Raw genomic sequence first — 57,671 nt, 5'->3', positions numbered from 1 at the left:
AGGGAGTCTAAGGCCATGGCAGATGGTGTCTCCGGAGCAGTAGTCGTCCAACCCCAGGTCGGGGTAAGCCGGCGGCGGGGAACCGCTGCTGGCGTGGGCACTGCTATCCCCCTGATGGTGCAGGGAAGCTCCTGCCTCAGCGCAGACGCTGCCGAGATCACCACCGCACAACACCAGCAGCTGGCTGACCGCCGTGCCGGTCTCCTTGGATCCGTTCATTCATGGGAACTAGTCACAGCAGTCGACGGACCTGGCACGCGCATGACGCTCTTCCTCAATGGGTGCCCGCTACGCTGCCAGTACTGCCACAATCCCGACACCCTCAAAATTAAAGATGGTCAATGGCAGACTGTCGACGCGGTAGTTGAACGGCTCAACCGCTATCGGAAGGTCTTCCAGGCAACCGGTGGAGGAATCACCATCTCCGGTGGTGAGCCCCTCTTCCAACCGCAGTTCACCCGCCGTGTTCTCCGGGCAGCCAAAGAACTCGGCATCCACACCTGCATTGACACCTCCGGTTTCCTCGGAGTTAAGTGCGACGACGACATGTTGAATGACATCGACCTCGTCCTCTTGGATGTGAAGAGCGGATTGCCCGATATCTACCAAGAGGTCACCGGACGGAAGCTCACCCCGACCATCGAATTTGGAGATCGCCTGGCCATCGCCAAGAAGGCGGTTTGGATCCGCTTCGTCCTCGTCCCCGGTCTCACCGACTCCGTGGAGAACGTCGACGCGGTTGCCCAACTGGTCTCTGGTTGGCCCAACGTCCAGCGGGTAGAGGTGCTGCCTTTCCACAACATGGGTGTCGATAAGTGGAACGAACTCGGCCTCGACTACACACTCGCAGCAACCCAACCGCCCAGTCCAGAGCTGGTGGAGCGGGCTCGCGAACAGTTTCGTTCCTACGGAATGGACGTCTACTAAGACGTTCTCTGGTAACCAGCATTCCTAACCGAAAATGGACGTTACCCCCGGCGAGAATCGTTCTTGCCGGGGGTAACTTCTGCCGATTTTGTCACAGCTAATTCGTATACTTTTTGTATGTCAATTGAGATGACCACAGAGTTTAAGCAGGCACTCGAACTACTGAATGGTGGCAAAAATCTTTTTCTTACCGGAAAAGCAGGAACAGGTAAGTCAACACTCATCAATGAGTTCAGGAACACGACTACTCGCAATATAGTTGTAACTGCACCAACTGGTGTCGCAGCTTTGAACGTTCATGGATATACCATTCATCGTCTCTTTTCTTTCCCACCTCATGTAACTGTTGAGGGGATTAGATCTGCCGATATTCGCCCGGGTCGTTTTGCCAGTGTATTAAAAGAATTGGATACTTTAATTATTGACGAGGTCTCAATGGTGCGGGCAGACCTTTTTGATTGCATCGTGGCGACGTTAGAAATGTACGGTCCACGTCCACATACTCCATACGGTGGGGTACAACTCGTGCTAGTGGGTGATCTCTATCAGCTTCCTCCTGTAGTAAAGGAAGATGAGGAAGCTTGTCTTCGTGCTTCTTACGAAACTCCATTCTTTTTTTCGGCAACAAGCTATCGAAATACAGACTTCCCTGTTGTGCAGCTGACGAAAGTGTTTCGGCAGGTGGGGGATCAGCAGCTCGTGGATCTCCTAAATGCCATTCGCGAAGGAAAAATGTCAGCCGAGGTTAGAAACCGACTGAACTCCCGTATTAAACCGGAGTTCACACCTCCCTCGGATGAGTACTGGCTTACTCTTGCATCAACCAATAGAAGCGTTAACAAGATCAATCGAGAGGCTCTTGCCAGGATTAGCGGGGAAGTGTTTACCTATCGGGCGTGTGAGACTGGTGATCAAGATAAGTTTGATTATCCCACCGAACAAGAGTTGAAATTCAAAGTCGGTGCGCAAGTCATGCTGCTTACTAACCATCCTCAGCGGAAGTGGGTGAATGGATCTGTTGGTGTCATCACTCGGGTGTCCTATGACGATGACGGGAGGATGGTCGTTCACGTAAAACTTGATAGTGGGGAAGTTGTTGAAGTTACAGAACATACCTGGCAGATCACTCGTCCTGCTCCTGCAGGAGGGAAACTGGGATATGAGGTCGTGGGCACATTTACGCAGCTTCCTTTTAAACTTGCATGGGCGATAACTATCCATAAATCTCAGGGGCAAACTCTAGACAGAGCAGTAATTAATCTGGTTGGCGGAATGCGAGCTGCTGGTCAGTTGTATGTTGCGTTGTCACGTTGTACGAGTTTTGACGGATTAGTTCTCACACGTGAAATCGCACCTCGAGATGTCAAAGTTGATCATCGAGTGCATCGATTCTTGATGGAGGCAACGGGGGAGAAAACTGAGAAGAAGTCATTTATAGAGTGTATCTACGTGGGACAAGGAGATGGCTATATCAGACCGATCGAGATCGCTGTTGCGGTAGAGAATGAAGCCCCACTTACCACCTTGATCAATCCCACCCATGACTTAGGTTTCTCGGCACAAAAATACGGTCTGTCGTCATCTGATCTGCAGATTGCTCCCACTCTCGATGAAGCGTGGCCATTTATAGAGACTGAAATTCTCGGGAGCGGTGTCGTGTCGTCGCTGGGTGATGAACTCGTTAACATTCTCGATACTGAGCTCAAACGAGCTGGACTAGTAACTGGTCTGCAGATGGTAGCGCGGCCACGAAGAATAATTGAAGTAGCGGGAAGAGCATCGGATATCGTGCGTGCAACTCAGTATATTGTCGCCCAAGAAGGGCTTACTAACCAGCTCTTTCCTTATAATCCCCTCGATGAGCTTCCTACGGGATATCGCCTTACACCAGACTTTGAGATCATCCCATATGGGAGTCCGGAAGATGTAGCACAGTTACTTGAGAAAAAGCTTTCCGATAAGTGTCTTACTCAGAGAAGTGAAGAAGTTCTTCAACGCTTTGAAAAAGCATTCGGTGTGACCGTAAGGAGACCGGAGAAAGCTGAACTTCCCCCATTGGCTCAGCTTCTTTCTCCGGGGGCGAGAGTATGTTTCACTGGTTCCGTTTTCAATAATGGTCGTGAGTGGCGCCGTGAAGATATGGAGAAACTTGCAAAGGAACATGGACTTGTTGTCGCTCCACAGGTTAGTAAGACCCGTTGTGACGTACTTATCGCCGCAGATGTCGCGACACAATCGGGAAAAGCGCGCAAAGCTGCGCAATTTGGTAAACCGATATATTCCGCTGAACACTTTTTAAAGTGGGCGAAACAGTAGAAACCTACTGAAAATGAACGTAACCCCCGGGGAGAGCGATTCTCACCGGGGGTTACGTCTGCTTGATAATGGTGGTGCCGGGCACGACCGAAGGCTTTTACAGACCGGGGCGTTTGCCGATGGTCAGCGTGCACTCTTGGGTGTGGGCGAAGAAGTCATTACCCTTGTCATCGACCACGATAAAGGCGGGGAAGTCTTCTACCTCGATCTTCCACACGGCCTCCATACCGAGTTCGGGGTATTCCAGTACTTCCACCTTCTTGATGCAGTCCTTCGCCAGCACAGCGGCAGGGCCACCGATGGAACCAAGGTAGAAGCCACCGTACTGCCGACATGCATCGGTCACCTGCTTGGAGCGGTTGCCCTTGGCGACCATCACCATCGAGCCTCCCTGCGCTTGGAACGGTCCAACGTAGGGATCCATACGCCCGGCGGTGGTGGGGCCGAAGGAACCAGAGGCCATTCCATCAGGGGTCTTAGCGGGGCCGGCGTAGTAGACAGGGTGATCCTTCATGTAGTCGGGCATCGGTTCGCCAGCTTCAATACGCTCCCGGATCTTGGCGTGTGCGATGTCGCGGGCCACGATCATCGTGCCGGTCATAGAGACGCGGGTCTTGATGGGGTACTGGGAGAGGGTCTCCAGGATCTTCTCCATGGGTTGGGAGAGGTCGATCTTCACGGCTGTCTCGTCGCCGCCCTCATGGTCAATGTCAGCATCGGACAGTTCGGGGAGGTATTGGCTAGGGTTGGTCTCGAGCTTTTCCAGGAACACGCCTTCGGGGGTGATCTTCGCCTTGGCCTGGCGGTCTGCCGAGCAGGAGACGGCAATTGCGACGGGCAGCGAGGCACCGTGGCGGGGGAGCCGGATGACGCGGACGTCATGGCAGAAGTACTTACCGCCGAACTGGGCGCCAATGTCCATGTGGCGCGTCATATCGAGGACCTTTTCTTCCATCTCGAGGTCGCGGAAGCCGTGGGCGGTTTCGCTGCCGTGAGTAGGCAGGGTATCGAGGTAACGGGCGCTTGCGTACTTGGCAGTCTTGAGTGCATATTCGGCGGAGGTGCCACCGATGACGATGCCCAGGTGGTAGGGCGGGCAGGCGGCGGTACCGAGGCTACGGATCTTGCCCTCCAGGAAGTGCATCATGGAGTCGGGGTTGAGGATGGCTTTGGTCTCTTGGAAGAGGTAGCTCTTGTTAGCGGAGCCGCCGCCCTTTGCCATGAAAAGGAAGTGGTAGTCGCGGTCGGACTCTGGTTTGGTGTCGGCGTACAGTTCGATCTGGGCGGGGAGGTTGCAGCCGGTGTTCTTCTCCTCGTACATGGAGAGCGGCGCATTCTGCGAGTAGCGTAGATTGTCCTGTGTGTAGGCGTTGTAGACGCCGAGGGAGAGGGCGCGCTCATCAGTGCCGTTGGTCAGGACGTACTGGCCGCGCTCCCCCTTGATAATGGCAGTGCCGGTGTCCTGGCACATAGGCAGGGTGCCTTCGGCAGCGATGACAGCATTCTGCAGTAGGTTATAGGCCACGAACTTGTCGTTGTCGCTGGCTTCCGGATCGTCGTAGATCTTCCGGAGTTGGGCGAGGTGGCTGGCACGCAGGTAGTGGGCAATGTCGTGCATTGCGGTTTCCGACAGCAAGGTGAGGGCTTCGTCGCTCACCTTGAGGAAGGTCGAGCCGTCCGGTCCTTCTACTGTCTCCACTCCCTCAGAGGTGAGTAGGCGGTATTCGGTGGGGTCGGATTGCAGGGGCAGCATGTCTTCGTAGAAGAATTCCGGCATCATCATTCCTTGGGCAGAGTGGGTTGAAACTCACCTTTCAGCCTAAGGTTTCTGTCAGATATCGTCTGCCAAGGTAAGCCTAATCTATATCGGTAAAATGCCACGTCAACTGAAGTTTTAAGAGCTTTTGACACACTTGTGTGTCAAAAATTACATGTCACCACCCCGCTGTATCGCAGCTCTCAATGCCGCCACACGCCAGCCCTTGCAACAAAAGCACACTGGGTTCCCATCACGGAGAGAACCTCCGGTGGGAACCCAGTGAAGGAGGGGCTGCTGTTAGCTCCGCGGGTGAGTCATAGCTGCTACATCGAGGGCTTCTGCCAGCTTTTCGTCGGTGATCTCACCTCGCTCTACGTAACCGAGTTCGATAGTAGCTTCGCGGATGGTGAGGTTCTTTTTCACCGCATGTTTCGCGATCTTCGCCGCTGCTTCGTAACCGATCACTCGATTGAGCGGGGTGACGATCGATGGGCTGGATTCAGCAAGCTGTAGACAGCGTTCCTTGTTCGCGACAAGCCCATCAACACACCGTTCGGCGAGGACGTGTGACACGTTTCCCAGGATAGTGATGGAGGTGAGGAGGTTGGCGGCCATCACTGGCAGCATGACCAGTAGGTCGAAATTACCTTGGGCGCCGGCGAAGGTGATGGTGGCATCGTTACCGATAACTTGCGCTGCTACCTGGACGGTGGCTTCCGGGAGTACCGGATTGACCTTGCCGGGCATGATGGAGGAGCCGGGCTGCAGGTCAGGGAGGGAAATCTCGCCGATGCCAGTACGCGGGCCAGAGCCCATCCAGCGGAGGTCATTGGCAATTTTTACTTCACTGACGGCAATGGTGCGCAGCATTCCTGACATCTCCACAAGGGAGTCTTGTGTGGCCTGTGCTTCGAAGTGGTTGGGAGCCTCCACGAGTGGCAGTTGTGTGTGCTCGGCGATGAGCTCGATGACGCGCTGTGAGAATCCGGCTGGGGTGTTGATGCCGGTACCCACTGCGGTACCGCCTAAGGGAAGTTCGCAGAGGCGCCCAAAGGCGGCATCAATGCGGGCAAGGCCATTGCGAATTTGTTGTGCGTAACCGGAGAATTCCTGCCCTAGCATGATGGGGGTGGCATCCATTAGGTGGGTACGGCCAGACTTCACCACATCTGCGAATTCTTCTGCCTTGTTTTCCAAGGATTCTGCGAGGGTTTTCAGACCGGGTTTGAGAACAGTGGTGATGGCCTCTACAGCAGCGATGTGGATGGAGGAGGGGAAAACATCATTGGAAGATTGGGAAGCATTCACGTGGTCATTGGGGTGGACGGGAGTGAAGTCTGAGGGGTCTTTCCCGGCGGCGTCCCAGGCGGTCTTCTTGTAACGCGTGGCGAGTGTGGCTATGACCTCATTGGTGTTCATGTTGGAGGAAGTGCCGGAGCCAGTTTGGAAGATATCAATGGGGAATTCGTTGTTGTGTTGTCCGGCGATAACCTCGTCTGCAGCGGTGACGATGGCAGAGCTAGTGGCTTCGTCGATGACACCGAGTTCGAGATTGGCAAGGGCGGCTGCTCGTTTGATCTCCCCGAGCGCGGCGATGTGGTGTGGAGTGATGGTTGTGCCGCTGATGGGGAAGTTCTCTACAGCCCGTTGGGTTTGCGCGGCGTAGAGGGCGTTTTTCGGAACCTTAACCTCGCCCATGGTGTCATGTTCGATGCGGTAGTTCTGGGTATCAGTAGACATTCTCTTCTCCATTGTGTGAGTGCGTGTCCCGGAGCAAGGGTGACGTGTAGTGAGCGGAGCGCCAACCTAGGTGGGGAACAGGAGGAATACCATGCCTCCAGTATTAGTATAGGCTTACCTCATAAGACAACGGCGAGGGGGATGACCGTCTACTGTCGAGATCCTTCAACTGCCTGCTCAAATTCCTCCATGACCTGCAGTGAAGGAGGCTTGGTGAGATAGCTCACGATAATGGCTACCAGCAGATTCGCGAAGAACCCCGGGATGATCTCGTAGACCATCGACGATAAGGCCGGGGTGAATCCCCACACTGCGACAACCACAGCACCCGTCACCAAACCAGCAATGGCTCCCTTTGCGGTAAGACGCTTCCACCACAGAGAAAGGACAACGATTGGCCCAAAAGCTGCACCAAAACCCGCCCACGCGAAAGCAACGAGTTCCAGGATGGTGTTATAGCGGGGAACAGCCAGAAGTGCTGCGATGATAGCGACCATCAGAACTGCACAGCGTGAGAGCAGAACCAACTTCCGTTGCGACACGCCCGTTTTAAAAATGCCGCGGTAAAGGTCTTCCACAAGCACAGAGGACGTCACTAATAGCTGCGACGAAATCGTCGACATGATTGCGGCGAGCACTGCCGCTAACACCACGCCGGCAAGGAACGGGTGGAAGAGCATCTTTCCCATCACGAGAAAGACGGTCTCCGCCGCTTGCCTCGAACTCGTGAGCTCGTGTCCGTTTGCCTGCAAGTAGGCAACACCCACCAACCCTGTAGCGACAGCACCCAGGATAGACAGTGTCATCCAGCCGATCCCCACGTGACGCCCATAGGTAGCTTCCCGGGCGGACCGCAGCGCCATAAAACGCACAATAATATGCGGCTGACCCACATACCCCAGGCCCCACGCAAGCGCCGAGATGATTGCCGCCGGAGCGACCCCCTCAACCATGTTGAGATGCTGCGGATCTGAGGCCTCAACCATGTGCATGGTCTCGGGGAGCCCACCTAGCGACACCACCGCCGCAATAGGTATGGCAATAAGAGCCGTCATCATTAGGAGACCCTGGACCACGTCGGTATAGGAAACTGCGAGGAATCCACCCACAAACGTATAGAGCACCACCACACCAGAGACAATGAGCATGCCCGTGAGGTAGGAGGTGCCAAATGTCGCCTGAAAGAATGTTCCACCGGCCACCATGCCCGAGGAGACATAAAAAGTGAAGAAGAAGAGGATGACTACCCCAGAGCAGATCCGCAGCACATGCGAAGAATCATGCAGACGGTTTTCCAAGAACGTCGGGATAGTAATGGAGTCCTGCGCCACCACGGAATAGGAACGTAGCCGGGGAGCGACAATCTTCCAATTTAACCCCGCACCAACCGTGAGCCCCACGGCAATCCATGCTTCACAGAGGCCGGAGATATAGATGGCACCGGGTAGCCCCATCAGAAGCCAGCCCGACATATCAGAGGCCCCCGCGGAGAGTGCTGCGGTAAAAGGATGTAGCTGGCGATCAGCCAACATATACCCTTCGTGGCTCGTGGTCCGCCGGAAAGCGTAAACACCGATGACGATCATCGCGGTGAAGTACACGACGAGGGCGAGAATAGTCCAGAGGGTGGAAGACACGTGTGAGTCCTTGAGATTGGTGGCGCAAGCTGTGGCACTAACGGTCGAGTCTGCGGGTGTAGAACACCCAAGGGCTAACTTTACCGGTGATGGTGCGGAGGAAAGATTTTCGTGGGGAGTCGTTTGCAAGGTGTACGCAGCACAAAACGCACTCCTCGGCCTAGAGTCTCGACTACCAGTTTTCAAACTGCGCCGTGTAAAGTTGCCATAGGGGCCGCCGCTCACCGAGTCGTCGGCCTTGTGCTTTTTACAGCTCACACCACCACAGCCTTCCGTTATCAGGCTGAATGTGACGACCCTCTGCTAGGAGCTCTTTTGCCGCAGAAGCATGAATTCCGCAATGTAGCCATCATCGCTCACGTTGACCACGGGAAAACCACCCTGGTTGACGCGATGCTGGAACAATCCGGCGTCTTCTCCGCGCACCAAGAAGTCGCCGAACGAGTAATGGACTCCGGCGACCTTGAGCGAGAGAAAGGTATCACCATTCTCGCCAAGAACACCGCTGTGCACCGTCCGGGGCAGGCGAAAGATGGGGGAGACCTGGTACTCAACATCATTGACACGCCCGGACACGCCGACTTCGGTGGTGAAGTCGAGCGCGGCCTTAGCATGGTCGATGGCGTGATTCTGCTGGTGGATGCCTCCGAAGGGCCCCTCCCGCAAACCCGCTTCGTGCTGCGAAAAGCACTCGAAGCCTGCCTACCTGTCATCATCGTCGTCAACAAAACCGACCGGCCTGATGCCCGTATTGCTGAAGTTGTCGACGAATGTCAGGACCTTCTCCTTGACTTAGCATCTGACCTGTCCGATGACAAGGCCATTGCCGCCGCGGAAGCACTCCTCGATACCCCCACCGTCTTCGCATCAGGTCGTGCCGGCGTGGCCTCCCTGGAAATGCCGGAGAATGGTGCTCTTCCTAACTCCGACAATCTGGAGTGTCTCTTCGACCTCATCACCAAGATCATCCCGGAGCCCACGGGTGACGCTGACGCACCGCTTCAGGCACATGTGACCAACCTGGACGCCTCTAGTTTCCTCGGCCGTATCGGTCTCGTCCGTATCTACAACGGCACACTGCGGAAAGGCCAGCAGGTCGCCTGGATTCACACCACCCCCGAGGGTGAGCAGATCACCAAGACTGCCAAAATTACTGAACTGTTGAAGACCTTCGGAGTGGAGCGGGAGCCCGCAGCCGAAGCCGTCGCCGGCGACATCGTCGCCATCGCCGGCATCCCCGATGTCATGATTGGTGACACCCTCGCCGACCTCGACAACCCCGAACCGCTCCCGACGATCACCGTCGACGAGCCAGCAATCTCGATGACCCTCGGCGTCAATACTTCGCCGATGGCTGGCCGTAATGGGGGAACCAAACTCACCGCTCGCATGGTGAAGGACCGACTGGACCGTGAGCTGGTCGGTAACGTCTCTCTGCGGGTTCTTCCCACGGAACGCCCCGATGAGTGGGAAGTACACGGGCGTGGCGAAATGGCACTTTCGGTACTCGTCGAGACAATGCGTCGCGAAGGTTTTGAGCTCACCGTGGGTAAACCCAATGTGGTGACGAAGAAAGTCGACGGCAAAATCTACGAGCCCTACGAGAACACCACCATTGACGTGCCGGAAGAACACCTTGGTGCGATCACCCAGCTGATGGCAGCACGCAAAGGCCAAATGGACAAAATGAGCAACCATGGCACCGGCTGGGTGCGCATGGAGTTCACGGTGCCTGCCCGTGGCCTTATCGGATTCCGCACTGCCTTTCTCACCGAAACCCGCGGAACCGGCATTGCTAACTCCGTTTCCGCCGGTTACGCACCGTGGGCCGGAGAAATCCGCGCCCGCCACTCCGGTTCCCTAGTGGCGGACCGTGCCGGCCAGGTGACAGGCTACGCGCTGCTCCAGCTGGCAGACCGTGGAGATTTCTTCGTTACCCCTGGTGATGCTGTCTACGAAGGTGTCGTCGTGGGGGAGAACCCCCGCCCGGAGGATATGGACGTCAACATCACCAAGGAAAAGAAGTTGACGAATATGCGCTCTTCCACCGCAGATCAGACCGAAACTCTCGCCAAGGCACGTACGCTTAGCTTGGAAGAAGCAATGGAATTCTGTGCCAACGACGAGTGTGTGGAAGTAGCACCGAACGCCATTCGCGTCCGCAAGGTTCTTCTTTCCGCGGCAGCCCGCGGACGTGCCCGCGGACATCTGAAGCACACCATATAACACCAGGAGGAATAGTGCGTCGGCGCTTTACCGAAGCAGCTGTCCTATGCAGCACGCTGGCTCTTCTCACCGGCTGTATGGCCAAAGCACCGAATGCACAAATTGGGCAACCTGCCCCAAGCGTAAAAACGGGCGGTAGCGATGTGCTGGGGCTCGTCACCGATCAGCTGGAGGCTGGATTTAACCCGCATTCCGCCGGAGACCGCACCCTCACAACAGATATCGTCGCTAGTCTTACTCTCCCCAGCGTGTTCCTCCCACGCCCTACCGAGGGAACAACGAGCCAGACTGCGGTCGTCGATTCCACTACTTGGATTCTTAACGAGGCGCTAGTGCGCTCTGCAAAGGTCACTAGTGAAGAACCTTTCCAGGTCACCTACCAGATTCAACCAGGTGCACAGTGGGGTGGAAGCCCTCCGGTACCGGTCGAAGCCCGCGACTTTAGCTACCTCTGGCGAGTCATGATGAACGCCCCGGAGATCGATACCACCGCCGGCTATGACCTCATCACCTCGGTGGAGGGAAAAGGCGACGGTAAAACTGTCGTCGTCACTTTTTCTCGCGTTTATGCCCAGTGGCGCACGCTTTTTCAACACCTTCTTCCATCCCAATTCCTTAATGACATTCCGGGGCTCTCCCAGTTACAGCAGACCATTCCATTCTCAGCAGGTGCCGCCACTGTCCGCTCGGTGGATTTGGAACGGGGTCAAATTACTCTCATGCCGAACGACAAGTTCGTGACGGGTGCTCGTATGGCCTCCGACTCTATCCGGATCCAACGACAAAATACCTCCGACCAGATTGCGGAGGGGCTGCGTTCGGAAAGTGTTCAAGCGGGCTATGCCCAGGGCGACTCACTCACCCCCACCAGGTTGAATGCCGTACCCGGAGTCAGCGCCACCTACGTGTGGCGGCCCCGCCAGCTAGCGCTTTCCATTAATGCAGCGTCCTCCCTGGTAGGTGGACAGCCTGCCGTCTCACGCGCACTCCTCAGCCTCATCGATGTGCGGCTAGTGGCGCAGTTGGCCGCAAACCGCCTCAGCAGTGTTGCCAGTGGTGATGTTCCGGCAGTCGCGGTGCCCCGCGTTATCACAGTCCCGCCCCAGCGCGCCGGCGTCTACCCTGTCTCGCCTACTGAACGAGAACTCGCTACCCAAGGAATAGAGGTTCTGCACAATGCCGGGTGGGTTCGACATGATCGGCGCATTACCACCCCCCAAGGGCACAATCGTGCCATTGTTATCGGCACTGTGCGAGGCGATGTCGAAGCGCTGGCTGCCGCCACCGCTATTGCCGACCAATTGAGCCAGGCTGGTTTCCCCGCCATTGTGCAGGACACCACAGCTGCCGACCTCTACGGTTTCTGGTTACCGCGCGGCAAGGTCGACCTAGTGCTAGGGTGGCACACTACCGACCAGTCGGTTATTGCCAGTGTGTCGAGTCGTTTTCACTGCACCACGGGGGACGCGGTTCGCTCAGCGCCTGCCCGCATACAGTCCGCGCAGCTCGATCCGCTAGCCTCTTCCGCGACGGGAAACGACTATCGTCGCAAAGAAATCTCCGCGCAGATAGCTGCGGCTAAAGACCACCAAGGGGTCGATCCGCAGACCGGCAGTACTCTGCAGGCCCTACGAGCTGAATATGATGCCGCTCCAACGGAAGAAGCAGGGAATCATGCGGATCAGCCGCTTACCCGGCATGTCCAACAAGGTAGTCGCGGAGCTAACGCGTCGGGCACCTGCGATCCGGAACTGCAAACGCTCGTAGGAGATATGCGACGGGTGACCGACTCGCAGCCGCCAACCGCGCAGGTCGCGCTAGCTAAACCATTCCTGCACAAAATTGAGCAGCGGCTGTGGGAACTCGGGCTTGTCCTCCCCATCTGGCAAGAAACACTCCTGGAAGCACGCGGTACGCGGATCTCTAACCCCACCCGCGAGCTGCTGGGTACGCCCTCGTTGGGATTCTTCTACAACGTCTCCCAATGGACAGTCACCCCCACCGAACAAGAGAAAGCAGCCCAATAATGCCCACAACATCCGCGTTGACGGCAACCGTGGGCGAGGATCCGCTGCGTATCCTCGCCATCCATGCCCATCCTGATGACGAAACTCTATACACCGGTGGAACCCTTGCAGCCTACCGTGCAGCCGGTGCGGAGACAGCAGTACTGACGTGCACACTAGGTGAAGAAGGCGAAGTTATCGGATCGACCTATGCACAATTGGTTGTTGCGGCGGGCGGAGCCGACCAATTAGGCGGTTACCGCATCCATGAACTGACTGGAGCACTCCAAGCTCTGGGTGCTGGTACTCCACATTTCTTGGGGGGAGCTGGCCACTTTCGCGATTCTGGGATGTTGAGCACTCCTGCTAACGACCACCCACGAGCTTTCCTTGGTGCAGACCCAGAGCATGTCGCAGACCTGATGGCCTGTTGGATTCGGTGGATGAGACCGCACATTGTGCTGGTCTATGACGATGCGGGAACATACGGACACCCCGACCACATCCGCGCCCACCAATGTGGCGTTCGTGCCGTGCACACAGCCGCCCAGCAGGCGGACACCAGCGTGGCTCAGCTGAGGGAGGCGGGTATGCTGGCGGACCCACAGTGGACTGCGGACTACCAGCAGCGTCATCACACGGTTCTCACTCCTGGCGAGTCACTGGTTGTGGAGGATGATGCGCTGTCAGCAGCATGGGATGTACCACTGGTTTACTGGATGATGCAGTCTGAACGGCGGGTGGCTGCGGGCTTAGCGGACATCGCAGACGCTATTCCCGCACAATGGACACTGCCTGCTGCTTGCGACATCTTCGCCACCGATGATGCCGCTGCCACACACACCGTCACTTTGGATAGTGCGGCCTATGCCGCCAAAGTAGCAGCCTTGCAGGCACACGCTACTCAGGTGACGGTCTTTCAGGCACCTGAGGGGCCAGTGTCCTTCGCCATGTCGAATAACATCGCACAACCCTTGCTACACACTGAAGAGTTTCGGCTGGTACGGCAATCTCACCATGTTGACGCTGCAGACCCAACTGATATTGCAGCTGGGCTAGCAGCTATTAAACTGGAGACCGACTCTGCCGAATGGCAGCCTTGTGATGAATCGGGTGTTTCTCTACGCCCACCCCAAACGTGCTAGATCTAGCGTACTGATCTGGAAAGGAAAGACATCGTGGCATACGTCATCGCGCAACCTTGTGTTGATGTCCTCGACCGCGGTTGCGTGGAAGAGTGCCCGGTGGACTGCATCTACGAAGGCGACCGCATGCTCTACATCCACCCCGATGAGTGCGTAGACTGCGGTGCCTGCGAGCCCGCCTGCCCTGTGGAAGCCATCTTCTATGAGGATGACGTTCCGGACGAATGGTCTGAGTACACCCAGACCAACATCGACTTTTTCGACGAATTGGGGTCCCCGGGTGGAGCTGCCAGCGTCGGCCGCACCGGTACCGACACTGACTTCGTCGCCTCCCTACCCCCACAAAACGAAGGCGAATAACGTCTATGCCCTACGCACCCCGCAAACGAACCCCTGTCGCTGCGGGTCTCCCGGTCTTCCCCTGGGACACGCTAGCCGAGGTGCGCGACCTCGCAGCACGCCACCCAGATGGAATCGTCGATCTCTCGGTCGGCACCCCGGTCGACAACGTCGACCCCTTCATCCAGAGTGCGTTGGAAGAGGCAGCGGAGGTTCCCGGTTACCCACAAACTATCGGTACCGAGGACCTTCGTCAGGCCTGTGCTCATGCACTGACTCGCCGCTACGGCACAATCGACCTCGATCCAGCTACTCAGGTACTCCCAGTCATTGGGACGAAGGAACTTATCGCCTGGCTGCCTACTCTCTTAGGTTTGGGGGAGAAGCATACAGTGGTGATCCCGGAGATTGCCTACCCTACGTATGAAGTAGGTGCGCTCTTGGCGGGGTGTTCCGTCGTGCGAGCAGACGGGACTGCACAGGTGGGTCCGCTGGCTCCAACGCTGATGTACCTCAATACCCCCTCGAACCCCACCGGCAAGGTACTCCCGGTCGAACACTTGCGGAAGATAGTCGATTGGGCGCGTGAGCGCGGCGTGATTATTGCTTCTGACGAGTGCTACCTGGGTCTGTGCTGGGAGGGGACAGCTCCCTCCATCCTCGATCCGGAAGTATGTGGTGGCGACACCCGTAACCTGCTTGCTATTCACTCGCTGTCGAAGACATCCAATATGGCAAGTTACCGATCCGGATTTGTGGTGGGTGATCCCGAACTTGTCGGCGAGCTTCTTGCAGTGCGGAAGCATGCCGGCCTGATGATGCCGACGGTAGTGCAGCACGCCAGTGCCGCGGCACTCCGGGATGACCGCCACGCCGGCGAGCAGTATGACCGGTACCGGCACCGCCGTGACATGCTGAAGGCTGCACTTGAATCGGCTGGTATGCAGATTGATGAGTCTGCTGCAGGGCTCTACCTGTGGACCACGAACGGCACTCCTTGCCGTGAGCTTACCCACTGGTTTGCAGAGCGCGGCATCTTGGTGGCCCCCGGTGAGTTTTATGGTCCACGCGGTAGTGAACATGTGCGTATCGCTCTTACTGCTACTGACGAGCGTATCGCCGCAGCCTGTGACCGGCTGCGCGCTGAGACGGTCTAGTCTAGTAGTGCTCGGACGGTAGCCTACATCGCGCGGACTGGGTCGAGACGAGTAGACACGTCTTCCGCATGGTGTGGTTGCGTGCTGATTCTTATAGACACGATAGAAGAGGCTGGCTCCCCCCCCCCCTATAAAAGAGGAGGGGTAGGCCGGCCTTTAGCTGTCTATCTGTCTTAGAGACTAGCTAGCAGCCTAGGAGGTCGTCTTGTCGACTGATGCGCTGGGGACTGGGGGTACCTCAACTGGGTGCCGCTTCCGCCAGGCATGGTTAATCGCCCCGAGTACTGCCAGAATAATGACCACGACAATGGTGGCGAAGAGCTGGTTGCGAGTGGTCTCATCTGTGAACATGAGGATGGTGAGACCAGCCATCAAGGCGAGCGCGAGCCATGTGAGGTAGGGGTAGGCCCACATCTTGACGCTCAGCGAGCCCTCTTTTTCGAGCTCAGGCCGGAGCTTCAGCTCGGAGATGGCGATGGAGGCCCATACCACCAGGAGGATTGCCCCCACCGAATTGAGGAGGAAGACGAGCAGCCCAGGTAGTTCTAGGTAGTTCAACCCCACCGAAACGAATCCGAAGAAGACGCTGATGAGCAGCGCATTAAAGGGAACACCGGTACGTGAGATTTTGGTGAGGACTTGCGGTCCGTGACCACGCTTAGCCAGGGAGAACATCATCCGAGAGGTGGCGTAGATCTGGGCGTTAAATGCGCTCAGCAGTGAGAGCACGATGATCGCTTCCATGAAGGTGACGACACCCGGCAAGTGTGCCTGCTGGAGCACGGCCGTAAAGGGGCTCTCTGCTGCGTTTTCAGCTCCCTGCAGTTGATCCCAGGGCAACAGGAAGGTGATGACGAGGATGGAGCCTAGGTAGAAGACGGAGATGCGGAAGATGACGGAGCGCACTGCCTTCGCAATGGAGAGGCTGGGATTGTCGGATTCAGCAGCTGCGATAGTGACGATTTCTATACCGCCGAAGGCAAAGGCGACAGCTAGCAGACCGGCGGCGATACCGCTCCAGCCCTTCGGCATGAAACCGCCGCGGCCGAGGAAGTTGGTGAAGCCCACGGGTTCGGTTCCGGGGAGCACACCGAAGATCAGCAGTACACCAATGATGAGGAAGAGCACGATAACGGTAACTTTGATGGCAGCAAACCAAAACTCAAATTCGCCGAAGCCCTGCACCTGCGCAAGATTTACGATGGTGAAGAAGATCATGCAGACGAGTGCTGGAATCCAGGGTGAGCAGTGGAACCACTGTCCCATAATGCTTGCAGCGCCTGTCATTTCCGCGCCTAGTACGAGGATAAGCATGAACCAGTAGAGCCAGCCGATAACGAAGCCGCCGGTCCGTCCGAACGCCATCTCCACGTAGGTAGAGAAGGAGCCACTGGCGGGGCGGGCGGCACTGAGTTCTCCCAGCATCTGCATGACGAGCACTACAATAATGCCGGCTGCGACATAGGAGACCAGAATAGCGGGGCCCGCTGCATGAATGCCCTGGCCGCTACCTAAAAAGAGGCCAGCACCGATGGCGGAGCCCAGTCCCATCATGGTGAGATGTCGAACCTGGAGACCTTGCTGCAGTCCAGTTCCACTCGCGGGGGTGCTGGATGTCGCGGCTTGCGACGCAGACGTGGAGTTGTGGGGAGACACAGGGGTGGGCTCAGCCATAAGACCTTCTTAGGGGCTAGTTGCTATGGAGGCTGTCGTTCAGCTCGATCCCAACTCTGCCATATTTCACGGCTTCAATGGCACCCGTGAGTGAATTTCGACGGAACAGGACATTGTCGCGTCCGGCCAACTCGACTGCTTTGACCTCGGCGGGTTCGCCATCGAGATGGCTCACGACTTTGGCGCCGGCAGTGATGTAGAGGCCTGCTTCCACTACGCAGTCGTTGCCAAGCGGGATACCCAGGCCGGAGTTGGCGCCCAGCAGGCACCGCTCGCCGATGGTGATGTGCTGGGTACCACCACCGGATAGCGTGCCCATGATGCTGGCGCCGCCGCCGATATCGGAGCCGTCACCAACTGTGACGCCCTGGGAGAGACGACCTTCTACCATGGAGACACCGAGAGTGCCGGCGTTGAAGTTGACGAAGCCTTCGTGCATCACCGTGGTGCCTTCAGACAGGTAGGCGCCCAGACGGACACGGTCGGCGTCGGCAATGCGTACACCGGAGGGGATGACGTAGTCGACCATTCGGGGGAAGCGATCGACACTGTAGACGGTGACGGGGCCACGTTGGGCCAGTCTCAAGCGGGTGATGTCGAAGTCATCTACTGCGCAGGGGCCAAAGTTGGTCCACACCACATTCTGCAGGACCCGGTAGAGGGTTTTGAGGTTGATGGTGTTGGGCTTCACTAGTCGGTGTGAGAGGAGGTGTAGCCGAAGGTAGGCGTCATATGCGTCGATCGGTGCGGTAGAGAGGTCGCTGATGACCGTCTCCACGGCGACGCGTTCGACGTTACGGGCTGAGTCGTAGCCCAGCAGGTGCTCCCAGCTGGGATTGAGATCGTCGGGAGTGAGCTTGTGGGTGTAGCCCTCGCCGTCGGTGGACTCTTGTAGAACCGGGTCGATGTACCAGGTGTCCAAAACTTTTCCGTCGGTGGTGACGGTCGCGATTCCGCGGGCAAACGCTCCATACGTGGTCATAGAATTCAGCTTACTGGACTGGTGAAATGTGTGCTACTTCACTAGTTACGGCGTCGTTAACGATAAAGTGAACTCTCGCCGGACACTCCTTAAACACTCTTGGCGGCCGTAGACTGAGAGAGTGACAATGGAAATCCCTATGATGCTTGACCCCCGCCGCGACCCGATCTCCCTGACACAGGACTTCGTCGATATTCCTTCCGAGTCCCAGGATGAGACTGCTATCGCTGACGCGGTTGAGCGAGGCTTCCGCACTATCGTGCAAACCGACCACCCCACGGTGACCGTCGATCGTATCGGCAATTGCGTTGTCGCCCGAACGCACCGCGGACTTCCCACACGCGTGGTTCTCGCCGGACACCTCGATACGGTACCGATCGCAGAGAACGTCCCCAGCTTGCGCGCGCCAGGAGACCAGGGTCCGGACTGTATCCACGGGTGTGGCAGCGTCGACATGAAGTCGGGCGATGCCGTCTTCTACCACCTCTTCTATGCGCTAGCCGACGACCCGGGACTACAGCAGGACATGACCCTCGTCTACTACGACTGTGAGGAAATAGACGCCCGCTTCAACGGATTGGGAACTCTGCAACGCGACTACCCAGAGCTCATTAGAGGAGATATATCGATCCTCGGAGAGCCGTCCGGAGGGTGGATCGAAGCAGGCTGCCAAGGAACCATGCGTATCCGCATTGAGGGGCACGGGGTTCGAGCGCACTCTGCCCGTGCTTGGATGGGAGAGAACTCCATCCATGCTCTTAGCCCAGTACTTGCCAAGCTTGCCGCCTATGAAATACGGGAAGTCGAGATTGACGGATGCGTCTATCGGGAGGGTCTCAATGCCGTGCGGATGGCTGGCGGCATTGCCGGAAACGTCATTCCCGATGAAGCCTGGGTGGAAGTTAACTTCCGTTTCGCTCCCGACCGCACCGAATACGAGGCTTTAGGCTACGTCTGTGACACCCTCGGACTGTCCCTAGAGGGTATTACCGACACCGTGGCAGGGACCCGTCAAGACGCCGTCACCCACGGCCTCACCTGGGAAATCCTTGATATGTCGGGCGGTGCCCTGCCTGGTCTGTCAGCGCCCGCAGCGACTCCGCTCGTCGCAGCAGCAAACGGCAAGGTCCGTGCTAAATATGGGTGGACGGACGTTTCTCGTTTCGCTGCGATGGGGATGCCGTCGGTGAATCTGGGGCCGGGGGATCCCTCCTTAGCACACAAACGTGACGAGCACTGCCCGGTGAAGCACATTACCGAGGTCACCGAGATTATGCGGATCTACCTCACCACCCCTTCAGAAAAGGAATAACCGTGAAAAGCACGAACACCAACCACAACGCCATGCACCAGTCTGCTGCCTCCTATATGCGAGGTCCGGTGTTACGGCGGCGCACCCAGGTGCGGCAGGGCGGGTCAACAACCGACTCACGACTGCTGCAGCCCCAACCTGACGTAGATTGGCTGCACACTGACCCCTGGCGCGTCATGCGCATTCAGTCGGAGTTTGTGGACGGTTTCGGTGCCCTCGCTGAAATGCCCCCCGCCGTCAGCGTGTTCGGATCGGCCCGTACTACCGAAGAGAGCAAGTGGTACCAGGCCGCCCATGCCGTGGCGGGCGAACTGTCAAAGGCAGGCTATGCCGTTATCACCGGTGGTGGACCGGGAGAGATGGAAGCGGCAAATAAAGGCGCAGTGGAAGCAAAAGGCTTCTCGGTCGGTCTGGGAATTGAGTTACCGTTCGAACAGAAGATCAATCACTGGGTCGACCTCGGCATGAACTTCCGCTACTTCTTCATTCGGAAGACGATGTTCGTCAAGTATTCGCAGGCCTTCGTCTGCATGCCCGGTGGCTTCGGTACCCTTGACGAGCTTTTTGAGGCCCTCACTCTGGTGCAGACCAAGAAGATCTGGCGCTTCCCCATCGTGTTGTTCGGAACAGAATTCTGGGGACCGCTGATGGAGTGGATTACCTCCACCCTGCTGGAGGAAGACATGATTTCTGCTGGTGACGAGAAGCTGCTGTACCTGACCGACTCTCCCGAGGACGCGGTTCGGCATATTATTGAAGTTCACCAGCACCAGGTTGATCACCTCGAAAACACTTTGGCGTGTAAGGACAACGACGTGTTCGAAGCCACGCTGGAAGAAGAACGCCACGAAGAAGCAGAATCGGAATGACAGAAACCCCTCACTCCTCCTCTCCAACTGCAAGTAGTGACAGCACAGGTGTACCCCTATGGCATGACCGAACCGTCATGCGTCCCACCTGGACGTTGGAGGAGCTGATGGCGGCCAAAGGAGAGCAGTGCGTCTCCGTGGTTATTCCCACCCTCAATGAGGGAGCCCATATCGGTGCCGTCGTGGGGTCGATTGTTCCCTACGTAGGCGGCCTGGTGGATGAGATCATCGTCATCGACTCTGCTTCTACCGATGATACGGTGGAGCAGGCGTGTTCCGCAGGGGCGACGGTTCGGCAACTCGCCGAGATACTTCCCGAGGTGCCTGTGAGGTTGGGGAAAGGGGAATCGCTGTGGCGAGGGATAGCGGCCTGTGGCGGTGACATCGTTGTCTTCATTGATGGTGATTTGAAACGCCCCGATCCGCGCTATGTGCCGTGGTTGGTGGCCCCCTTGCTGCTTGATGGAGCCGCGCCTCCCACCGGCGATGCGACCGCCTACGCTAGCGGGGGGATACCCCGCATTGACATGGTGAAAGGTTTCTATCGTCGCCCGCTGGGAGACACTCGGGATGGGGGAGGACGGGTCACCGAGTTGGTTGCCCGCCCTCTGCTGGCGTCCCTCTGCCCTGAAGCACGCTTTCTTATTCAGCCACTGGGGGGTGAATACGCATTGCGTCGGCATGTGGCGGAACGTCTGCCGTTTGCAGCCGGCTACGGTGTGGAAATCGGACTGATTATGGATGTGGTGGCACTTTGGGGTGCCGACCACATCTGCCAGGTGAATTTGGGGGTGCGGGAGCACCGTAACCGTCCCCTTCACCAACTTGGCCGCATGTCGCGAGAAGTCGCCGATACCGTCCTCCGCAAGGCTGGGATGATGCCCGAAGACGCTCCTTTGGTACAGTTTGCTGCCGCCAGACACGATTCCACCAGTTACACGACGTACCATCCAGTGGAGATCGCGGCGCTAGAAGAGGATCGTCCCCCTTTGGTGACGGTACCCTCGTATGTAGCGGCTCGGCAGTCCGTTGCGTCGGGTGAGAGAGTTCAGAGGAGGAGATTGTGGGCGTAGGCGCCTGGGTAGCGATCTGTATTGTCGTCGGCGTCGTTGGCGCTGTGGTGACATTTCTCTTGACCACGTGGGGCTTCCTCCCCAAACAGCGGAGTTTGCCGGAGCTGCCAGCCACTGCAGAGACTTTTCTGCCCGCCCGCGGTATCCGTTCCGTGGATGTGGAGAACCTTCGGTTCCATGCGGAAAAGCGGGGTTATGATCGCCGTGAAGTGGACTGGGCACTGGCCCAAATTGCCGCCGAGTTTGCCCGTATCGAAAGCCGTAGCACGCCCTCTGACAAGCAAAAATAGCTCATAGACATTGGCATTTCCCCTTGAAATGAGAGACAATGGAACTCGAGCGTATTTCGAAAATAGGAGGAAGCACGGCATGGCGGCAATGAAACCCCGCACTGGCGATGGACCCATGGAAGCTGTCAAGGAAGGCCGCATGATCATTATGCGTGTCCCCCTGCAGGGAGGTGGCCGTCTCGTTGTCGAGCTGACCCCTGATGAGGCTGCTGAACTTGGCCAGGAGCTGTGCAACGTCGAGGCCTAACACAGACTTGTCGCAATGTCCGTCGGAAATCCGACGGACATTGTCGTTTCTGAGGGGCCATTTCGAGAAGGATCCGCATGCTAAACGATGTCGTCACCTATTTGGCCGATCCGTTGACAGGAGAACCACTGTCCTGGAGAAGCGATGCCCAGCGCACCCTCATCACGCCTTCTGGACGCTGCTATGACGTCGCAAAACAGGGGTTTGTCACTCTCTTCGGCAGTGGACGTAGCTTCCCGGGAGACACTGCCCACATGGTCATGAACCGTGCTGCGTTCCTTGCGAGTGGCCTTTACGAACCACTGGCAAACAGAATAGCCACGGTGGCCGCCGCACAGCTTATCGACATTACTGGGCAGCCAGTGCTCGTCGACATGGGGGCAGGGACAGGCTACTACACACAGGCTCTGCAGAACGCGTTGCCGGAAGGAACCGTAACTATCGCCGCTGATATTTCTGCCCCAGCAGCAAAGCGGCTGGCTAAACTTCCCGGTACAACAGGAGCTCTGGTAGCTGACGTGTGGCAGCGTTGGCCGCTGCAGGATGCGTGTGCAGACCTGGTTACCCATATTTTTGCCCCACGCAATTCTGCCGAGGCGGCCCGTGTCCTGCGGCCAGGAGGGATACTGCTCATCGCTACACCCACTCAAGCACACCTGCGGGAGCTCGTTGCTGCGGGGATTGCCGTCCACGTTGATGAGCAGAAAACGGCACGATTACAGCGGGGGCTAGCAGCAGACTTTGTGGAGACTATCTGTGAGCGGTGTGAGTGGGTGCTGACTCCGACATCCCAGCAGATTGAGCAGATCATTACGATGGGACCGTCGAGCTACCACAATGACGCCGCATGTTTGTCCTTGATAGCAGAAAACCTGGCAAGCACTGCTCACCAGGTCCACTGCTCAGTAGAGGTCCGTTGCTATCAGCGCAAGGATTCGTAAAGATCGCACGTCTGCTTGGCAATAGCACGCCAAGAGAAGTCATTGACGGCTCGCAAACGGCCAGCCGCGCCCATACTGGTAGCGAGTGTCGCATCAGACACCACAGCATTCACCGCCGCAGCAAGATCATGCTGGAACGTGAGCGGATCCATTTCATCGTAGTGGACCAAAGTCCCGGTGGAACCATCCACCACCACCTCTGGGATACCGCCCACATCGGAGGCAACGACGGCAGTATTGCACGCCATCGCTTCGAGGTTGACGATCCCGAGTGGCTCGTACACAGACGGACACACGAACACAGACGCGGCACTGAGGACTTCCACAACCTGGTGGTGGGGCAGCATATCTTGAGCCCAGAAGACACCGGGGCGGGATTCCTGCAATTCCTGGACAGCAGCTTCTGTCTCGGCTTTGATCTCTGGAGTGTCTGGGGCGCCCGCGCAGAGGACGAGCTGTACGTCGGGGGCAAAATCGTGGGCTGCCGCAAGTAAATGCTTGACACCCTTTTGCCGGGTGATACGGCCCACGAATGCCACGATCGGAAGGTCTGGGTTTACCCCGAGTTTGGTGAGCAGCGAGTCCTCCCCGGCCGCCTCAAAAGTTGGGGAAGGTTGCCAGTCTTCGGTATCAATGCCATTGAGGATGACGTGCACCTTGCCGGGATCAACTCGCGGATAGGTGCGCAGGATTTCCTCCCGCATCTTGGAACTGACACCGATAATGGCATCGGCGTATTCGATAGCGTTCTTCTCCGACCACGAGGAGATACGGTAGCCGCCACCCAGCTGTTCTGCCTTCCAAGGGCGGGAAGGCTCCAAAGAGTGCGCCGTCACCACATGGGGAATACCGTTGAGCTGGGCGGTAAGGTGGCCCGCAAAACCGGTGTACCACGTATGGGTGTGAACGACCGCGGGGTCGGTGCTACTCGCCTGGTGAGCCATACGCAGCTGTGTTGACAGCATAGAGATAGAGGCGTTGGCGTCTGCCAACTTGGGATCGGGACCGTACACGTAGGCGTCCTCACGGGGTGCTCCCATGCAGTGCACGTCAACATCACAGAAGCTACGGAGGTTCTTGGCTAGCTCGGTGACGTGTACACCAGCGCCGCCATAAACCTCGGGGGGATATTCTCGGGTCATCAATGCCACTCGCATAGCTCAAACGGTACTCGACTAGTAGCGGTGCAGCGACTACTTTTGTCCACTTTGACAACCCTTTCTCTGACTTCGCGGAGTTTTTCACAAGCAAGGAAGCTGCCCAGTTCGTAGGTCATCCGGTGCGCCAACAGAACTCAAGCGAGAAAACAACAAATGTTGTCTAGAGGTTAAATTCCTGGCAACCAGAGAAAAAGGGGGTTCCTTCTGTGGGTAAGTACAGTAATTTTGAAAATGTGATTGAGCAGCCCCATGTCCTTTGTATTGTTCTAGCCGGTGGTGAGGGTAAGCGGCTCTACCCGCTTACTGCTGACCGGGCGAAGCCTGCAGTTCCATTCGGCGGTAACTACCGATTGGTGGACTTCGTGCTATCCAATCTCGTTAACGCGGGATATGACCGTATATGTGTTTTGACGCAGTACAAGTCTCACTCACTCGACCGTCACATTGCGCAAACATGGCGTATGACCGGTATCACCGGTGGATACATTGCTCCGGTGCCAGCTCAACAGCGCCTCGGGCCTCGCTGGTACACCGGCTCGGCCGATGCCATCGCTCAATCGTTGAACCTTGTCTACGACGAAGAACCCGACTACATCATCGTGTTCGGTGCTGACCACGTCTATCGGATGGATCCACAGCAGATGGTCGATCAGCACATCAAATCCGGTGCCGGAGTGACTGTAGCCGGCATCCGTGTTCCGCGTAAGGACGCGACAGCGTTCGGCTGCATCGAAGCTGACGAGAATAACCGCATCACGGAATTCCTCGAAAAGCCGGAGGAGCCCCCCTGTACTCCGGATGACCCCGATGTCACCTTCGCGTCGATGGGTAACTACGTCTTCAGTACCAAGGTACTGCTCGACGCCATCAAGGAAGACAACGTCAACGAAGACTCCAACCACGACATGGGTGGCGACATCATCCCCGCGCTGGTGGAAAAGCAGCAAGCCTACGTTTACGACTTCAGCAACAACTATGTACCGGGCGAGACGGAACGCGACAAAGGCTACTGGCGAGACGTCGGTACCATCGATGCCTTCTATGAGGCGCACATGGATCTCGTCTCCGTGTACCCCATCTTCAACCTGTACAACGAGCGCTGGCCTATCCGTTGTGGACGCGAGAGCCTGGCCCCCGCCAAGTTCGTCAACGGTGGTATCGCGCAGGAATCCATCGTTGGTGCAGGATCGATCATCTCGCAGGCCACTGTACGTAACTCAGTAATCTCCACCAACGTCCGTGTCGACGAGGGTGCCCTGGTAGAAGGTGCAGTCTTGCTTCCCGGCGTCCATGTGGGCAAGGGTGCAGTAGTGAAACACTGCATTCTGGACAAGAATGTGCAGGTTGCGCCGGGCGAGGTTATTGGTGTGGATAGCGAAAACGACAAAGCGCGCTTTAATGTTTCCGCCGGCGGAGTGGTGATAGTCGGTAAGAATGAAACGATCGGAACTTTAGAGGACTAACTAGCCTCGTCGGCTGAGAAGCGGACGATAAATATGGAGGGTGGTGGGCGCACTCAGTGCTCACCACCCTCCATAAGTCTTCTCAATGATGTGTCTATACCTCGTACTAACCTCACGGGGGACAACGCTTAGTTCGTCTCGAAGGCTGTGCGTTTATTTCCGGCGAGCCACTGTCATACCCGCATCGAGGGGAAGACGGAAAACCTCGAAGTCTTCTGTCTCGGCCAACATATCAGCCAAAGTAGCGGCTGCAATCGCCGCATCGTCGGCGGCGTTAGCTGCCTCTGCCGGGTCCATCGATTCCAGGAAGCGACCATCTGCCAATGAATTAGGCAGCAGCAGAATTCCGCCAGAGCGCAGGAGGCGGGCTGAGGTCTCGACAAAAAGACCAAGCTGATCGGCGACATCCTCGACGAAAACGAGGTCATAGGCGCCGTCGGCAAGACGGCTCATCACGTCGAGAGGAAGCCCGGTGATAGGACGCAGCAGGACTCCCGCAGGCTTTTCCTCTCCATAGCGTTGCCGGGCATGGTCGACGAGTTCAGGCTGTGGATTGACGAGTGTGACTACTCCACCGTCGGGCATACCATGGGCAATGCTGAGAGCTGCCACCGCGCCCGAGTGGGAGACTACGGCTGCAGTTTTCACACCAATTAGTGAGGTCACCATTGTGACCGCTTCGGAAGCAATGGGGGAGAGTGGTGTCAGCCCCATGTCGAGGCAGTCCTGCCGCGCCTCGCTCAGAGTGGGGGTTTCAACGATGTTGGACACAATGGAATCTACGAGCTCAGTCACATTTTCAGCCTAACGAGATTACTTCCACGGGTGAGGGTGAAACACCCTGCATGCTCTAGTTTATGCAAATAAATACGGTGTGACGAGCGGTTTTAAAACTCACAGAGAAAACACAGACTAATTCCAGTGCTCTCGCAAGGCTCATCCCGATACTCGTAGTGTCCGCTTCGATCCCGTTGGGGTTCGAGTGAGGACATATGAAAGGACACACCACGATGATCACGATGCCCAAGCGATCCGCGGTAAAAACCCGCGCTCTGGCATCGACGAGTGCAGACGACAATCGACAAGCTGCCATCTCTTCTGCCCCCTCCATCACTCATGCTTCTGTCAGCTCCGCTGCTCCTTCCTTGGAGAGTTGGGATGACATTGTGCGTACATACGCCGATTCTGTTTACCGGCTTGCATACCGGCTAAGTGGTAATGCCCAGGACGCGGAGGACCTCACCCAAGAAACATTCATTCGAGTGTTCCGCTCGCTGGACCGCTACCGTCCTGGCACCTTCGAAGGCTGGCTGCACCGCATCACCACTAACCTCTTTCTGGACCAGGTTCGGCACCGTTCTGTGGTCCGCATGGAGGCACTTCCGGAGGATACCGAGAGGGTAGCATCCAATTCTGCCGGCCCCGCAGTCCTCATGGATGACAAACTGCTTCATCCTGATTTGCAGCAGGCACTCGACGCCCTCTCCCCGGACTACCGTGTTGCTGTTGTCCTTTGTGACATCGAAGGGCTCAGTTACGAAGAGATTGCTGACCTTCTAGGGGTGAAGATCGGCACCGTTCGTTCCCGCATTCACCGTGGACGAGCACAGCTGCGCGCACAATTAGGGAACGTTCGCCCCGTACTCGGCTAATTTTTCTGGAAGCTCTGCCTTCGCTGCTAGCTTGCGTCAAGCTCCGTATACTCGACATGTACGCACAAAACCTCCCCGAAGATGTTCTCGAGGCTACTGGCGAAAGGTAGGTTTGGGGCCATATGACCGCATCATTCGGTTCCACGGAGCATCTTTCTGAAGAAGCCATCACCGCCTACGTCGATGACGCTATGCCTAGCTATGTTCGTATCAGGACAGAGCGTCACCTGCACGACTGCCCAGAATGCAGAGCGCTTGTCGAAGAACAGGCGCAAGCTCGTGAACAGCTTCGGCAAGCCAGTGAACCATTGGGAACCCCGGGAACGCTGCTGCGTAAACTCAACGCCATCCCCGCCAACGATGCCGTTCTCCGTAACATTGCTGCTAATCAGGGCTATGCTGCTGCAACCCAGTATGCGGTCGAGAATGATATGGTGAGCACCCTGCACACAATCGCCCAGCAGGGAGAAATCCGTGCAGAATGGCGGGCATTGGGCGCGTATATTCGTGTGCATATCCGCAAAGTCACCCACTGTCTTTCCGACAAGTGGCAGCGCGGCTTTAGGAATGAGTGAAGGCGGTAGAAAAGCGTTATGTTTAGCAACATTGGATGGGGTGAGATCCTCGTCATCTTAGTTGTAGCAGTGGTTATCTTGGGCCCGGACCGGCTACCGGAAGCGACCCGTCATCTTGCCAAAGGACTCCGTAAACTGCGCGACTGGGCAAATAACGCACAAGGCCAGCTTAAAGAGAGTGTTGATGAGGATTTCGGAGACCTCAAGGACCTCCAAAAGCCCGTCAAAGAGATTGCACGCATCAAAGCGATGGGCCCTAAAGCAGCAGCAGTGCACTATCTGCTCGACGATGACGAGTCCATTTTGGATGTTGATCCCGGAGTCAAAGAGCTCACGCTCGATTTGAAGGAACTGACGGGTCTTAATGAACTCGACGAGTCTCCCTTCCAGGCTGCGCCCGACCAGCCGGTACGTGGGCCACACGAGTCTGCGATTGATGCCTCTTCGGGGGCGACAACCCACGCCCATTCCGACCCCACGTCCGCACCGGCAGCAGGCTGGGACGGACCGTCATCGACTCCACAGCAGGCTGCTTTTAGCTCAGACGGCCTAGCGCACTATCGTCCGCAGCAGAACACGAGTGGTCCTGCTACACCAGGAGCGCCTCTGACCGTCGGCGATAGCTGGGAGGAAGCAGGCGCTGACGAAGTGGAAATTTCTTTCGACGACGAAGACTAACGGGGTGGCAGAGAACGTCTCTCTGCCACCCCGTCGCCGTGTTTTTAGAGTTCTAATTCGGGTTAATACCGAGGGACTTACCGACCAGGCTTTGCCGCTGCTGTAGGAGCTGGTCCACGATGGAATTGAAGGTCTGGGCCACGGTGCTCTCCGGATGAGTGAGGACGATAGGCGTGCCTTCATCCCCGCCCTCACGTAGGCGGACGTCCATGGGAACCTGGCCCAAGACATTAACTCGGTATCCGAGGATGCGGGTGAGGTCCATTGCGACGGTCATGCCACCTCCGCTGCCAAACATCTCCACTTTCGAGCCGTCGGGCAGTTCCATCCATGACATATTTTCGATAACCCCAGCAACGTTCTGACGGGTCTGCTTGGCCATCATACCGGAGCGCTCAGCAACTTCTGCGGCTGCAGTTTGCGGCGTGGTCACAATGAGCAGTTGTGAATTGGGCAGCAGGGAGGGGATGGAAAGTGCAATGTCACCAGTTCCGGGGGGAAGATCGAGCAGGAGGAAGTCGAGATCTCCCCAGTACACATCGGTAAGGAACTGCTGGAGTGCACGGTGTAGCATTGGGCCCCGCCAGACCACCGGGGCGTTGCCAGCTGTGAACTGGGCAATGGAGATGCACTTTACACCGTGCGCTTCCGGCGGCATCATCATGTCGTCAACTTTGGTGGGGGACTGTGTCGAGCCCAGCATTGGGGGGATCGAGTGTCCGTAGATATCAGCGTCGAGAACGCCCACTTTGAAACCGCGCTGTGCCAAGGTAACTGCCAGATTGACGGTCGTGGACGATTTTCCGACACCACCTTTGCCCGAGGTGACGGCGTAGATGGTGGTACGGTTGCCCGGCTTATTGAAGAGGATCTCTTTTTGCGCACCGGGGCCTTGGAGTTTTTGCCGCATTTCTCGTCGTTGTTCGTCTGTCATTACCCCGAGAGTGACGTCCACACCCGTCACGCCTGCAACACGTGAGACAGCGGTGGTAACTCCTTCACGGAGGGCAGACTGCATGGGGCAGCCAGCAATGGTGAGGAGGATTTTTACGGAGACGTGCCCGTCGTCGGCAATGTCAACACTGTCGACCATTCCCAGATCGGTAATGGGGCGGTGAATCTCCGGGTCGTGAACAGTGACAAGGGCAGCTTGTACTGCGTCGAGAGTTACAGCGGTCATAGGCTCTAGTGTAGCGAGCAGAAGGAAGAGTTATCGAGTGGGCTCGCTGTTGGCGTCAGCGGTCTCCCCTGGGGTGTGGAGCTGCTCCTCAGTAGCGTCCATTCTTTGAATTGCACCAGCAGTTTCAGACTTTGGAGTAGTGGTCGGGGGAGCTGCTGTTGCTTGTACAGCAGCAACTTGCTCCAATCGAGAACTAATCTGCTCCAACATTTCTCGCATCTCGTCAAGTTCGTGGCGCAAATAGTCGCGAGTTGCTGTCTCGCCAATGGCAATACGGACACCGGCCAACTCGCGAGCCAGGAACTCGGTATCGGCTTTTGTCTGTGCGGCACGTTCGCGGTCTTCCTGGAGGCTCACCCGGTCCCGGTTCTCTTGGCGGTTTTGTGCCAAGAGAATGAGGGGTGCAGCATAGGCAGCTTGGGTGGAGAAAGCGAGGTTGAGGAGGATGAAGGGATAGGGGTCAAAGGCGTGGCGGGCAAGCACAATGTTCAGAACAATCCATCCCACCACGAAAACAGTTTGATAGGCCAGATACTTACCGGTGCCCAGGAACCGGGCGACGACTTCGGCACCACGGCCGACGGCTTCCGCGTCGAATATCCTTCGACGGCGTCCACTGAGCTGGGGGATATCGAGGCGAGTACGGTTATCGGCCATCGCTGACCTCCCTTACTGCCATTTCCTCTTCACGCCAGTCATCGGGAAGAAGGTGATCCAGGAGGTCATCTACGCTGACGGCACCGAGCAGGTGACCAACATTGTCGATGACCGGGCCGCAGACCAAGTTGTACGTGGCGAGGTAACGGGCGACGGCTTCTGTGGAAGCCTCTGGGGTGAGGGCCGGGAGGTTGGTGTCAACGTAGTCGCCGATAAGTGTGGATGGGGGTTCGCGGAGAAGCCGCTGTGTGTGCACAACACCCAGATATTTGCCGGTAGGTGTCTGTGCCGGAGGCCGTACGACGTACACCAAAGAAGATAGAGCAGGCGAGAGTTCCGGGTTGCACACATGGGCGAGGGCTTCTGCCACAGTGGTTTGTGCATTTAGGATGATAGGTTCCGGGGTCATGATGCCACCTGCGGTATCGGGGCTGAAGGTGAGGAGTCGACGTACCGTGCCAGCGTCCTGTTTGTTCATGAGGTTGAGGAGTCGCTCCGCTTCCTGGTCAGGCATTTCGCCGAGGACGTCGGCCGCATCATCCGGGTCCATAGCCTCTAGAACGTCCGCCGCGCGGGACAAGGGGAGGGCGGTGAGAAGGTCGGCCTGGTCATCGTCGGGGAGTTCCTGAACGATGTCGGCGAGGCGCTCATCATCGAGAACAGTAGCGAGTTCGAGACGTCGCTTCTGTGGCAGATTGAGGATGGCGGAGGCTGCATCGGCCGGGCGCATGTCTTCATAGCGCTGTGCGAGGACAGTAGCGTCTTGTTCATTGTTGAGGACGCTGGCATTGGAAAAACCGCGGATGAATTCCCATTCAACCAGGTAGACGGCACCTCGGCGGGAGAAGGGGCCGGTTCTGCGACGCACCGCCAGGCGAGACACCACCCAGTCACGACTGCGAGTTTGCTCAATTTCCACATCCGTCACGACAGCTTGTTGTCCGTCGAGTTCTTCGATTTCGGGGTCTCGCACCTGTACGAGCGAATCGACCATCTCGCCTAGTACTTGAATTTCGGTGGGCTGCTGTTTGAATGAACGCACCGTGACATTACCAGTGACAAGCGTGACAGCAGATCCGGAGAAGCTAGCAACACGCAGCATCGGGAGGAAGATACGGCGGCGATTGAGAAGCTGGATGACGAGTCCGACAGCGCGAGGGGAGGAGGTAGGGTCCTGCAGGGTGAGGACGACGTCTCGGACACGACCGATGGATTCTCCATCTGGGCCAAGCACGACAAGGTTGTCTAGCCGCCCCACGAAAACACGGTTGGGTGAGCTCATAGGTTTAGTCTAGTGCGTCCGAAAGAGTAGGCGGCGCTCCGGTTGTGAGAATGAACGAGATTATGAAGAGGTAGGGGCACTATACTGTACAGACGCACTATTGCACGTCTGTGAGGAGAAGGGCTCCATGATGAAGACGCCGCCGTCTGCCCGTCGGGAGCGCAAGGAGAGCCGCTGGCTCTCTCGACGCGGCTTTTTGAGCATAGCCGGAGTGGCTGGGCTGCTTGGTCTGGGGTCCACAGCAGGGTGTAGCTTCGAGGATAATCCGCAGAAGACAGTGCTGCGGGGAACTACTATGGGGACCTACTACGCCATCACCTATTTGGCGACAGCCAAGACACCTCCGCAGGCGGAGGTGCGGGATAAGGTGGAAGCCCGTTTTACCTCCATCAACCACCAAATGTCGACGTTCATCCCTGAGTCGGAACTTTCTCGCTTTAACCAGTTCCGCAAAGTTGATACTCCCTTCCCGGCATCCCCGGAAGTCCTCACTGTTATGCGAGAAGCGGTGCGGCTGAACAAAGTTACCGAGGGAAAACTGGATGTCACCGTGGGGCCGTTGGTGAACCTGTGGGGATTTGGGTCAGAGGGCCGTCCTAATAAGATTCCCGCTGATGCGGATATTGACGAGACGAAAGCGAAGTGCGGTATTGAACACCTCGAAGTACTCGATAACGCACTGGTAAAGAAGATTCCTGAGCTTTACGTCGATCTGTCGTCGATTGCTAAAGGGTATGGGGTGGACGCGATCGCCCGTGAATTGGAGGCGCTGGGGGTAGAGCGCTACCTTGTCGATGTCGGTGGGGAAGTACGTGGTAAGGGAGCCGGAACGCGGGGAGGCCCATGGCGGGTGGCCGTAGAACGTCCTGTGCCCCATGGTGACGCCTCCCTGGATCGAGTCATCCACCTGGTCAACACCTCAGTGGCGACCTCCGGAGACTACCGGAACTACTTTGAGGACAACGGCCACCGGTTCTCGCACACCATTGATCCGCAGACGGGACGACCGATTACGCACAATCTTGCTTCCGTCACCGTCATGGATGCATCGTGTATGACAGCTGACGGGTTGGCGACCGGCCTGGACGTGTTGGGACCGGAGGAAGGCATGAAGCAGGCGACGAAGCTTAATCTGGCCTGCATCATGATTGTGAAAGAAAACGGCGCCTTCCGGGAGATCACCTCTCCGGCGTGGCGCCGTCAAATGCAGTAGTGGCTAGAGCCATTTCTTTCGTCTGAACACGATGTACATGGTGATAGACCAAATTGCCATGAGGGCGAGCACCACGTAGTACGCTCCATCGACTTGCAGGAGCGGCATGAACTGAAAGTTCATACCGTAGATACTGGCGATCAGGGTGGGGACGGCGATGATTGCTGCCCAGGCGGAGAGCGCACGGCTGATGACGTTTTGCTCCACTCCGACTTTTGCTGCGGCAGCATCGATGAGGGAGCTGAGGACTTCGTCGAACCCGTGGACATCGGAGATAGCACGTAGCAGGTGGTCTTCGACGTCACGGAAGTAGCTGCGGATGTCTTCGTCGACGTAGATCTGGTCGCTATTACAGAGTTCGTGTAGTGGCGTACGAAGGGGCGAGATCAGGTGCTTGATCTCGAGCACTTCTCGTTTGACCGCATAGATCTCATCGATATCGATATCCGTGGAAGGGTCGAAAACTTCCTCCTCGAGGTCGTCGATGTCGTTGTCCATGAGTGCAGCAACTTTGAGGTAGGAGTCGACGACGTGGTCGACAGCCCGGTAGAAGCACATCATGGGGCCTTGGGCGAGGTCTTCTGGGTTGTGGGAGAGGCGTTTGTGCACGTGGTCGAGGCTGTGGCCTTTCCCGTGTTGGATCGAGATGAAGTAATTCTTTCCGGCCACCAGGACGACTTCGCCGGTCTCCACAGCGTCGGCGGGATTGTCGATGACTTCGTGGTCGACGTAGCGGAGAGTTCGTGCCACGAGGGTGAGGCAGTCATCGAAGGCTTCGAGCTTAGGGCGCTGATGGTCAGTAGAGCAGTCTTCGACGAGAAGTTCGTGTAGGTCGTAGACGCGTCCCACATGCACCATTTGACGGCGATTGGGGTCGCGGAGTTGGAGCCAGACGAAATGCCCGGGGTGCTCTTCTACCCAGTGAAAGCCGCTGCGGTAGTCGAAGGTGCGATCAATGTGTTGTCCGTTTTCGTCGTAGACATCGCACCCGATGGTGGCTTGGGCAGTAGGGATGTGAACGTTATCATCGGGCTCGTTTTGAGCAGATTTTTGCGGGTTAAAGAGTTTGTCCCAGAAGGAGGTAAAACCCATTGCGCGCTCCTTTTGACGAAGTGGGAGGGGCTAACGAGCGGAGCTTTCAGAGGAAGTGCGGCGCAGGCCGTTGTAGAAGGCGACACATTCATCGTAGCGGGGAAGGAGTCTGGATTCCTGTGCAGCAGCCAAAGTGGGAGCACTTTTATCTTTAGGGGAGAGGATGAGTGCGTCTGGATCTCCCAGATCATAGTTGTCGCACCAGTCATGGAATGGCAAACCCAGAGCGGGGTCGAGAGGGTTAATGCCGTGTTCTGCCGGTGGGTTGTAGGCTTCCGAGCAGAGATAGCTCAACGCAGCGTCATCTGTGAGGCCAATCACAAGATGGCCTATTCCCTCTGGTAGGAAGACTGCGGTCCCGCTCTCTAGGGACAATTCGATGGCAACATACTGCGAAAATGTGGGGGATCCCACTCTGAGATCGACGAGCACATCCAATAAACGTCCGTGAGCTGCATAAACGTATTTTGCTTGGCCGGGTGGCACATCTGCGAAATGGACTCCGCGGACGGCTCCGCGGCGGGTGGGGCTGAGATTCGTTTGACGTATCGAGAGCTGATAGCCCACGTTATCGATAAAGGTAGGGGCGTGAAATGGGGCAGAAAAGAAGCCCCGATCGTCCGGAAAAGTAGGTGCCTCGAAGGCATAGCAGTAAGGGAGTGGAAGTTGTAATACCCGCATGGAATGGAAGTTTACCGGTCGCTAGGATGAGACGCGTGGGAGTTTTGTCTCCTGCATCACTAGTTAGAAATAATGTGACCTGAAGGGGACGCAGTTGACCCAGACTATTGATCCGCGCAATGGCGCGGAGAACGTTAATGACGAACTGTTTACCGCCGCAGTTAACGAAGACGTGGTGACCGAAGAAGAGGTTCTTCAGTATCACATCAACGGCAAACTCGACGTCGCCCTGCACTCGCCCCTCGATTCGCAGCACGCTCTCTCCGTTGCTTACACTCCCGGTGTTGCACTTGCCTGCAACGATATTTATGACAAGCCAGAAGATGCCAAGCTCTACACCTGGGCTGGCCGCCTCGTCGCGGTGGTCAGCGATGGAACTGCCGTGCTCGGACTCGGGAATATCGGCCCGTCCGCAGCGCTTCCGGTAATGGAAGGCAAGTGTGCCCTCTTTAAGCAGTTCTCCGGCCTCAACGCCATTCCGATTGTGCTCGATACGACCGATCCGGACGAGATTGTTGAGACCTGCATCCGTCTGCAGCCGAGCTTTGGTGCCATTAACCTCGAAGATATTTCCGCACCTCGTTGCTTCGAAATCGAAGATCGGTTGAAGGAAGCTCTTGATATTCCGGTGATGCACGACGACCAGCACGGTACCGCAGTGGTGGTGCTGGCTGGCATGATCAACGCCTGCCGACTCACTGGCCGTAAGCCCGAGGACCTCAAGGTCGTCGTATCGGGTGCCGGCGCTGCCGGTGTTGCCTGCACCAAGATTATTCTCAATGCTGGTGTCCAGAACGTTATCGTGCTTGACTCCCACGGCATCGTGTCCCGCGGCCGCGAAGGTCTGAATCCGGTGAAGGAAGCCCTGGCAGAGATCACCAACCCCGACAATATTGTGGGTGGTCAGGCAGAAGCCTTCGAAGGTGCCGACGTCTTCGTGGGTGTCTCCGCCGGACATGTGGCAGAAGACATTGTGGCGGAGATGGCCCCTGATGCCATCATCTTCTCCCTCTCCAACCCGGATCCGGAGATCCCCATTGATGTCGCACACCGCCATGCCTCCATTGTGGCGACCGGCCGCTCGGACTACCCGAACCAGCTCAACAATGTGCTGGCCTTCCCCGGTCTTTTCCGTGGCGCGCTCGATGCCCGCTCTACTGCTATTACGGATGAGATGCTGCAGGCCGCCGCAGAGGCCATCGCCAACGTTATCGACCCAAAGGATCTGGCTCCCGACTACATCATTCCGTCGCCGCTCGATCCGCGCGTCTGTCCGGCAGTTACCGCCGCGGTGAAGGCGGTTGCTGAAGCCAACAAGTAGCATTGTTGGTATGCGAGGTCATCGAAAATTAGGCGCGCTAGCGTGTGCCCTGCTCCTGGTGGTGACGGGATGTGGGCGAACAGACAAAGCTCTGGTCCCAGATCCCGTCGCACCTATAGTGCGGGTGGGCTATTCCGCAATGGCACCCGACTACGTCCTCGCCAAACTCTACGTTGCTGCCCTGCAGCTGAAAGGCGTCCCGGCCCGTCTTGACCGCATTGAAAGTCGGCGGGCCGCGGACGGTGTTCGTAACGTTGGCCCCGGCGTTACCCAAACCTCCTCCATTGGGCATCGGGCAAAGCTTCACGCCATTAGTACCGGGCTGGTAGATGTCGTCCCCGAGTACACCAGCCAGCTGTTGTTTGCGATGAACCCGGATGCCCCCATTTTGCGTGCGACAGTTCGACGGGACACTGCCAACCCCGACGCAGAGTTTGACCCGGTTTTTGCCGAGATGACACGCTCCCTTCCTCAGGAGACCCGCTCATTACGGCCCTCCCACGCCGAGCGCACCATGGTGCTAGCAGTTCGCAATAAGGATCCGCACACCGACGGCATTCGCACCTATTCCCAGCTGGCCGAGCGCTGCGAACGATTCTCCATCCTGATTCACGCCTATCCGGCCGATGCCCTCGAAATGGAGCACTGGGCAGAGCTCGTCAATCACCGCTATCGCTGTACCCCTCGATCCCTCGTCACAGAGACGACTGTGACGTCCGGTGACGATGTGGTCCTCACGTTTGCGCCGGACCCGTTGCTGCTCAGCGGGGACTGGCGTTTGCTTGCGGATGATCTCCATTCCCTAGCCGCCGCCTATATTTTCCCATTAGTGGCCAAAAGCGCCGTCGACCGTCCCCGTCAGCTCATCTTCGATGAACTCAGTGAGAAACTCACGACGACGGATGTGGCTGAACTTCTCCGCGTGGAATACCGCACCCCAGACCAACTGGACCAGTTCATTACCAACTGGCTCCGCGCTAAGGGTTTCTCGGGGCGCGAAAAATAGACTTTTGTGCACGGTGCACAGAACCTCACGCATGGCTAGTCCCAGTAGAGCAAGTATGGATATACTTAACTCACTGTTCTGCAGTACTCCACAGACAAATACCTCTACTACGAGATGGTAGAGAGTCGGCGACAGCAGTAGTTAGGTATATTTCGCCCCGTATAGCCTGCAGGAACTGCCTGTACGGAACAGACGAGGAAGCTGGAGGGCAAGAGCTCTCTAGGATAACTCGCCTTTGTGATAAAGGCGACGCATCACCACTCTTCTTAGAAAAGAAAGCACCTCTATTCGAATGCTCAGCAGGAGCTCGAGGTGTTCTGGCATGGTGCTCGTAATCCAGAGGTGAATGTTGACATTCATTCATTGGAGACAGACGTGTCTATTTTTTCTGCAACCGTTTTAGGTACCCCTCGTATCGGGCCTCGACGTGAGCTGAAGTTTGCTATCGAACGCTATTGGAGAGGCGAGAGTAGCGAAGCTGAGCTGCGTGCTATCGTCACGGAGCTACGTGCCCACACGTGGGCACAGCTGGTGGACGCTGGCCTGGATTCCATCCCCACCAATGTGTTCTCTCTCTACGACCAAATGCTTGACACCACCATGCTGGTCGGGGCGCTTCCACAATGCTACCGTGCTGCAGCAGAGACGGACCTCGATCGGTATTTCGCGGCGGCACGCGGTACGGCAGCCGTCCCCCCGCTGGAGATGACGAAGTGGTTCGATACCAACTACCACTACCTGGTTCCCGAGTTCTCAGTAGACACTCACTTCACCCTTCACCCTGAGGCGGTACTAGAGGATCTTCATGCTGCCCAAGCAGCTGGTATTCCTGCTCGCCCGGTGATCATTGGCCCCTTCACCTATCTGCGGTTGGCAAAGGAAGCGGATCGTGCTGCTGCCTCGAGTCTGGGCGGTGCCCTCAGCCGGCTCAACGAGCTCCTCCCGGTGTACGAAGAGCTTCTGCAGCTGCTTGCTGCAGAAGGCGTAGAGTGGGTGCAGCTGGATGAACCGAGCGCAGTTACCACCCTCAGCCCTGCTGAACTCGAGCTGTTGGGGAAGGTGTATGACCGTCTCGGTGGGCTCGCACAACGCCCACAGATTCTCGTTGCCACCTACTTCGGTGACACCAAAGACGCACTACCGGTGCTCGCCGGCACCCCCGTTGAGGGACTTGCCCTTGACTTCGTTGCGGGGGACCTGCCTCCGCAGGGTGTTCCAGGACTATCGGAGAAACTACTGGTAGCTGGTGTTGTTGATGGCCGCAACGTATGGGCAACGGCGATCGATGGGGCGGTAGAACAACTCGTCCGTGCTTCTGAGCGAGCTGCCCACGTCGCCGTCTCCACCTCCTGCTCTCTCCTGCACGTCCCCTATACGCTCGCCGGAGAAGATCTTCCCACCATCGAAGAGCGAACCGCCACTGGTACCGACGGATTGTGCCGAGAATGGCTCGCTTTTGGTGCGGAAAAGATCGCGGAGATCTCCCTACTAGCACAAATCCAGCGCGGCGAGAAAGACCCCAATGCCCCCGAGGTGCAAGCCGCCCGTGACATTACGGCGCACCGACGGGGAAGTGCCGTCACCAACAATCCGACGCTGCGGAAGCGAATTGCGATGCTTACCGATGCCGACTTCCACCGTCCCGACTATGCTGAGCGGGCCGCTCTCCAGCGTGATGCGCTCAACCTTCCGCTGCTGCCCACAACTACCATTGGATCCTTCCCGCAGACTGCCGAAATTCGGTCTGCCCGTCAGCGCTTTGGGCGTGGTGAGTTGACGAAGGAGCAGTACGACGAAGCAATGCGGCAAGAAATCCGAGACGTCATCAAACTTCAGGAAGACCTGGATATTGATGTGCTGGTTCATGGTGAGCCGGAACGTAACGACATGGTGCAGTACTTCGCTGAGCAACTCGACGGCTGTTGGGCATCCCGCAATGGCTGGGTGCAGTCCTACGGCACTCGCTGCGTGCGCCCACCGGTGGTGTATGGCGATGTGCAGCGACCTAACGCCATGTCCGTCGCATGGTCGGCTTATGCGGCGAGCCTCACAGACCGTCCGATGAAAGGTATGCTAACCGGCCCCCTCACCATGCTGTCGTGGTCGTTCGTGCGTGATGATCAGGCCTTGGAGGCTACCGCGATACAGGTGGCGTTAGCGATTCGTGACGAGTGTGTGGATCTGGAAGATGCTGGTATTCGCATTATTCAGGTGGACGAGCCGGCACTGCGTGAGCTGTTGCCGCTGCGTGATGAGGATAAGGAGCACTACGCCGAGTGGGCAGCTGCTGCTTTCCGGCTGGCAACGGCTGGGGTGGCTCCCGCCACGCAAATTCACACCCACATGTGCTATTCCGAGTTTGGTGAAATGGTAGGTGTGATTGGTGACCTGGACGCCGACGTCACTTCCGTTGAGTCTGCCCGTTCCCAGATGGAAATAGTGAACGACTTGGAAGAGCACGGGTACCGTCAGGCGATCGGTCCGGGTGTCTACGACATTCACTCACCGCGTGTACCGCACGTCGAAGAGATCTTCGCCGCCTTGCAGCTTGCACTGAAAGCCGTTCCAGCAGAGCGACTTTGGGTTAATCCGGATTGCGGCCTGAAAACCCGCCGGGCGGAAGAGTGCCTCCCCTCGCTGGCAGCCATGGTAACGGCGACAAAGCAACTCCGCGCTCAACTTGCCCAGTAACATGCTGCCGCAACAACGCCCACACAGGGGGTAAAGCGTCTCCCGCCTGCTGCCCCCACACGTAAAAGCCCGCACCCGGTGAATACCAGGGTGCGGGCTTTTACGTGTGGGGGCAGCAGAACCGATCGTCCAGCCCAGCCGTCGGCAGACGTCAGGAAAAGAAGACGACTGGCATAGCTGGTCGGACTGGTAAGCAGACTTATTCGGGCAGAGTGGAGTTGAAGACAGTATCCATAAGCAGTGTCTGCTCAGCGCGGCTCACACTGGAGACCCCAGTTGCTGGAGCGGACATACTGCGGCGCGAGAAGCGGTCGAAAGGCGGCAGGTTACCGACCACGGTGGGCAGCTTGACCTTGAGGAATGGCCAGGCCCCCTGGTTAGATGGTTCTTCTTGCACCCACATGACTCTCTCCACCTGGGGATAGCGGGCAACAAGCTCGTAGAGTCGGCGGAACGGTACCGGGTAGATCTGCTCCAATCGGGCAATGGCCAGATCGAAGCGTTCCTCCTTGTCACGCCGCCGAGCAAGCTCGTAATACACCTTCCCAGAGCACAGCAGCAGCGTCTTTACTGATGATGGGTCGTGCAACTGCTTTTCATCGTAGAAATAGGGGTCATCAATGACCGAGCGGAATTTTCGCTGGGTGAAGTCTTCCAATGGGCTCGTCGCCGCCTTCATCCGCAGCATGGACTTCGGGGTCGCCACAATGAGCGGGCGCACAATACTGGATAGAATATGCCGGCGAATGAGGTGGAAGTAATTTGCAGGGGTGGACGGTTGGGCGATGGTCATGTTGGACTCCGCACACATTTGGAGGTAACGCTCGATGCGGGCAGAAGAGTGGTCAGGGCCAGCACCTTCCTGTCCATGCGGGAGGAGCATGACGAGTCCTGAACGTTGGTTCCACTTCGCTTCAGCCGAGGAAATGTACTCGTCAACAATGGTCTGTCCACCGTTGGCAAAGTCACCGAATTGAGCCTCCCAACATACCAGCGCATCCGAGTGGGCCACACTGTAGCCGTACTCCACACCCAAACCCGCAAACTCGGACAGTGCGGAGTTAAAGATGTCGAAATGCCCTCCGTGGGTGTTCGCAATGGCGCGGAGAGGGCTGTACTCGTTGCTGTTCTCCCGATCCACTACGATGGCGTGACGTTGGGTGAAGGTCCCGCGGCAGCTGTCCTCACCCGCGATGCGTACATCTCGTCCTTCTTGGACCAGCGAGCCCCAGGCCAACAGTTCAGCCATAGCCCAGTCCACGTGCCCCTCATGGGTCATGCGGTGGCGAGCTTCAAGAATAGGCTTGACGCGCTTGTGGACAGAGAAGTTATCCGGCACATTGGCGAATGCGTCGCCAATCTCTTCCAACCGTTCGGCTGAGATAGCAGTCTGCAGGTTGTAGGGAACACGCTGCTTTGTAGCCACCGATTGTGATGGAGGAGTGGACTCCTTCTCCGCATCCTTCACCTGTTTGAAGACACTTTCGAGCTCACCCTGGTAGTCCTGCAAGGCAGTTTCTGCTTCTTGCGGAGTAATATCGCCGCGTCCCACCAACGTCTCCAGGTAGGACTGCCGCACAGAACGCTTGTTATCGATGATGTCGTACATGGCGGGCTGCGTCATCGACGGATCATCCGCCTCATTGTGGCCTCGACGGCGGTAGGAGACGAGGTCGATAACAACATCCTTGGCGAACTTCTGGTTGAATTCGACGGCGGCGCGGGCGACACGCACACATGCTTCCGGGTCGTCCCCATTGACATGGAAGACCGGCACACCAAAGGCCTTCGCGACGTCGGTGCAATATTCGCTGGAGCGACCTTGTGAAGGGGCGGTAGTAAAACCGATCTGGTTATTGACGACGATATGCACGGTGCCACCGACGTTGTAGCCTTCGAGCAGTGCCATATTGAGCGTCTCGTACACCACTCCTTGACCTGAGAAAGCGGCATCACCGTGCAGCATGAGCGGCATGACAGGGTAGCGCGGTTGATTCTCTTGGTGGGGCCGTTCGGTACTACGAGCAAGCAGGTCTTGCTTAGCCTTGACGATACCGATAAGAACGGGGTCGACGGCTTCCAGGTGTGAGGGGTTGGCGGTGAGCGTCACCTTGATGTCGTTGTCGCCATACATCTGATAGTGCGTACCCTCGGCACCGAGGTGGTACTTCACATCTCCAGAACCCTGCTGTTCATTGGCATGCATGTTGCCTTCGAACTCACTGAAGATTTGGTTGTAGGGTTTGCCGACGATATTGACAAGCACATTGAGACGCCCACGGTGGGGCATGCCAATGACGACCTCCTGGACATGGTGGTCGGCAGCCACATCAATGATGCGATCCATCATAGGAATAAGAGACTCTGAGCCCTCCAAGGAGAAACGTTTCTGCCCCACATACTTGGTTTGAAGGAAAGATTCGAATGCTTCGGCCGCGATAAGCGTAGTGAGAGTGAGTTTCTGATCCTTGGCGGAGAGCGGGGCACCCTTACTCTCCACATAATTGCGGATCCACTCGCGTTGCTCATTATCGAGGATGTACGTGTACTCGACGCTGATCTTCTCGCAATAGGCATTGCGCAGCACCGTCATAATGTCGCGTAACTTCATCCGCTCTTGACCGGCGAGACCGCCAACGGCGAACTCTCTGTCAAGGTCCCAGATGGTGAGCCCGTAGTGTGCAATGTTGAGGTCCGGGTATGTTTCCCGCTTCCGGCCCGGTTCAATGAAGTTGAGGGGGTTCGTGTCGGCAATGAGGTGGCCACGGTCGCGGTATGCCTCGATGAGTTGAAGCACACGCGCATCCTTATTTACCCCCTGCGAAGTGACATCGCGTCGCCATCGCCACGGCTCGAAGGGAAGTTTGAGCCCAGTAAAGATCTCATCGTAGAACTCGTCGGATAGAAGCAGTTTGTGGATCGTCCCCAGCCACTCGCCGGACTCTGCACCTTGGATAATCCGGTGGTCGTAGGTGGAGGTGACAGTCATTGTCTTACCCACCCCGAGCTCCGCCAGTGCTTCATCGCTCATCCCGACGTATTCCGCCGGATACTGAAGTGCTCCAACGCCCAAAATACAGCCCTGACCAGGTGTAAGGCGCGGCACAGAGTGAATCGTGCCAATACCGCCAGGGTTAGTAAGTGAGATGGTGACACCGGCAAAGTCGGCGGCAGTTAGCTTACCGTTGCGGGCGCGCGTGACGATATCTTCATAAGCGGCGACGAACTGGGGGAAGTTCATCGTTTCCGTCTCTTTAATCGCTGCGACCACTAGTGAGCGACTACCGTCTTTGCCCCGCAGGTCAACCGCTAGGCCCAAGTTAATGTGGTCAGGCTGAATACGAGTGAAGTGGCCGTCCTCCTCCTCTAACCGGCAGTTCATGGTGGGATAGGCTTTCACTGCCTGAATCATGGCGTAGCCAATGAGGTGTGTGAAGGAGACTTTCCCTCCACGAGTTTTTGTAAGGTAACTGTTGATGAGAGCTCGGTTCTCAAACATCAATTTCACTGGAATAGAGCGCACCGAGGTCGCTATGGGGATATTACGGGAAGCATTCATATTGCGCGCAATAGCCCGGGCAGTACCCCGCAGTGGAGTTTTCTCCTCTTCCGTTAGCTCTGGGTAACTGGGGCCGGCCGCCGGCTCAACCGTATACATGGTAGTGAGGGCATCTTTAGCGGCAGAGCGCACACGCTCGGTGGAGGCACGTTGCACGTTCACTGGGTCTGCAGCGGTCTCAGAGTAGTCGTAATCGGTGAGGAAAGCAGTGGGATTAGTAGGGCCGAAAGGTTCGGACACTAGTTGCGCGCTGTCCGTACTGGTGGCGGCGGCTATAGGGGAGGGGATCAGTTTTTGATCGGTGAAGTAGGCCCGCCAAGCATCATCCACACTGTGGGGATCGTCGCGGTACTTCCGATACATTTCGTCAACCAGCCACTGGTTCTGTCCGAAAGAATCTGGATGTGTCGTCACTGATAACCCTCATTCTGGTCCGGTTGGATGTGTACCTCTAATGGTACTCAGAAAGAAGGGTGGTGATCTGCGTTACACGAATGCTGAAAAGAAGAAGAGAATTTTTGTGTGCGATGAGTATTCTGCAGGTCATCGTGATTAGTATGGTGTTTAAATACAATTGCTCCCCTACGCGTCAATCGCTATATCTCTTGGAAAGCCCAACCTCAATGCGTATGAATAGAGAAGACCGCCGGGCACACCTTATCAAGGCTGCCATGGTCGTCGCTCGGCGAGAAGGTTTCGCTCAAGTGACTACTCGCGCCGTAGCCCAAGAAGCCGACATTTCCCTCGGAGTAGTGCACTACTGCTTCAATGACAAAGAAGAGCTGCTCTACGAAATGGCTGCTCACACCGTCGATGAAGTCATTCACACTATTACCAAGAGTGTGCTCGCCACCGCTTCTACCTCCAACAAGACGGGACTCGCTGGACTAGAAGAGTCATTGTTCCAGGACTCTCTAACCATCCTCAACGAGGTCTCCGCACAAGCCGAAAACTCACCGCTGGTGTACGAGGTCATTTCCTATGCATTTCATACCTCTGACTTCCGGTTCCAACAACTCATCACCATGTACTACGATGCCCTGGCGCACCTAGCCTACAGCTATCTCGACTCTGTGGCCCGCCGATTCAATGCCACGTGGTCCATGGATCTCAACCAACTGGTTCCCGTCATCCTCGACCTCATTCATGGGTACCTGTTGCGCCATCTGAGTCTCCGTACCCCGCAAAACCCGGCACTGGCCAGTAGCGCCGACGGGATGAAGATTGTGTTGGACTCCCTGGAAATGGTTGTTCGTACCGTAGTACGGAACGCAGAAGAAATAACTGTAGCATAATCGCACCCTTATGATGCGGCCGGGGAGGTTATTCTTCCCTGGCTGCATCATATTCCGGACAGTTCTTCTTGAGGTGAGCATAACTCCCGCTCAACGAGCTGAAGAGGCGACTCTGGCGAGTCGAGTGCCTAAACTAGTAACCATGACAAGCACTAGCGCAAATCTTTCCCGACCTTCTCGCGAATGGAACGACTGGGATGCACTCGGCAAGGAAGCAGTGGCCTTCACCCAGGACCTCATCCGTATTCCCTCAGTCAACACCGGAGAACCCGACGTAGGAGACGGCGAAGACCAGTGCATCCATTACATCGCCGGCAAACTCGCTGATGTTGGCATCCAGGGGGACTACCTGGCATCCCGCCCTGGGCGCGGAAACTACCGCATCGTCATCCCAGGAGACGACCCCCATGCGCTCCTCATTCACAGCCACGTCGATGTCGTGCCCATCAACGCTGACGATTGGGACCACCCGCCCTTCGGTGGTGACATTATTGACGGATGGATCTGGGGCCGCGGTGCAGTCGATATGAAAGACTTTGCCGGCATGATGCTAGCCGTTGCACGCCATTACGCACTTACCGGAGTGCGCCCAGCCCGCACCCTCATGATGGTGTGGTTCTCCGATGAAGAACACGATGGTGTATGGGGCTCCCACTGGTTTGTTGACCACCATCCTGAGTGGTTCGCGGGAGTAACCCAGGCGCTCAGCGAAGTGGGCGGCTTCTCCGTCACTCTCCCAGACCATCCTGACACACGAATCTACCCCCTGGCAGTAGCTGAAAAAGGTGTTGCCTGGGCACGCCTCAGTGCGAAAGGTCGTGCCGGGCACGGTTCCCGCCCCTCCGGGACGAATGCCGTCTCTGTCATTACCCGTGCTGTCGCAGCGATCGCCCGTCATGATTTCCCTATCGTCCACACCCCTGCGCTGGATGCCTTCCTAGATACCATCACGGAAGTAACAGGCGAGCGCTACCAAGACGATGAGCTTGACGCCGCGACCCACAAGTGGGGTTTCCTGGGGCCAGTAGTCCGCGCCAGTCTCCGCAACACGGCAGCCCCCACCCAGCTTCACGCCGGCTACGCGGTAAACGTCATCCCCGCCGACGCCCGTGCCACCATCGATTGCCGTGTGCTTCCCGGCCACGAGACAGAATTCTTTGACACCGTAGAGGAATTGCTGAGAAACGAGTTGGGAGAGGACTATGACGCCCTCACCATCCACTGGGAAAAACCCAATGCAGTCTCCAGTGATCCGCAGTCTCCCTTCGTGGATACTGTCCGTGAAGCCCTCACCACCATCGATCCCGCAGGAGTTGTTGCGCCCTATCTTCTCCCGGCTGGCACTGACAATAAGTTTCTCCAGCGGCTGGGTATCGAATGTTTTGGTTTCGTTCCTCTGCACGTCCCCAGCACCTATGATTGCTTCGGGCATTTCCATGCAAAAAATGAGAGAGTTCCCGTCAGTGCCGTCCACAGCGGAGCACAGGTACTGGCTCACCTCACCCAAAATGCGTAGGCTGAGCCTATGGCGAGCTCAACACGGAATCTCCGAGAACCCCTACCTCGGGGTATCTGGGTTCTGGTAGGAGCCGCCTTTCTCATAGCGATCGGATACGGACTCATCACCCCGGTCCTACCACAATACGCGCACAGTTTCGATGTGAGCGTGATGGCGGCCGCCGCCATTGTCAGTGTCTTCGGCATGACGCGCCTCGTGTTTGCGCCAGCCTCCGGTAAACTCATCAATCTACTAGGTGAGCGGCCGATGTATCTGGCAGGGCTCTTTATCGTTGCCCTCTCTACTCTGGCAACCACCTTCGCTCAGGGCTACTGGGAACTCGTCGTCTACCGCGGGTTAGGTGGAATCGGCTCGACCCTCTTCACCGTGTCCGCAACCGCCATGATCGTGAAAATGGCACCGGGATATATGCGTGGACGTGCAGCTTCCGCATATGGTGGAGCCTTCCTCATCGGAAACATCGCCGGTCCAGTAGTGGGAGGAATACTGGGGCATATAGACATTAGGCTCCCATTTTACGTATACACAGTTTCACTCATCCTGGCGATTATCGTGGTGTGGTGGATGCTCCCGGCACGGCTCCTCGACCACTCAGCCACCGACGCTGCCACCGCGGAAACGGGGGATTTAGCCGTCAACACGGGCACTATCTCCGAAACGGAACCCGGCACACCTGCTGCTGCGTCGGATCTGGACACGGAACAATCGACGACACAAGCTCCCGAGCTGAAACTACGCGACGTCATGAAAGACAGCGCGTTCTGGGCCTGCCTCGCTACCAACTTCTCCAATGGCTGGGGCAACTTCGGAGTCCGTGTCGCCCTGCTTCCTCTTTTCGTCTCCGCGTTGCTTCGCACAAACGGCGCAGCCCAGGCGGGTATTGCGATGGCGATTTTTGCCATCGGGAACGCTATTGCCCTCTACACCACCCGGCATTGGTCCGACCGCTGGGGGCGTCGCCCCCTTATCATCGGGGGACTTCTACTGTGTGGAGCGATGACGGCGCTTCTAGGGCAAGGGACAAGTGTGGGTATGGTCTACGTTCTCTCGCTCTTCGCTGGGCTTGGAGGCGGCGTCATCAATCCCGCTCAACAGGCAGCCATCGGAGATGTGGTGGCTGGATACCGTGGCGGTACTATCTTGGCCTCCGTACAGATGGCTGCGGACTTCGGTTCAATCGTTGGTACGCTGGCAGCCGGCGCCATTGTGGATGCCTTGGGCTACAGCTGGGCCTTTGGAATCACGGGCATCATCTTGGCGGTGAGTTCGTTGGCATGGGTGCCGGCCAGAGAAACTCTTCCGCCTGCCGCGCGTAGCCGACCAGCAGCTTCCTCCCTTTAGGTTTCCGCAGGTAGTAGCGGGTAGTATAAGACACGATGACTACTGTCGAAACATTTTCCGACTTCGACCTGCCCGCTCCGATTCTGCAAGCAATCAGTGACCTAGGTTTCGAGTCCCCCAGCCAAATTCAGGCTGCTACTATCCCCCTGCTGCTCTCCGGGAAAGACGTTGTGGGCATGGCCCAAACCGGTACCGGTAAGACCGCAGCGTTTGGCCTCCCCATGGTGGCCGCCATTGATCCCGAGCTGAAAGCTCCGCAAGCCTTAGTTCTTGCCCCAACCCGCGAACTAGCCCTGCAGGTTGCCGATGCCGTATCGAGCTTCGCACGGCATATCCCAGGTGTAAAAGTGCTCCCCATCTACGGGGGACAGTCCTATGGTGTCCAAATCGCAGGTTTGAAGCGTGGAGCCCAGATCATCGTCGGTACCCCCGGACGTATCATCGACCACCTTTCCAAAGGCAAACTCGATCTTTCTGAACTGCACTACCTAGTTCTCGATGAAGCCGATGAAATGCTGAAGATGGGTTTCCAAGAAGACGTCGAAGAGATCCTCTCCAAAACCCCCGAACACCGTCAGGCAGCACTCTTCTCCGCTACTATCCCGCCGGCGATCCGCCGCATCTCCGAGAACTATCTGTCTGATCCGCAGCAGATCGAAATTGAGACCCCCACCACCACTAATGCCAATATTGAACAGCGATACGTAATCGTCAACCAGCGCTCCAAAATCGATGCACTTACCCGCATCTTGGAAGTGGACACCTTTGAAGCAATGATTCTCTTCGTCCGCACCAAGCAACAGACAGAAGAGATGGCCGATAAGCTTCGTGCACGCGGTTACGGTGCCGCCGCGATTAACGGTGACATGGTGCAAGCCCAACGTGAGCGCACCATTAATCAGCTCAAAGAGGGCACCCTCGATATTCTTGTTGCAACCGACGTGGCCGCCCGTGGTCTCGACGTCGACCGCATCAGCTATGTCCTAAACTATGACATGCCCCACGACCCGGAGTCTTACGTGCACCGGATCGGTCGCACCGGGCGCGCGGGGCGGACCGGGCAAGCGCTTCTGTTCGTGACGCCACGAGAACGCCGCATGATTAAGCAGATTGAGCGCGTTACTGGCCAGCCTCTGGAAGAGGTCAAGCTGCCCAGTGTGGACGATGTGAATGACACACGCGTTCGCCGCTTCAATGAATCCATCACCGAAGCTTTGGAAGATGAGCATCTCGACCTATTCCGTGGTTTCGTGCAGCTTTACGCCGCAGATACGGGAGTGGATATGGTCGATATTGCGGCTGCCCTAGCCGTCCGCACTGTCGATGAGACTGAAGGTTTCCTCTTGACTGAGGAACTTGAGGTAGATGACTATCGCGGCCACCAACGCTCCTTCTCTCATGGTGGGGAGCGTAAAGAAGGTCGCCAGCAGTCTCGGAGCGGAAAAGACTTGGTCTCCTACCGTATTGCCGTTGGTAAGCGTCATAAGGCCACGCCATCGAGCATTGTGGGAGCTATTGCGAACGAAGGCGGGATCAGTAGCGCTGATATTGGCCACATCTCTATTCGCGGGGACTACTCTCTCATCGACATGCCCGCAGACCTTCCCCAAGAGGTTTTCGACAATCTGGAGAAGACGCGGATCTCCGGCCAACTGATTCACCTTGAGGTGGACCCGGGCCCACCGGCGAACCGTCCAGGAGCCCTGAAGCAGGCCAAGTGGGAGAAGAAACAGCAGAGTAGCTATATGCGCCCTGAGAAACACTCCCGTAAGCACCGCAGCGATCGCACCGAGTGGAAAGACCGGAAGGGTCGCAAGGCGTGGAAGAACTCTGCAGATCATGGTCGCGGTACATGGAATGAGCTTTCCTCTGCCGGCAAGCGGACCAAGAATGACCACTCTGGGCGGAAGGATCGCCCTGCCTGGAATTCTCGTTCCCGGAAGAGCTACCAACCTGCCGGAAAGGGATATTCCAAGAACCGTAGTTTTTCCAACTACAAGCAGGGCAAAAAGTACTAATTCGCATGCTGTGGGCAGAGTCTGCTTGCCGCGGAGAGTGCCCGCCAATCGGCTTGGCTGATGGACAGGTTGTAGTGGATCGCAACGGTGAGGTAACGGCCCGCGTACCAGCAGCGGCTACCTTTCCATGGTGGAAGCCAGTCGCTGGGGGTACTGTCTCCCTTTTTGATATTGATGTCTCCCGCAACCACTACCAGGTTGCGGGAGATGTCGTTAGCGAAGGTCACTCGCTTTCGCTGAGGCCACTGCGCAGCACCCATATCCCACGCTGCGGCAAGTGGGAAGAGGTGGTCGATATGACGTTGCTGCCGCTGGTAGGGGAGGGGACGCCCGGTATAGGGATCGATGCCGGTCGTGAGAAGTCGCAGCATCTCAGAACGAGTATCGATACCGTTGTGACTGCCAGGTGCATCTGAGTCGTCAGTCCATGCGGTTCCGAAACTGCAGCTGGACGATCCGGTGCAGGCACGTTCGTAACCCAGAATATGGTGGCGGCGTGGGATGACATGCACACGGTCGAGTAGTGCACGTACTTCAGCACGGCTTGGAGTACCCGTCCACTGGTGTGCCGGTGGAATCCACTGGGATGCGGTAACGACGAGTGCCACTAGGGTGGGAAACACCACCCACCCGCCCCAGAGTAGCCAACGATGTCCTCGGAGGCTCCAGAGGTGGACTGAGGTAGTGGCGTGAGCGTATCGGGTAGTACCAGACTGGCGGGCAGGGTTAGTGTCCGAGGCTGGATTGGAGGTGTCGGTGCATGTACGGGCGACGGAAACTGGAGTGTGATGATGAGGCAGCGGCATAGTGGGGACTTTGGTGGTGACGGTGACTTTGCAGTTAACCACATGCGCAAGCGGGATGGATGAGCTACTTAGGGCACGTCGCACGGGGACGGTCAGATGAAATATGTCTGTGCGCAGTTGTCAGCAGGTCTGCGGAGGCGTGAGGTGGTGCTGCCGGTAGCGAAAAACGCCACCATTTGTCGCCGGCGGCAATGCCGCATCAGAAATTGTTACAAGAGACTGGTTGGATAGAATCATGACGAGTCCCAGAGCATCCTCCTATGAGCTCCACGGCCGGTGGATACCGGATCGTGGCTTGATGCTGTGGATTCGAGATTGTGCCGGGGGGGAATCACCTGGGAGGGTAGCAGACCTGCCTGTGGGTGCCTTCCCGCCCATTATCAGTGACCTTATCCAGCGGGTTCCGGTGTTCCGCTACACCCTGCCTTTCACGGTTCTTGGCGAGGGTGGCTATCCTCGTTCTCGGACAGTTCCCTGCCTTGTCATTAGTGCAGGAGCTGCTCTTGCTTTCCTGACCGAGTGTGCGACGTCCGCGACTCCTATCCCTGGACTTGGAGAAGACCTGCGCTTTCTCGCACATGCGGTAGCGGGCGTTACGCGGTGGGTCGACGCTGGTCGAGTAGCGCCCCGCCTCTACCATCATGGCCCTACCTGGTATGCCCACTGGCAGCTTTTGGGCGGTGGCGCGCAACGGGTATGGCTCACCGAGCTCCTTCACGCACTACCACCAGTGCTCGCCCATAACGGTGGCTTCGCTGCGGTGGAGAGTTTTGTGGAGGCCATGGCAGCTGAACTCTGCCGACAACGCCTGCGGGATCTCCCGCACCGCCCGCGGCAGGCTCTTGTAGAAGCGCTTATTACTGGAGAGCCTTTTATTGAGGGCACACTCGGTTTTTCAGAACGGCTTCGCCAATGGCAAAACGGAGCAGCAGACACCGATACTGAGGTAGTGCTCCGTCTTCACGAACCGCTACCCGACACCCCGGAATGGTGGGGTTTGGAGGTGTCAGTGCGTGTCTTGGGCAGTGCCCCTGAACCTCTCATTCCCAGCGTCCTCGATGCTGCCTCCTACACCACCGCTACCAAGTTGTGGGCACGGGCGACGGAAGCCTACCCAGCTCTGCTCGAGAGTGTGGTAGCAGGGTATGGGGAAGATCGTCTACTGACGACCGTACAGGCAACCGATTTTGTCACCCGGGGAGTGAACGTGGTGCGGGCGCAAGGCATTGTTGTGATGCTTCCTCGGGCGTGGGTTGCGGCGCCGGTGTCAATGCGACTGCAGGTAATTCCGGGGGAGGGTGAACAAGCAGCGCGTTCAGCTGCTACGGGGGCCAAAGTGGGACTCGATGCCATTATAGACTACCAATGGCAAGTGGCGTTGGGAGATGTTGTCCTGACACCTGCAGAGCTTTTCGACATAGTGCAAGAACAGTCTGGTTTAGTTCACCTTCGTGATGGGTGGGTGCAAGCAGATCCCATACTGTTGCGCCGAGCCGCGGAATTCATTGCTGCAAAAAGTGGGAAACGGCGTCGGAAAGTGCTGTCTCAGGCAGATCTCGCCGCTACTCAGGAGGGTACTGCGGGGGATGTACTGCAGGAACTTATTAGTGCTGACACACCAGTACCGGTGACAGGTACTGCCGGGTCAACACTGGTGGATGATTTATTGGCGCATCGTTCCGAACCGGTGCACGTCTCCACTGACGATCTTGTTGCCGCACAACTGCGTCCCTACCAGCAACGTGGGGTGGACTGGATAGCCAGTCTCGATGCACTTGGGCAGGGTGGCATCCTGGCTGATGATATGGGTCTGGGGAAGACACTCCAGGTGCTCACCGTCCTGGCTTATGACAAAGCGCGTGGAGCAGTGCCCGCAGACTCAGCAGTGTTGGTGGTTTGCCCCATGTCTTTGGCTGCCAACTGGTACCACGAAGCGCAGAAGTTTGCTCCACAACTAGCTGTCGCTATTCACCATGGTGCAGATCGGTCAAGCGGGTCAGCATTCCAGGATGTGGTGGCACAACATGATGTCATCATTACCACCTACAACCTGCTGCATCGAGACCGAGCTGAACTCATGGCAGTGACTTGGTGGCGAGTCGTCTTCGATGAAGCGCAGCACTTGAAAAATGTTGCAACACAGCAATCTCGGGCAGCTCGAGCGCTCTCCGCAGCACATCGCTTAGCACTCACCGGAACCCCCATGGAAAACAACCTGGAGGAGTTTCGCGCCCTGATGGACCTGGTAAACCCTGGCTATCTAGGAACGCAGCACGGCTTCCGCCACCACTACGCGCTCCCCATCGAACGCGACCACGACGACACCATGGCTGCACAATTGCGCACCTTGACAGCCCCGTTCTTGCTCCGCCGATTAAAAAGCGACCCTGCTGTTATCAGCGATCTTCCCGACAAGAATGAGATGGTCGTCCACGCATCCTTGACGCCAGAACAAGCCGGCCTTTACCATGCCGTCGTCGATGACATGCTTGAGAAGATCAACCAAGCGAAAGGTCTGCAACGGAAAGGCGCAGTACTCGCCGCGCTCACAAAGCTCAAACAAGTCTGCAACCACCCTGCACACTACTTCGGTGATGTCTCGGCCGTTCTCCGACACGGACAGCATCGTTCCGGGAAAGTGGCGTTACTGGAAGAACTCCTCTCGACTATTCTCGCCGAAGGGGAGAAGGCGCTTATCTTTACCCAATACAAAGAATTTGGAGACTACCTGGCGAACTACCTACATCAACGGTTCAACGTAGCGGTACCGTTCCTCCACGGATCACTGCGACGTGAAGAACGCGATGCCATGGTGGAGAGCTTCCAATCCGCAGAAGGAGCCCCACTCATGGTGTTGTCACTTAAAGCCGGTGGAACTGGTCTTACCCTCACCGCCGCAAACCATGTCATTCACTGTGACCGCTGGTGGAACCCAGCAGTCGAGAACCAAGCCACCGACCGAGCCTATCGAATCGGCCAGACGAAGGACGTACAGGTACGCAAACTCGTCTGCGACGGCACCATCGAAGAGCGTATTGACGACATTATTGCCCACAAATCGACGATGTCGGATCTAGTTGTGGGTACAGGTGAAACCTGGCTCACCGAGCTCGATGATGACCAGCTGCAGGAACTCTTCCGTCTGGAGGTGAAGTAAATGCGGGGACTTGTTGCTCAGAAAAAAACCGGATGTTTCGGGCGCACCTGGTGGGGGAAGCAGGTGGAACGGGCGTTAGAAGAACCTTATCGCGGGCACGACGGCGTGGTTCGACACCCCCAGGTTGCACGTGCAAAGGCGCTGGCTAGGAATGGCGCCATCTTCGCAATGGAACACTATGGCTCCACCGTTGCTGGGGAAGTACAGGGAAGCCAGCTCGACCCCTTCGCACCCACCATTTCGGGTACGCCCGTCAGTGCCGACACCATCGCTGAAGTGCGCGCTGCCGTCGCTCGTCATCCCGGCTCCGCAGAACAGATTATTGCTGGATCTCTTCCCACGTTCCTCGAAGAACTTCTCCCACTCTACGCACACGACCTCCGGTGTACGTGCACCTGTCCTGCATCGGCGGACCGCTGCTCACACACTTTGGCACTGGGATACCTGTTAGTAGAACGCATGGATCGAGATAGCGAGTGGTATCTCCAGCTTCGCAGCATCGCTCTTTCAGACATCCTGGTCTCTGCTGATCCCGTCGACGAAACAGCAGCATCAAACTCCACCGACGAGCCCGATACATCCACCACCACCCTTTGGGACAGCAACGGTAGTGAATCGAGTCGTGCAGCCGCGCGCCGGCAGATACCCCGTGGGGAGGCAGCACAACTTATCACCCGCCCCTCCCAGGAACCCTCCCAAGAACAGGACCCTGATTCCCCCGTTGCGCTCGCCCCTCATCGCTACTGGGCACTTTCCGGGGAGCTACCGGATCTCCCCAACCCGCTCCCTAACCCGGCCTACCACGACCTCGACCCTGTGCAATGGATGGCCGCAGCGAGTGCGTACACCTCTGACCCGGTCGAGAAGCTCACGCTCGAAGCCGATCTACACGACGCGTGGGACTATCTTGTTGAACACGACACCTACCCAACCGTCATCAAGGAGTACTCCGATGAGTAACCCACTGCGCCTCCTCCACAGCAGCGACTGGCACATCGGGATGACTCGCCGTCATCTGTCAGAAAGTAAACAGGCAGTCTTCCGTGACGCACGCCTGCAGGCTATCGAGCATCTCTGTGACCACGCCGCAGAGCTCGACGTCGATGGCGTCGTCGTCGCAGGAGACGTCTTCGATGGGAACCAACTCGACAGCAACACCATCATCTCCCTCCTGGAAATGGTGGGTGGACTCACCTGCCCTGTAGTGCTCCAACCCGGCAACCACGACTCCTACCGGCGGGACAGCGTCTACCTGTCACCTGCCTTCCGAGCTCATAAGCCAGACAATATCCTCGTCCCCCACGAGCCCGGAGTGCTACGAGACATCCCAGGAATCGAGCTCATTGTCGGCCCCTATAGCGATCGGTACCCCACCGAAAACCCCCTCTTTACTGCTCTCCGAGAGTGTGCGGAAACCCTCAAAGAACCCTGCACATACCGAGTAGGACTAGCACACGCAGGCGTTGACACGTTCGCCCCACACATGGAGGATGCCACCGGAGCAGAAATCATCTCCGTCGCTGCACTAGAGGAGGCCTGCCGCAGCTACCAGCTCGACTACCTCGCCCTCGGAGACAGGCATTCACAGACACAAGTGGGGGAGAGTGGTCGGATCTGGTATTCCGGCAGCCCCGAGGTGACTGACTTCGATGACGTCGAGAAAAACTCAGGCCAGGCACTCCTCGTCACACTGCATGACGAGACCTGTACGACCGAACCACTCACCTGCGGGAAATGGTCCTTCCGAACCCTTCGTCGTGACATCCATAGCACCGCCGATATCGCACAACTCTCCCGGGACCTCGCGGAGATACCCAACAAACGACGCACCGCCGTCCGCCTTGGTCTTAACGCCACCCTCACCGTCGAAGACATGGCAGCATTAGACACCGCCCAAGCGCAATGGGAAGGTATGTTCGCAGGATTCCGGCTGTGGGAACGGCATAGCTCACGGCACTTGCTCCCATCCCTTACCGAACTACAAGCGAGACTGACAGGATACGTGGCAGAGGCTGCGGAGGAACTCTCACAGCTAGCCGAAAACGGTGACGAGACCGCTCAAGATGCTCTCACGCTGCTCTACCGCCTCACTGTGGAAGGAGAACATCAGTAATGCGACTCCACTCCATCACCCTGAAGGACTACCGCGGTATCACGGAACGCCACGTCGACTTCGACGACCATGGCATCACCGTAATCGCTGGGCCCAACCAATCCGGAAAATCGAGCGTTATCGAAGCCATTAACCTCGTTCTCACTGAGAAAGCCACTTCCACCAAAAATGCAGTGACCGCTATTCGGCGCAGTGGAGTCGACCGCCCCGCCATCGTGGAGTTCGATGCCACCATTGGCGGTGAACGGTTCACTCTACGCAAAGAATTCGGACGTGGGCGGCAAGCAGGTACCACCCTCACCTTTGCCACCGGGAACAAGGCGGTACTACGCGGCGACCCCGCCCATAACTATGTACAAGATCTCCTCCGCGACCATGAAGATATGGCGCTTTTCGCTGCCCTGAGCTTCCTCCAAGGCAAGGACCTGTCGAGTTTTGAACTCACAGACGGCCAGTCTGCCCTTCAAGCAGCACTCGATGCGGCCGCCAACGGAAACGATGACACACTCTCGGGAGACCACCTACTGGATGCTGCGCAGGCGGAATTCGACCAGTACTTCACCACAACAGGCCGCCTCACCAAAGAACGAACGAACGAGCTCAAACGCGAAAAAACCCTCTCTGAAGAGGCTTCTGAACTTGCTGAACACGTTGCCGAAACAGAACGGACTGCCCAACAACTCGATGACCTCGAACAGCAGCGAGAACACCTCGCGAACCAGCGTGCCGAGACAGAAGCTCGACTGCAGGACCTCACTGCACAGGCAGCAGCTCACGCCGAGCACCAACGGCAGAAGGCTGCCCTCGAAGCGCAACTGAGGACAACCGAAGCACAACTTGCAGCTGCCACTTCGCGCGTGCAGGCCGATGACGACCTCGCACAACAACACGCGGCGATAAGCGAACGCATCACCCGTATCGAACAACAACAGGCTGAGCTCACACAGGTAGATGATGCCGAACTACACCAGCTCATCGAACAGCGGGACCAGCTAGCCGCGGCTGCAGCGCACTACACACAAACTGCGGAGATTATGGACTTTCTCCGCCGGGAACGCCTCCACCACGAAGAGGAAGCGCAAGCAGAACGCCTCGCCCAAGCTGCGAAACAGGCTTCCGACCACCTGCACAGCATCCCGCACGACGTCGAGGTCTATCGGCATGCCGAGCAACTACGAGCCGATATTGAGGGACTCCAACACGTGCTCGCGGTAAGCTCCGGGACCATCACCGTGACTCCTCTCCCCGGCGGCGACGTACTCTGTAACGGCAGTCCGCTTACCAGCGCACATACCGAGATTATCTCCCGGTCGCTTTCTATCGAGGTGCCAGGACACGTGACCATCACCCTGCACCCAGCTGCAGAAGCAGCAGAACGCGACGCCCAGCTCAGCCGGCTCACCGCAGACTATCAGGAAGCCCTTGACAGCCTGCACGTCGCAGACTGGTCACAGGCATGCAGGCAGGCAGACGAGTGGCAGGAGGCCAACCGTGCCCACCAGGACGCAGCCGCAGAATGCCGCGCCTTTGCGACTCTCCACCCCGAGTCACGCCGACTAGAAGAAGCACACCAGCTCACCCAAGAGTGCGCCGGCTTCCCCAGTGACCTCCTCGACCAAGGCCGAGCCGGCACATTAAATGTCCTTCCTAAAGCTGACGTAGATGAGCTACAGAGTGCCTTTACCGAAGCTCAGCAAAGGGCAGAAGTAGCACTACGCAACTACGAGGTGTCCGCCAGCAAACGTGACCTACTCGCGCAAGAGCTTGCTGCAGCACAACAGGAATACGCACAGCTTGACCCACTTGACCAAGCGGCAAGAACTGCACACCAGGAGAAACTAGCCAGTCTTACCACTGCCGTAGCGACACAGCGAGCAGAACTCGCGCAGTGTGAAAATTGCACCGCAGCGTTCGCTGACACCACTGAAGAAGCCGCGGACAACACCAGCACGCTAGCTACTCTCCGCTCCTTCTACGATGACGTCGACAGCAAATACCACCGGCTCCAGGGCGTTCTCGACACCCACATGTCCGCTGGCTACCATGCTGCACTCGTAGAGAAACGCGCCCAACACCGCGATCTTCACGAACACATCCAGCGCACCACAGCCGCTGCAGACGCCGCACGGTTACTTCGCGATACACTACTGGCAGCCCGCCAGCGCGCTGCCGCCCGCTACCAAACACCCTATGTGAAGACCCTCACGCGTCTCGGCCAACGAGTATGGGGTGACCACTTCTCCGTCACCGTCGCTGACAATCTCACAATTGTGAGTGCCGTCACCCGACCCAACGGCATCCCCATCGCCTATAGCGATCTCTCTACCGGTACCCGAGAACAGCTGGCAGTCCTCTCTCGCCTTGCCTGCTACCAGCTCGTGGACCAAGGACATGTCCCCGTTATTCTCGATGATATCCTGGGATACTCCGACCCCACGCGTCGAGAAGATATGGCAGCTGCCATCGAGACAGCGACCAGTCTCGCCACTAGCGACCCCGCAATGGCCGGACAACTCATCATCTTTACCTGTGACAGCAGCCGTTTTGCGAGCGTTCCCGGCAAACACCACAT

At 57.3% G+C, this 57,671-nt stretch carries 44 protein-coding genes (2 of these 44 cut by a window edge); 30 read left to right on the top strand and 14 right to left on the bottom strand.

Translation table 11 applies throughout. The features are described from left to right. From pflB to Q0X28_RS05420, 3 genes are all read left to right on the top strand, one after another. Window positions 1–11, top strand: the end of a protein-coding gene (gene pflB / locus Q0X28_RS05430; protein ID WP_296237550.1) for a formate C-acetyltransferase. Its footprint begins 2,251 nt before the window's first position; the window shows 11 of its 2,262 coding nt (coding positions 2,252–2,262); its start codon lies beyond the left edge, outside the window; the stop codon is at window positions 9–11. Between the two features lie 4 nt (window positions 12–15). Next, the gene (gene pflA / locus Q0X28_RS05425; protein ID WP_296237548.1) at window positions 16–927 is read left to right on the top strand and encodes a pyruvate formate-lyase-activating protein; all 912 of its coding nucleotides are present in this window, start codon (window positions 16–18) and stop codon (window positions 925–927) included. 117 nt (window positions 928–1,044) lie between these two features. Next, window positions 1,045–3,243 (top strand): AAA family ATPase, encoded by a 2,199-nt coding sequence (locus Q0X28_RS05420; RefSeq protein WP_298576993.1) that lies wholly within the window; start codon window positions 1,045–1,047, stop codon window positions 3,241–3,243. A 97-nt stretch (window positions 3,244–3,340) separates the two neighbouring features. On the opposite strand, the gene Q0X28_RS05415 is transcribed toward Q0X28_RS05420, so the two are convergent. From Q0X28_RS05415 to putP, 3 genes are all read right to left on the bottom strand, one after another. Beyond that, window positions 3,341–5,020, bottom strand: coding sequence for a fumarate hydratase (locus Q0X28_RS05415; RefSeq protein WP_296237544.1), 1,680 nt, complete (start codon window positions 5,018–5,020; stop codon window positions 3,341–3,343). 279 nt (window positions 5,021–5,299) lie between these two features. Beyond that, window positions 5,300–6,742, bottom strand: coding sequence for an aspartate ammonia-lyase (locus tag Q0X28_RS05410; protein WP_296237542.1), 1,443 nt, complete (start codon window positions 6,740–6,742; stop codon window positions 5,300–5,302). A 149-nt stretch (window positions 6,743–6,891) separates the two neighbouring features. Beyond that, on the bottom strand, window positions 6,892–8,379 hold the full coding sequence (putP, locus tag Q0X28_RS05405; protein ID WP_298576991.1) for a sodium/proline symporter PutP: 1,488 nt from the start codon (window positions 8,377–8,379) through the stop codon (window positions 6,892–6,894). Between the two features lie 315 nt (window positions 8,380–8,694). On the opposite strand from putP, the gene typA reads away from it, so the two are divergent. The 5 genes from typA to dapC are packed head-to-tail and all read left to right on the top strand — an operon-like array spanning window position 8,695 to window position 15,252. Then, entirely contained in the window at window positions 8,695–10,605 is a 1,911-nt protein-coding gene (gene typA, locus Q0X28_RS05400) for a translational GTPase TypA (protein ID WP_298576989.1), read from the top strand. Between the two features lie 14 nt (window positions 10,606–10,619). After that, window positions 10,620–12,632 carry an ABC transporter substrate-binding protein gene (locus Q0X28_RS05395; RefSeq protein ID WP_298576987.1) on the top strand — a complete coding sequence of 671 codons (2,013 nt, stop codon included), beginning with the start codon at window positions 10,620–10,622 and terminating at the stop codon, window positions 12,630–12,632. Further along, complete coding sequence (locus Q0X28_RS05390; RefSeq protein ID WP_298576985.1) at window positions 12,632–13,756, top strand: PIG-L family deacetylase; 1,125 nt, start codon at window positions 12,632–12,634, stop codon at window positions 13,754–13,756. Before Q0X28_RS05395 ends, Q0X28_RS05390 begins: the two co-directional genes overlap by 1 nt. A gap of 33 nt (window positions 13,757–13,789) precedes the next feature. Then, window positions 13,790–14,116, top strand: coding sequence for a ferredoxin (fdxA, locus tag Q0X28_RS05385; protein WP_296237534.1), 327 nt, complete (start codon window positions 13,790–13,792; stop codon window positions 14,114–14,116). A gap of 5 nt (window positions 14,117–14,121) precedes the next feature. Then, complete coding sequence (dapC, locus tag Q0X28_RS05380) at window positions 14,122–15,252, top strand: succinyldiaminopimelate transaminase (RefSeq protein ID WP_296237532.1); 1,131 nt, start codon at window positions 14,122–14,124, stop codon at window positions 15,250–15,252. A gap of 192 nt (window positions 15,253–15,444) precedes the next feature. On the opposite strand, the gene Q0X28_RS05375 is transcribed toward dapC, so the two are convergent. After that, entirely contained in the window at window positions 15,445–16,806 is a 1,362-nt protein-coding gene (locus Q0X28_RS05375) for an amino acid permease (protein WP_296237734.1), read from the bottom strand. Window positions 16,807–16,942: 136 nt separating this feature from the next. After that, window positions 16,943–17,908 carry a 2,3,4,5-tetrahydropyridine-2,6-dicarboxylate N-succinyltransferase gene (gene dapD, locus Q0X28_RS05370; protein ID WP_296237531.1) on the bottom strand — a complete coding sequence of 322 codons (966 nt, stop codon included), beginning with the start codon at window positions 17,906–17,908 and terminating at the stop codon, window positions 16,943–16,945. A 127-nt stretch (window positions 17,909–18,035) separates the two neighbouring features. Here dapD and dapE point away from each other — a divergent pair, with 127 nt between their 5' ends. The 6 genes from dapE to Q0X28_RS05340 all read left to right on the top strand — a co-directional run bounded on the left by dapE (window position 18,036) and on the right by Q0X28_RS05340 (window position 22,640). Next, entirely contained in the window at window positions 18,036–19,220 is a 1,185-nt protein-coding gene (dapE, locus tag Q0X28_RS05365; protein ID WP_296237733.1) for a succinyl-diaminopimelate desuccinylase, read from the top strand. A gap of 56 nt (window positions 19,221–19,276) precedes the next feature. Then, complete coding sequence (locus tag Q0X28_RS05360) at window positions 19,277–20,089, top strand: TIGR00730 family Rossman fold protein (RefSeq protein ID WP_296237731.1); 813 nt, start codon at window positions 19,277–19,279, stop codon at window positions 20,087–20,089. Next, a complete protein-coding gene (locus tag Q0X28_RS05355; protein ID WP_298576980.1) occupies window positions 20,086–21,162 on the top strand; it encodes a glucosyl-3-phosphoglycerate synthase in 1,077 nt (358 codons plus the stop codon). The genes Q0X28_RS05360 and Q0X28_RS05355 overlap by 4 nt, the downstream gene beginning before the upstream one ends. Beyond that, entirely contained in the window at window positions 21,153–21,452 is a 300-nt protein-coding gene (locus Q0X28_RS05350; protein WP_296237527.1) for a DivIVA domain-containing protein, read from the top strand. The genes Q0X28_RS05355 and Q0X28_RS05350 overlap by 10 nt, the downstream gene beginning before the upstream one ends. A 79-nt stretch (window positions 21,453–21,531) precedes the next feature. Continuing rightward, window positions 21,532–21,699, top strand: coding sequence for a DUF3117 domain-containing protein (locus Q0X28_RS05345; protein WP_064503641.1), 168 nt, complete (start codon window positions 21,532–21,534; stop codon window positions 21,697–21,699). Between the two features lie 77 nt (window positions 21,700–21,776). Continuing rightward, window positions 21,777–22,640: a methyltransferase domain-containing protein gene (locus tag Q0X28_RS05340; RefSeq protein WP_296237524.1), complete on the top strand. Its 864-nt coding sequence runs from the start codon at window positions 21,777–21,779 to the stop codon at window positions 22,638–22,640. Here Q0X28_RS05340 and glgA read toward each other — a convergent pair. After that, window positions 22,622–23,797 (bottom strand): glycogen synthase, encoded by a 1,176-nt coding sequence (gene glgA, locus Q0X28_RS05335; RefSeq protein WP_296237522.1) that lies wholly within the window; start codon window positions 23,795–23,797, stop codon window positions 22,622–22,624. The two genes, Q0X28_RS05340 and glgA, sit on opposite strands and share 19 nt — an antisense overlap. A gap of 236 nt (window positions 23,798–24,033) precedes the next feature. On the opposite strand from glgA, the gene glgC reads away from it, so the two are divergent. Continuing rightward, window positions 24,034–25,263 (top strand): glucose-1-phosphate adenylyltransferase, encoded by a 1,230-nt coding sequence (gene glgC, locus Q0X28_RS05330; protein WP_298576977.1) that lies wholly within the window; start codon window positions 24,034–24,036, stop codon window positions 25,261–25,263. A gap of 153 nt (window positions 25,264–25,416) precedes the next feature. Here the strand turns inward: glgC and Q0X28_RS05325 are convergent, their stop codons facing one another. Continuing rightward, complete coding sequence (locus tag Q0X28_RS05325; protein ID WP_296237519.1) at window positions 25,417–26,058, bottom strand: O-methyltransferase; 642 nt, start codon at window positions 26,056–26,058, stop codon at window positions 25,417–25,419. 197 nt (window positions 26,059–26,255) lie between these two features. Here Q0X28_RS05325 and sigE point away from each other — a divergent pair, with 197 nt between their 5' ends. The 3 genes from sigE to tatB all read left to right on the top strand — a co-directional run bounded on the left by sigE (window position 26,256) and on the right by tatB (window position 28,168). Next, window positions 26,256–26,915 carry an RNA polymerase sigma factor SigE gene (sigE, locus tag Q0X28_RS05320; RefSeq protein WP_298576974.1) on the top strand — a complete coding sequence of 220 codons (660 nt, stop codon included), beginning with the start codon at window positions 26,256–26,258 and terminating at the stop codon, window positions 26,913–26,915. A gap of 122 nt (window positions 26,916–27,037) precedes the next feature. Continuing rightward, window positions 27,038–27,490, top strand: a complete 453-nt coding sequence (locus Q0X28_RS05315; RefSeq protein ID WP_296237517.1) for a zf-HC2 domain-containing protein — start codon at window positions 27,038–27,040, stop codon at window positions 27,488–27,490. 18 nt (window positions 27,491–27,508) lie between these two features. Beyond that, window positions 27,509–28,168 (top strand): Sec-independent protein translocase protein TatB, encoded by a 660-nt coding sequence (gene tatB, locus Q0X28_RS05310; protein ID WP_298576972.1) that lies wholly within the window; start codon window positions 27,509–27,511, stop codon window positions 28,166–28,168. A gap of 52 nt (window positions 28,169–28,220) precedes the next feature. Here tatB and Q0X28_RS05305 read toward each other — a convergent pair whose 3' ends face one another. The 3 genes from Q0X28_RS05305 to Q0X28_RS05295 are packed head-to-tail and all read right to left on the bottom strand — an operon-like array spanning window position 28,221 to window position 31,287. After that, window positions 28,221–29,348, bottom strand: coding sequence for an Mrp/NBP35 family ATP-binding protein (locus Q0X28_RS05305; RefSeq protein ID WP_298576970.1), 1,128 nt, complete (start codon window positions 29,346–29,348; stop codon window positions 28,221–28,223). Between the two features lie 30 nt (window positions 29,349–29,378). After that, window positions 29,379–30,005, bottom strand: a complete 627-nt coding sequence (locus Q0X28_RS05300; protein ID WP_296237511.1) for a DUF1003 domain-containing protein — start codon at window positions 30,003–30,005, stop codon at window positions 29,379–29,381. Then, the gene (locus tag Q0X28_RS05295) at window positions 29,995–31,287 is read right to left on the bottom strand and encodes a magnesium transporter MgtE N-terminal domain-containing protein (RefSeq protein WP_296237509.1); all 1,293 of its coding nucleotides are present in this window, start codon (window positions 31,285–31,287) and stop codon (window positions 29,995–29,997) included. Before Q0X28_RS05295 ends, Q0X28_RS05300 begins: the two co-directional genes overlap by 11 nt. A 127-nt stretch (window positions 31,288–31,414) precedes the next feature. Between Q0X28_RS05295 and Q0X28_RS05290 the strand changes: the two genes are divergently transcribed. Then, entirely contained in the window at window positions 31,415–32,500 is a 1,086-nt protein-coding gene (locus Q0X28_RS05290) for an FAD:protein FMN transferase (protein ID WP_298576968.1), read from the top strand. A gap of 3 nt (window positions 32,501–32,503) precedes the next feature. Here Q0X28_RS05290 and Q0X28_RS05285 read toward each other — a convergent pair whose 3' ends face one another. Together Q0X28_RS05285 and Q0X28_RS05280 are read right to left on the bottom strand one after the other, a co-directional pair. After that, window positions 32,504–33,592 carry a magnesium and cobalt transport protein CorA gene (locus tag Q0X28_RS05285; protein ID WP_298576967.1) on the bottom strand — a complete coding sequence of 363 codons (1,089 nt, stop codon included), beginning with the start codon at window positions 33,590–33,592 and terminating at the stop codon, window positions 32,504–32,506. A gap of 30 nt (window positions 33,593–33,622) precedes the next feature. Further along, entirely contained in the window at window positions 33,623–34,273 is a 651-nt protein-coding gene (locus Q0X28_RS05280) for a dTDP-4-dehydrorhamnose 3,5-epimerase family protein (RefSeq protein WP_298576965.1), read from the bottom strand. A 175-nt stretch (window positions 34,274–34,448) separates the two neighbouring features. Here Q0X28_RS05280 and Q0X28_RS05275 point away from each other — a divergent pair, with 175 nt between their 5' ends. The 3 genes from Q0X28_RS05275 (at window position 34,449) to metE (ending at window position 39,291) form a co-directional block, all read left to right on the top strand. Then, complete coding sequence (locus Q0X28_RS05275; protein WP_298577014.1) at window positions 34,449–35,594, top strand: NADP-dependent malic enzyme; 1,146 nt, start codon at window positions 34,449–34,451, stop codon at window positions 35,592–35,594. Between the two features lie 10 nt (window positions 35,595–35,604). Beyond that, the gene (locus Q0X28_RS05270; RefSeq protein WP_298576963.1) at window positions 35,605–36,600 is read left to right on the top strand and encodes a glycine betaine ABC transporter substrate-binding protein; all 996 of its coding nucleotides are present in this window, start codon (window positions 35,605–35,607) and stop codon (window positions 36,598–36,600) included. Between the two features lie 375 nt (window positions 36,601–36,975). Next, window positions 36,976–39,291 (top strand): 5-methyltetrahydropteroyltriglutamate--homocysteine S-methyltransferase, encoded by a 2,316-nt coding sequence (metE, locus tag Q0X28_RS05265; RefSeq protein WP_298576961.1) that lies wholly within the window; start codon window positions 36,976–36,978, stop codon window positions 39,289–39,291. A 199-nt stretch (window positions 39,292–39,490) separates the two neighbouring features. On the opposite strand, the gene Q0X28_RS05260 is transcribed toward metE, so the two are convergent. Further along, complete coding sequence (locus Q0X28_RS05260; protein ID WP_298576959.1) at window positions 39,491–43,264, bottom strand: multifunctional oxoglutarate decarboxylase/oxoglutarate dehydrogenase thiamine pyrophosphate-binding subunit/dihydrolipoyllysine-residue succinyltransferase subunit; 3,774 nt, start codon at window positions 43,262–43,264, stop codon at window positions 39,491–39,493. Window positions 43,265–43,479: 215 nt separating this feature from the next. Here Q0X28_RS05260 and Q0X28_RS05255 point away from each other — a divergent pair, with 215 nt between their 5' ends. The 4 genes from Q0X28_RS05255 to Q0X28_RS05240 all read left to right on the top strand — a co-directional run bounded on the left by Q0X28_RS05255 (window position 43,480) and on the right by Q0X28_RS05240 (window position 49,023). Then, a complete protein-coding gene (locus tag Q0X28_RS05255) occupies window positions 43,480–44,145 on the top strand; it encodes a TetR/AcrR family transcriptional regulator (RefSeq protein ID WP_298576957.1) in 666 nt (221 codons plus the stop codon). 142 nt (window positions 44,146–44,287) lie between these two features. Further along, window positions 44,288–45,661, top strand: coding sequence for a M20/M25/M40 family metallo-hydrolase (locus tag Q0X28_RS05250; protein ID WP_298576956.1), 1,374 nt, complete (start codon window positions 44,288–44,290; stop codon window positions 45,659–45,661). Between the two features lie 9 nt (window positions 45,662–45,670). Further along, entirely contained in the window at window positions 45,671–47,005 is a 1,335-nt protein-coding gene (locus tag Q0X28_RS05245) for an MFS transporter (protein WP_296237492.1), read from the top strand. Between the two features lie 35 nt (window positions 47,006–47,040). After that, complete coding sequence (locus Q0X28_RS05240; protein ID WP_296237491.1) at window positions 47,041–49,023, top strand: DEAD/DEAH box helicase; 1,983 nt, start codon at window positions 47,041–47,043, stop codon at window positions 49,021–49,023. Here Q0X28_RS05240 and Q0X28_RS05235 read toward each other — a convergent pair. Next, a complete protein-coding gene (locus tag Q0X28_RS05235) occupies window positions 49,020–49,913 on the bottom strand; it encodes an HNH endonuclease family protein (RefSeq protein ID WP_298576954.1) in 894 nt (297 codons plus the stop codon). The two genes, Q0X28_RS05240 and Q0X28_RS05235, sit on opposite strands and share 4 nt — an antisense overlap. A 151-nt stretch (window positions 49,914–50,064) precedes the next feature. Here Q0X28_RS05235 and Q0X28_RS05230 point away from each other — a divergent pair, with 151 nt between their 5' ends. The 4 genes in view from Q0X28_RS05230 to Q0X28_RS05215 are tightly spaced (each overlapping or abutting the next) and all read left to right on the top strand, a layout consistent with a single transcriptional unit that may run on beyond the window. Continuing rightward, complete coding sequence (locus Q0X28_RS05230; protein WP_296237489.1) at window positions 50,065–52,986, top strand: DEAD/DEAH box helicase; 2,922 nt, start codon at window positions 50,065–50,067, stop codon at window positions 52,984–52,986. After that, the gene (locus Q0X28_RS05225) at window positions 52,987–53,946 is read left to right on the top strand and encodes a hypothetical protein (RefSeq protein WP_298576952.1); all 960 of its coding nucleotides are present in this window, start codon (window positions 52,987–52,989) and stop codon (window positions 53,944–53,946) included. Then, window positions 53,939–55,099 (top strand): metallophosphoesterase, encoded by a 1,161-nt coding sequence (locus Q0X28_RS05220; RefSeq protein WP_296237487.1) that lies wholly within the window; start codon window positions 53,939–53,941, stop codon window positions 55,097–55,099. Before Q0X28_RS05225 ends, Q0X28_RS05220 begins: the two co-directional genes overlap by 8 nt. Further along, window positions 55,099–57,671 carry the 5' portion of an AAA family ATPase gene (locus Q0X28_RS05215; protein ID WP_296237486.1) on the top strand. It continues 22 nt past the right edge of the window, so the window shows 2,573 of its 2,595 coding nt (coding positions 1–2,573); it begins with the start codon at window positions 55,099–55,101; its stop codon lies off the right edge, out of view. Before Q0X28_RS05220 ends, Q0X28_RS05215 begins: the two co-directional genes overlap by 1 nt.

Origin of the sequence: uncultured Lawsonella sp. (assembly GCF_947252745.1) — a bacterium.
Taxonomy (GTDB): domain Bacteria; phylum Actinomycetota; class Actinomycetes; order Mycobacteriales; family Mycobacteriaceae; genus Lawsonella.
This window is presented reverse-complemented; position numbering and strand designations above follow the sequence as displayed.

Coding starts and splice junctions, on each gene's coding strand:
- pflA (WP_296237548.1), top strand. CDS start 16: ATGGCAGATGGTGTCTCCGGAGCAGTAGTCGTCCAACCCCAGGTCGGG.
- Q0X28_RS05420 (WP_298576993.1), top strand. CDS start 1,045: ATGTCAATTGAGATGACCACAGAGTTTAAGCAGGCACTCGAACTACTG.
- Q0X28_RS05415 (WP_296237544.1), bottom strand. CDS start 5,020: ATGCCGGAATTCTTCTACGAAGACATGCTGCCCCTGCAATCCGACCCC.
- Q0X28_RS05410 (WP_296237542.1), bottom strand. CDS start 6,742: ATGTCTACTGATACCCAGAACTACCGCATCGAACATGACACCATGGGC.
- Q0X28_RS05390 (WP_298576985.1), top strand. CDS start 12,632: ATGCCCACAACATCCGCGTTGACGGCAACCGTGGGCGAGGATCCGCTG.
- dapC (WP_296237532.1), top strand. CDS start 14,122: ATGCCCTACGCACCCCGCAAACGAACCCCTGTCGCTGCGGGTCTCCCG.
- Q0X28_RS05375 (WP_296237734.1), bottom strand. CDS start 16,806: ATGATGGGACTGGGCTCCGCCATCGGTGCTGGCCTCTTTTTAGGTAGC.
- dapD (WP_296237531.1), bottom strand. CDS start 17,908: ATGACCACGTATGGAGCGTTTGCCCGCGGAATCGCGACCGTCACCACC.
- dapE (WP_296237733.1), top strand. CDS start 18,036: ATGGAAATCCCTATGATGCTTGACCCCCGCCGCGACCCGATCTCCCTG.
- Q0X28_RS05360 (WP_296237731.1), top strand. CDS start 19,277: ATGCGAGGTCCGGTGTTACGGCGGCGCACCCAGGTGCGGCAGGGCGGG.
- Q0X28_RS05355 (WP_298576980.1), top strand. CDS start 20,086: ATGACAGAAACCCCTCACTCCTCCTCTCCAACTGCAAGTAGTGACAGC.
- Q0X28_RS05345 (WP_064503641.1), top strand. CDS start 21,532: ATGGCGGCAATGAAACCCCGCACTGGCGATGGACCCATGGAAGCTGTC.
- Q0X28_RS05340 (WP_296237524.1), top strand. CDS start 21,777: ATGCTAAACGATGTCGTCACCTATTTGGCCGATCCGTTGACAGGAGAA.
- glgA (WP_296237522.1), bottom strand. CDS start 23,797: ATGCGAGTGGCATTGATGACCCGAGAATATCCCCCCGAGGTTTATGGC.
- sigE (WP_298576974.1), top strand. CDS start 26,256: ATGAAAGGACACACCACGATGATCACGATGCCCAAGCGATCCGCGGTA.
- Q0X28_RS05315 (WP_296237517.1), top strand. CDS start 27,038: ATGACCGCATCATTCGGTTCCACGGAGCATCTTTCTGAAGAAGCCATC.
- tatB (WP_298576972.1), top strand. CDS start 27,509: ATGTTTAGCAACATTGGATGGGGTGAGATCCTCGTCATCTTAGTTGTA.
- Q0X28_RS05305 (WP_298576970.1), bottom strand. CDS start 29,348: ATGACCGCTGTAACTCTCGACGCAGTACAAGCTGCCCTTGTCACTGTT.
- Q0X28_RS05300 (WP_296237511.1), bottom strand. CDS start 30,005: ATGGCCGATAACCGTACTCGCCTCGATATCCCCCAGCTCAGTGGACGC.
- Q0X28_RS05295 (WP_296237509.1), bottom strand. CDS start 31,287: ATGAGCTCACCCAACCGTGTTTTCGTGGGGCGGCTAGACAACCTTGTC.
- Q0X28_RS05290 (WP_298576968.1), top strand. CDS start 31,415: ATGATGAAGACGCCGCCGTCTGCCCGTCGGGAGCGCAAGGAGAGCCGC.
- Q0X28_RS05285 (WP_298576967.1), bottom strand. CDS start 33,592: ATGGGTTTTACCTCCTTCTGGGACAAACTCTTTAACCCGCAAAAATCT.
- Q0X28_RS05280 (WP_298576965.1), bottom strand. CDS start 34,273: ATGCGGGTATTACAACTTCCACTCCCTTACTGCTATGCCTTCGAGGCA.
- Q0X28_RS05270 (WP_298576963.1), top strand. CDS start 35,605: ATGCGAGGTCATCGAAAATTAGGCGCGCTAGCGTGTGCCCTGCTCCTG.
- Q0X28_RS05255 (WP_298576957.1), top strand. CDS start 43,480: ATGAATAGAGAAGACCGCCGGGCACACCTTATCAAGGCTGCCATGGTC.
- Q0X28_RS05250 (WP_298576956.1), top strand. CDS start 44,288: ATGACAAGCACTAGCGCAAATCTTTCCCGACCTTCTCGCGAATGGAAC.
- Q0X28_RS05245 (WP_296237492.1), top strand. CDS start 45,671: ATGGCGAGCTCAACACGGAATCTCCGAGAACCCCTACCTCGGGGTATC.
- Q0X28_RS05240 (WP_296237491.1), top strand. CDS start 47,041: ATGACTACTGTCGAAACATTTTCCGACTTCGACCTGCCCGCTCCGATT.
- Q0X28_RS05230 (WP_296237489.1), top strand. CDS start 50,065: ATGACGAGTCCCAGAGCATCCTCCTATGAGCTCCACGGCCGGTGGATA.
- Q0X28_RS05225 (WP_298576952.1), top strand. CDS start 52,987: ATGCGGGGACTTGTTGCTCAGAAAAAAACCGGATGTTTCGGGCGCACC.
- Q0X28_RS05220 (WP_296237487.1), top strand. CDS start 53,939: ATGAGTAACCCACTGCGCCTCCTCCACAGCAGCGACTGGCACATCGGG.